Source organism: Novosphingobium naphthalenivorans NBRC 102051, from assembly GCF_001590985.1.
Taxonomy (GTDB): domain Bacteria; phylum Pseudomonadota; class Alphaproteobacteria; order Sphingomonadales; family Sphingomonadaceae; genus Novosphingobium; species Novosphingobium naphthalenivorans.
On sequence record NZ_BCTX01000033.1, the window covers coordinates 1 to 53,605 of the forward strand.

Annotated in this window: 64 protein-coding genes; 14 read left to right on the top strand and 50 right to left on the bottom strand. The window is 64.6% G+C overall.

Features of this window, described 5'->3' with window-relative positions; all coding sequences use genetic code 11:
- The first annotated feature begins 72 nt into the window (after positions 1–72).
- Entirely contained in the window at positions 73–597 is a 525-nt protein-coding gene (locus NN5_RS12140) for a hypothetical protein (RefSeq protein WP_157081117.1), read from the top strand.
- 14 nt (positions 598–611) lie between these two features.
- On the opposite strand, the gene NN5_RS12145 is transcribed toward NN5_RS12140, so the two are convergent.
- The 4 genes from NN5_RS12145 to NN5_RS12160 all read right to left on the bottom strand — a co-directional run bounded on the left by NN5_RS12145 (position 612) and on the right by NN5_RS12160 (position 7,643).
- Positions 612–3,800, bottom strand: a complete 3,189-nt coding sequence (locus NN5_RS12145; protein ID WP_067734369.1) for an error-prone DNA polymerase — start codon at positions 3,798–3,800, stop codon at positions 612–614.
- Positions 3,797–5,308 (bottom strand): Y-family DNA polymerase, encoded by a 1,512-nt coding sequence (locus NN5_RS12150; RefSeq protein ID WP_373280337.1) that lies wholly within the window; start codon positions 5,306–5,308, stop codon positions 3,797–3,799. Before NN5_RS12150 ends, NN5_RS12145 begins: the two co-directional genes overlap by 4 nt.
- Positions 5,199–6,101, bottom strand: a complete 903-nt coding sequence (locus NN5_RS27290) for an ImuA family protein (RefSeq protein WP_373280336.1) — start codon at positions 6,099–6,101, stop codon at positions 5,199–5,201. The genes NN5_RS12150 and NN5_RS27290 overlap by 110 nt, the downstream gene beginning before the upstream one ends.
- A gap of 228 nt (positions 6,102–6,329) precedes the next feature.
- Positions 6,330–7,643, bottom strand: a complete 1,314-nt coding sequence (locus NN5_RS12160) for an MFS transporter (protein WP_067734371.1) — start codon at positions 7,641–7,643, stop codon at positions 6,330–6,332.
- Positions 7,644–7,834: 191 nt separating this feature from the next.
- Here NN5_RS12160 and cyoA point away from each other — a divergent pair, with 191 nt between their 5' ends.
- The 7 genes from cyoA to NN5_RS12195 all read left to right on the top strand — a co-directional run bounded on the left by cyoA (position 7,835) and on the right by NN5_RS12195 (position 14,748).
- Complete coding sequence (gene cyoA / locus NN5_RS12165) at positions 7,835–9,091, top strand: ubiquinol oxidase subunit II (RefSeq protein ID WP_067734372.1); 1,257 nt, start codon at positions 7,835–7,837, stop codon at positions 9,089–9,091.
- Between the two features lie 5 nt (positions 9,092–9,096).
- A complete protein-coding gene (gene cyoB / locus NN5_RS12170) occupies positions 9,097–11,100 on the top strand; it encodes a cytochrome o ubiquinol oxidase subunit I (RefSeq protein ID WP_067734373.1) in 2,004 nt (667 codons plus the stop codon).
- A gap of 3 nt (positions 11,101–11,103) precedes the next feature.
- Positions 11,104–11,769 carry a cytochrome o ubiquinol oxidase subunit III gene (cyoC, locus tag NN5_RS12175; RefSeq protein ID WP_067734374.1) on the top strand — a complete coding sequence of 222 codons (666 nt, stop codon included), beginning with the start codon at positions 11,104–11,106 and terminating at the stop codon, positions 11,767–11,769.
- A complete protein-coding gene (gene cyoD, locus NN5_RS12180) occupies positions 11,766–12,152 on the top strand; it encodes a cytochrome o ubiquinol oxidase subunit IV (protein ID WP_067734375.1) in 387 nt (128 codons plus the stop codon). The genes cyoC and cyoD overlap by 4 nt, the downstream gene beginning before the upstream one ends.
- 62 nt (positions 12,153–12,214) lie before the next feature.
- Complete coding sequence (locus tag NN5_RS12185) at positions 12,215–12,895, top strand: SURF1 family protein (RefSeq protein ID WP_245656444.1); 681 nt, start codon at positions 12,215–12,217, stop codon at positions 12,893–12,895.
- 9 nt (positions 12,896–12,904) lie between these two features.
- Positions 12,905–14,203, top strand: coding sequence for an ATP-binding protein (locus NN5_RS12190; RefSeq protein ID WP_067734376.1), 1,299 nt, complete (start codon positions 12,905–12,907; stop codon positions 14,201–14,203).
- On the top strand, positions 14,200–14,748 hold the full coding sequence (locus NN5_RS12195) for a response regulator transcription factor (protein WP_067734377.1): 549 nt from the start codon (positions 14,200–14,202) through the stop codon (positions 14,746–14,748). Before NN5_RS12190 ends, NN5_RS12195 begins: the two co-directional genes overlap by 4 nt.
- On the opposite strand, the gene NN5_RS12200 is transcribed toward NN5_RS12195, so the two are convergent.
- From NN5_RS12200 to NN5_RS12215, 4 genes are read right to left on the bottom strand one after another with little or no spacing between them, the layout of a single operon-like run.
- Positions 14,749–15,384 (bottom strand): NrsF family protein, encoded by a 636-nt coding sequence (locus NN5_RS12200; RefSeq protein WP_067734378.1) that lies wholly within the window; start codon positions 15,382–15,384, stop codon positions 14,749–14,751.
- Between the two features lie 3 nt (positions 15,385–15,387).
- Positions 15,388–15,918 carry a sigma-70 family RNA polymerase sigma factor gene (locus NN5_RS12205; RefSeq protein WP_067734379.1) on the bottom strand — a complete coding sequence of 177 codons (531 nt, stop codon included), beginning with the start codon at positions 15,916–15,918 and terminating at the stop codon, positions 15,388–15,390.
- On the bottom strand, positions 15,915–16,373 hold the full coding sequence (locus NN5_RS12210; RefSeq protein WP_067734380.1) for a DoxX family protein: 459 nt from the start codon (positions 16,371–16,373) through the stop codon (positions 15,915–15,917). The genes NN5_RS12205 and NN5_RS12210 overlap by 4 nt, the downstream gene beginning before the upstream one ends.
- Before the next feature lie 31 nt (positions 16,374–16,404).
- Positions 16,405–16,692 carry a BufA1 family periplasmic bufferin-type metallophore gene (locus NN5_RS12215; protein ID WP_067734425.1) on the bottom strand — a complete coding sequence of 96 codons (288 nt, stop codon included), beginning with the start codon at positions 16,690–16,692 and terminating at the stop codon, positions 16,405–16,407.
- 166 nt (positions 16,693–16,858) lie between these two features.
- Here NN5_RS12215 and bufA2 point away from each other — a divergent pair, with 166 nt between their 5' ends.
- From bufA2 to NN5_RS12230, 3 genes are all read left to right on the top strand, one after another.
- Positions 16,859–17,143: a BufA2 family periplasmic bufferin-type metallophore gene (gene bufA2 / locus NN5_RS12220; protein ID WP_157081118.1), complete on the top strand. Its 285-nt coding sequence runs from the start codon at positions 16,859–16,861 to the stop codon at positions 17,141–17,143.
- 94 nt (positions 17,144–17,237) lie between these two features.
- Positions 17,238–18,113 (top strand): MNIO family bufferin maturase, encoded by an 876-nt coding sequence (gene bufB / locus NN5_RS12225; protein ID WP_067734381.1) that lies wholly within the window; start codon positions 17,238–17,240, stop codon positions 18,111–18,113.
- Positions 18,110–18,895: an HvfC/BufC N-terminal domain-containing protein gene (locus NN5_RS12230; protein ID WP_067734382.1), complete on the top strand. Its 786-nt coding sequence runs from the start codon at positions 18,110–18,112 to the stop codon at positions 18,893–18,895. Before bufB ends, NN5_RS12230 begins: the two co-directional genes overlap by 4 nt.
- A 47-nt stretch (positions 18,896–18,942) precedes the next feature.
- Here the strand turns inward: NN5_RS12230 and nifA are convergent, their stop codons facing one another.
- The 11 genes from nifA to NN5_RS12285 all read right to left on the bottom strand — a co-directional run bounded on the left by nifA (position 18,943) and on the right by NN5_RS12285 (position 29,315).
- Positions 18,943–20,634, bottom strand: a complete 1,692-nt coding sequence (gene nifA / locus NN5_RS12235; protein WP_245656445.1) for a nif-specific transcriptional activator NifA — start codon at positions 20,632–20,634, stop codon at positions 18,943–18,945.
- 235 nt (positions 20,635–20,869) lie between these two features.
- Positions 20,870–21,175: a ferredoxin family protein gene (locus NN5_RS12240; RefSeq protein ID WP_067734384.1), complete on the bottom strand. Its 306-nt coding sequence runs from the start codon at positions 21,173–21,175 to the stop codon at positions 20,870–20,872.
- Positions 21,176–21,225: 50 nt separating this feature from the next.
- Positions 21,226–22,539 (bottom strand): FAD-dependent oxidoreductase, encoded by a 1,314-nt coding sequence (locus NN5_RS12245; protein ID WP_067734385.1) that lies wholly within the window; start codon positions 22,537–22,539, stop codon positions 21,226–21,228.
- A gap of 10 nt (positions 22,540–22,549) precedes the next feature.
- Positions 22,550–23,650, bottom strand: a complete 1,101-nt coding sequence (locus tag NN5_RS12250) for an electron transfer flavoprotein subunit alpha/FixB family protein (RefSeq protein ID WP_067734386.1) — start codon at positions 23,648–23,650, stop codon at positions 22,550–22,552.
- Positions 23,651–23,664: 14 nt separating this feature from the next.
- On the bottom strand, positions 23,665–24,522 hold the full coding sequence (locus NN5_RS12255) for an electron transfer flavoprotein subunit beta/FixA family protein (protein ID WP_067734387.1): 858 nt from the start codon (positions 24,520–24,522) through the stop codon (positions 23,665–23,667).
- A gap of 2 nt (positions 24,523–24,524) precedes the next feature.
- Entirely contained in the window at positions 24,525–24,902 is a 378-nt protein-coding gene (gene nifW / locus NN5_RS12260; protein ID WP_067734388.1) for a nitrogenase stabilizing/protective protein NifW, read from the bottom strand.
- Positions 24,889–25,635, bottom strand: coding sequence for a serine O-acetyltransferase (gene cysE / locus NN5_RS12265; protein WP_067734389.1), 747 nt, complete (start codon positions 25,633–25,635; stop codon positions 24,889–24,891). The genes nifW and cysE overlap by 14 nt, the downstream gene beginning before the upstream one ends.
- Entirely contained in the window at positions 25,635–26,780 is a 1,146-nt protein-coding gene (gene nifV, locus NN5_RS12270; protein ID WP_067734390.1) for a homocitrate synthase, read from the bottom strand. Before nifV ends, cysE begins: the two co-directional genes overlap by 1 nt.
- Positions 26,781–26,807: 27 nt before the next feature.
- A complete protein-coding gene (gene nifS, locus NN5_RS12275) occupies positions 26,808–28,010 on the bottom strand; it encodes a cysteine desulfurase NifS (RefSeq protein WP_067734391.1) in 1,203 nt (400 codons plus the stop codon).
- Between the two features lie 51 nt (positions 28,011–28,061).
- A complete protein-coding gene (gene nifU / locus NN5_RS12280; RefSeq protein ID WP_067734392.1) occupies positions 28,062–28,982 on the bottom strand; it encodes a Fe-S cluster assembly protein NifU in 921 nt (306 codons plus the stop codon).
- 12 nt (positions 28,983–28,994) lie between these two features.
- Entirely contained in the window at positions 28,995–29,315 is a 321-nt protein-coding gene (locus tag NN5_RS12285) for a HesB/IscA family protein (protein WP_067734393.1), read from the bottom strand.
- A 241-nt stretch (positions 29,316–29,556) separates the two neighbouring features.
- On the opposite strand from NN5_RS12285, the gene NN5_RS12290 reads away from it, so the two are divergent.
- Positions 29,557–30,165 (top strand): hypothetical protein, encoded by a 609-nt coding sequence (locus NN5_RS12290; RefSeq protein ID WP_067734394.1) that lies wholly within the window; start codon positions 29,557–29,559, stop codon positions 30,163–30,165.
- Positions 30,166–31,040: 875 nt separating this feature from the next.
- On the opposite strand, the gene NN5_RS12295 is transcribed toward NN5_RS12290, so the two are convergent.
- The 12 genes from NN5_RS12295 to nifH all read right to left on the bottom strand — a co-directional run bounded on the left by NN5_RS12295 (position 31,041) and on the right by nifH (position 41,112).
- Positions 31,041–31,451: a Rieske (2Fe-2S) protein gene (locus NN5_RS12295; RefSeq protein ID WP_067734395.1), complete on the bottom strand. Its 411-nt coding sequence runs from the start codon at positions 31,449–31,451 to the stop codon at positions 31,041–31,043.
- On the bottom strand, positions 31,448–31,840 hold the full coding sequence (locus tag NN5_RS12300) for a group III truncated hemoglobin (protein ID WP_067734396.1): 393 nt from the start codon (positions 31,838–31,840) through the stop codon (positions 31,448–31,450). Before NN5_RS12300 ends, NN5_RS12295 begins: the two co-directional genes overlap by 4 nt.
- The gene (locus NN5_RS12305; RefSeq protein WP_245656447.1) at positions 31,837–32,460 is read right to left on the bottom strand and encodes a nitrogen fixation protein NifQ; all 624 of its coding nucleotides are present in this window, start codon (positions 32,458–32,460) and stop codon (positions 31,837–31,839) included. Before NN5_RS12305 ends, NN5_RS12300 begins: the two co-directional genes overlap by 4 nt.
- A gap of 92 nt (positions 32,461–32,552) precedes the next feature.
- Complete coding sequence (fdxB, locus tag NN5_RS12310) at positions 32,553–32,846, bottom strand: ferredoxin III, nif-specific (RefSeq protein ID WP_067734398.1); 294 nt, start codon at positions 32,844–32,846, stop codon at positions 32,553–32,555.
- Positions 32,843–33,046, bottom strand: a complete 204-nt coding sequence (locus tag NN5_RS12315; protein ID WP_067734399.1) for a CCE_0567 family metalloprotein — start codon at positions 33,044–33,046, stop codon at positions 32,843–32,845. The genes fdxB and NN5_RS12315 overlap by 4 nt, the downstream gene beginning before the upstream one ends.
- Positions 33,047–33,060: 14 nt before the next feature.
- Positions 33,061–33,519: a NifX-associated nitrogen fixation protein gene (locus NN5_RS12320; protein WP_067734400.1), complete on the bottom strand. Its 459-nt coding sequence runs from the start codon at positions 33,517–33,519 to the stop codon at positions 33,061–33,063.
- Between the two features lies 1 nt (position 33,520).
- Complete coding sequence (nifX, locus tag NN5_RS12325; protein ID WP_067734401.1) at positions 33,521–33,925, bottom strand: nitrogen fixation protein NifX; 405 nt, start codon at positions 33,923–33,925, stop codon at positions 33,521–33,523.
- A complete protein-coding gene (gene nifN / locus NN5_RS12330) occupies positions 33,922–35,301 on the bottom strand; it encodes a nitrogenase iron-molybdenum cofactor biosynthesis protein NifN (RefSeq protein WP_067734402.1) in 1,380 nt (459 codons plus the stop codon). Before nifN ends, nifX begins: the two co-directional genes overlap by 4 nt.
- Positions 35,301–36,965 (bottom strand): nitrogenase iron-molybdenum cofactor biosynthesis protein NifE, encoded by a 1,665-nt coding sequence (gene nifE, locus NN5_RS12335; protein WP_067734403.1) that lies wholly within the window; start codon positions 36,963–36,965, stop codon positions 35,301–35,303. Before nifE ends, nifN begins: the two co-directional genes overlap by 1 nt.
- A 79-nt stretch (positions 36,966–37,044) precedes the next feature.
- Positions 37,045–38,604 carry a nitrogenase molybdenum-iron protein subunit beta gene (gene nifK / locus NN5_RS12340; RefSeq protein WP_067734404.1) on the bottom strand — a complete coding sequence of 520 codons (1,560 nt, stop codon included), beginning with the start codon at positions 38,602–38,604 and terminating at the stop codon, positions 37,045–37,047.
- A 35-nt stretch (positions 38,605–38,639) separates the two neighbouring features.
- Positions 38,640–40,142, bottom strand: coding sequence for a nitrogenase molybdenum-iron protein alpha chain (nifD, locus tag NN5_RS12345; protein ID WP_067734405.1), 1,503 nt, complete (start codon positions 40,140–40,142; stop codon positions 38,640–38,642).
- Between the two features lie 97 nt (positions 40,143–40,239).
- The gene (gene nifH / locus NN5_RS12350; protein ID WP_067734406.1) at positions 40,240–41,112 is read right to left on the bottom strand and encodes a nitrogenase iron protein; all 873 of its coding nucleotides are present in this window, start codon (positions 41,110–41,112) and stop codon (positions 40,240–40,242) included.
- Between the two features lie 357 nt (positions 41,113–41,469).
- Here nifH and NN5_RS12355 point away from each other — a divergent pair, with 357 nt between their 5' ends.
- Together NN5_RS12355 and NN5_RS12360 are read left to right on the top strand one after the other, a co-directional pair.
- Positions 41,470–41,901 (top strand): response regulator, encoded by a 432-nt coding sequence (locus NN5_RS12355; RefSeq protein WP_067734407.1) that lies wholly within the window; start codon positions 41,470–41,472, stop codon positions 41,899–41,901.
- 58 nt (positions 41,902–41,959) lie between these two features.
- Complete coding sequence (locus tag NN5_RS12360) at positions 41,960–42,166, top strand: TOBE domain-containing protein (protein ID WP_067734408.1); 207 nt, start codon at positions 41,960–41,962, stop codon at positions 42,164–42,166.
- A 22-nt stretch (positions 42,167–42,188) separates the two neighbouring features.
- On the opposite strand, the gene NN5_RS12365 is transcribed toward NN5_RS12360, so the two are convergent.
- From NN5_RS12365 to NN5_RS12455, 19 genes are all read right to left on the bottom strand, one after another.
- Positions 42,189–42,662 carry a TOBE domain-containing protein gene (locus NN5_RS12365; RefSeq protein WP_067734427.1) on the bottom strand — a complete coding sequence of 158 codons (474 nt, stop codon included), beginning with the start codon at positions 42,660–42,662 and terminating at the stop codon, positions 42,189–42,191.
- A gap of 2 nt (positions 42,663–42,664) precedes the next feature.
- A complete protein-coding gene (grxD, locus tag NN5_RS12370) occupies positions 42,665–42,979 on the bottom strand; it encodes a Grx4 family monothiol glutaredoxin (protein WP_067734409.1) in 315 nt (104 codons plus the stop codon).
- Positions 42,980–42,994: 15 nt separating this feature from the next.
- Positions 42,995–43,336, bottom strand: coding sequence for a (2Fe-2S) ferredoxin domain-containing protein (locus tag NN5_RS12375; protein WP_067734410.1), 342 nt, complete (start codon positions 43,334–43,336; stop codon positions 42,995–42,997).
- Positions 43,337–43,339: 3 nt separating this feature from the next.
- Complete coding sequence (gene grxD, locus NN5_RS12380) at positions 43,340–43,657, bottom strand: Grx4 family monothiol glutaredoxin (RefSeq protein ID WP_067734411.1); 318 nt, start codon at positions 43,655–43,657, stop codon at positions 43,340–43,342.
- A gap of 16 nt (positions 43,658–43,673) precedes the next feature.
- On the bottom strand, positions 43,674–43,910 hold the full coding sequence (locus tag NN5_RS12385; protein WP_067734412.1) for a BolA/IbaG family iron-sulfur metabolism protein: 237 nt from the start codon (positions 43,908–43,910) through the stop codon (positions 43,674–43,676).
- Between the two features lie 12 nt (positions 43,911–43,922).
- Positions 43,923–44,204: a 2Fe-2S iron-sulfur cluster-binding protein gene (locus tag NN5_RS12390; RefSeq protein ID WP_067734413.1), complete on the bottom strand. Its 282-nt coding sequence runs from the start codon at positions 44,202–44,204 to the stop codon at positions 43,923–43,925.
- Between the two features lie 36 nt (positions 44,205–44,240).
- On the bottom strand, positions 44,241–45,419 hold the full coding sequence (locus NN5_RS12395) for a DegT/DnrJ/EryC1/StrS family aminotransferase (RefSeq protein ID WP_067734414.1): 1,179 nt from the start codon (positions 45,417–45,419) through the stop codon (positions 44,241–44,243).
- Complete coding sequence (locus tag NN5_RS12400) at positions 45,416–45,691, bottom strand: DUF6129 family protein (RefSeq protein ID WP_067734415.1); 276 nt, start codon at positions 45,689–45,691, stop codon at positions 45,416–45,418. Before NN5_RS12400 ends, NN5_RS12395 begins: the two co-directional genes overlap by 4 nt.
- A 15-nt stretch (positions 45,692–45,706) precedes the next feature.
- Positions 45,707–46,075 (bottom strand): DUF3024 domain-containing protein, encoded by a 369-nt coding sequence (locus NN5_RS12405; RefSeq protein WP_067734428.1) that lies wholly within the window; start codon positions 46,073–46,075, stop codon positions 45,707–45,709.
- 11 nt (positions 46,076–46,086) lie between these two features.
- Complete coding sequence (locus NN5_RS12410; protein WP_067734416.1) at positions 46,087–46,338, bottom strand: nitrogen fixation protein NifZ; 252 nt, start codon at positions 46,336–46,338, stop codon at positions 46,087–46,089.
- Positions 46,338–46,664, bottom strand: a complete 327-nt coding sequence (locus NN5_RS12415) for a nitrogen fixation protein NifZ (protein ID WP_067734417.1) — start codon at positions 46,662–46,664, stop codon at positions 46,338–46,340. The genes NN5_RS12410 and NN5_RS12415 overlap by 1 nt, the downstream gene beginning before the upstream one ends.
- A complete protein-coding gene (locus tag NN5_RS12420; RefSeq protein ID WP_067734418.1) occupies positions 46,657–47,205 on the bottom strand; it encodes a hypothetical protein in 549 nt (182 codons plus the stop codon). The genes NN5_RS12415 and NN5_RS12420 overlap by 8 nt, the downstream gene beginning before the upstream one ends.
- Positions 47,206–47,212: 7 nt before the next feature.
- Positions 47,213–47,431, bottom strand: coding sequence for a 4Fe-4S dicluster domain-containing protein (locus NN5_RS12425; protein WP_067734419.1), 219 nt, complete (start codon positions 47,429–47,431; stop codon positions 47,213–47,215).
- Positions 47,432–47,436: 5 nt separating this feature from the next.
- Positions 47,437–49,023 carry a nitrogenase cofactor biosynthesis protein NifB gene (gene nifB / locus NN5_RS12430; RefSeq protein ID WP_245656449.1) on the bottom strand — a complete coding sequence of 529 codons (1,587 nt, stop codon included), beginning with the start codon at positions 49,021–49,023 and terminating at the stop codon, positions 47,437–47,439.
- Positions 49,024–49,324: 301 nt separating this feature from the next.
- A complete protein-coding gene (locus tag NN5_RS12435) occupies positions 49,325–50,176 on the bottom strand; it encodes an SIR2 family protein (protein ID WP_067734420.1) in 852 nt (283 codons plus the stop codon).
- Positions 50,177–50,178: 2 nt separating this feature from the next.
- A complete protein-coding gene (gene nifT / locus NN5_RS12440; protein WP_067734421.1) occupies positions 50,179–50,397 on the bottom strand; it encodes a putative nitrogen fixation protein NifT in 219 nt (72 codons plus the stop codon).
- On the bottom strand, positions 50,394–51,242 hold the full coding sequence (locus tag NN5_RS12445; RefSeq protein WP_067734422.1) for a 4Fe4S-binding leucine-rich repeat protein: 849 nt from the start codon (positions 51,240–51,242) through the stop codon (positions 50,394–50,396). Before NN5_RS12445 ends, nifT begins: the two co-directional genes overlap by 4 nt.
- 25 nt (positions 51,243–51,267) lie before the next feature.
- On the bottom strand, positions 51,268–51,462 hold the full coding sequence (locus tag NN5_RS12450; RefSeq protein ID WP_067734423.1) for a 4Fe-4S dicluster domain-containing protein: 195 nt from the start codon (positions 51,460–51,462) through the stop codon (positions 51,268–51,270).
- A 145-nt stretch (positions 51,463–51,607) separates the two neighbouring features.
- The gene (locus NN5_RS12455; RefSeq protein WP_067734430.1) at positions 51,608–53,575 is read right to left on the bottom strand and encodes an OPT family oligopeptide transporter; all 1,968 of its coding nucleotides are present in this window, start codon (positions 53,573–53,575) and stop codon (positions 51,608–51,610) included.
- Between the last annotated feature and the right edge of the window lie 30 nt (positions 53,576–53,605).

Below are 53,605 nucleotides of genomic sequence, written 5' to 3' on the forward strand. Positions count from 1 at the left end.
AGATCACCTCGCTCACTTTGCACTGTCATTTTCGAGAGTTAACTTGCCACCGACCATTTTGAGGAAGTTGTCTTGATCATACTGTTTTTAGCACTTGCCACAACAAACGCGCCTGAAACCGACATGCTTGCTCAATTCAAATCTGGTAAGATGTTGTGCTCCAATCCTGATACGGAGAGCAAGACGTGCTCCACTATTGATCGTCTGACTGTAGACACCGATAGTGTGCTGCGGGACACAGGCGAAACCTTGATCGCTCCCGACAAACCCATCACGCTCGAGACAACCTCAGTTGTTCATATGGAAGCAGGAGCCATGTGCGGCGTCATGGAAATGGCAGACCTGCAGAAGGCCATTGTTCGCGCGAATGGCGTGCCATTGCCTCCAGATCGCAACGCTATGGTGATCGAAAAGCTGAGTAAGGTTTTTGAACCGTTGATGGGTCAGAAAGTCTGCGAAGGGCTTCGCGAGAGCGATGGTCAGCTCATCAAGATAGGGCAAGTTGAAAGGGTGGATTTGCCGCTGCCCGGAAAGCCGGCCCGCTGGATTACACCCGATGAGGGCTACCGCGTGGCGCCGAGGCCGCCTCAGTCCTGATTTCCGGCGATCTGCTAATGAAAATCCCGCGACCGCGGCAAAATCCGCACATTGCGCGGATGGCGCGAACGAGGAGCCGCCGGGGCCCTCTCTTCCTTCAGGTCGGCAGGCAAAGTCCCGTCCAGCCGCGCCAGCAAGGCCGAGCGGTCGGTAACCCGCTTGGCCATCAAGTGCACCACGCCTTCCTTGCTACGCTGGACCTCGCCTGCGATCTCGGCCAGGCGGGCGGCCATGACCGGGCGGCGCTGCTGTTCGAAGTCGCGCGCCCAGAGCAGCGCGTTGACCACGCCGGTCTCGTCCTCGATGGTGATGAACACGGCATTGCCCTTACCCGGCCGCTGGCGCACCAGCACTACGCCCGCGCAGCGCACCCGCGCCCCGTCCTTCGCGGCGTTGACGTCTGCGCAGCTCAGCACGCCTTCCCTCGCAAAGCCTGCGCGCAGGAACTGCATCGGGTGGCCTTTGAGCGAGAGGCGGTACGTCTGGTAATCGGCCGCGACTTCCTCTGACAAAGGCATGACCGGCAAGGCGGCATCGGGTTCGGCGCCGAGTTCAGGGGCTTCCATCGCGGCGAACAGCGAAAGCTGCTTGGGCGGCAGGCGGCGCACGTCCCACCCGGCCTGGCGACGCCCCTGCCCCAGCGAGCCGAGCGCGTCGGCATCGGCCAGCAGGGCCATGGCCCGCGCAGGCAGGCCGGTGCGGCTCGCCAGATCCTGAATGTCCGCGAAGGCCCTCAGGCCGCGCGCCTTATACAGGGCCTGCGCCCAGTCCTCGCGGAAGCCGCCGATCTGGCGCAGGCCGAGGCGCAGCACGCGCTCGCCTTCCAATGTGCTGTCCCACTGGCTGGCGGCGGCATCGATCGGACGCACGTCCACGCCATGCGCGCGCGCATCCTGCACCAGTTGCGACGGCGCGTAGAAGCCCATCGGCTGGCTGTTGAGCAGCGCGCAAGTGAACACGGCCGGGTAATGGCATTTCAGCCAACTCGAAACATAGGCCAGCCAGGCGAAGGCCTGCGCGTGGCTTTCGGGAAAGCCGTAGTCGCCGAACCCCTTGATCTGTTCGAAGCAGCGCTCGGCGAAATCGCGCTGATAGCCGCGCCGGGTCATGCCCTCCACCAGTTTTTCCTGATAGAAATGCATCGTCCCGTTGCGGCGGAACGTCGCCATGGCGCGTCGCAACCCATCGGCTTCGGCAGGGGTAAAACCCGCCGCGACAATGGCGAGCTTCATCGCCTGTTCCTGAAACAGCGGCACGCCCAGCGTCTTGCCCAGCACCGCGCGCAGTTCGTCCTTGTTGCCGGGCGGTCCGGGAAACTCCACCGCTTCCTCGCCATTGCGGCGGCGCAAGTAGGGGTGGACCATGCCGCCTTGAATGGGCCCGGGCCGCACGATCGCCACCTGGATCACCAGATCATAGAGTTCCTTCGGCCTCAGGCGCGGCAGCATCGACATCTGCGCCCGGCTTTCCACCTGAAACGTGCCCATGCTGTCAGCCTTCTGGAGCATCCTGTAGGTCGCCGCATCCTCGCGCGGGACCGTGGCCAGCACGAGATCGCCCAGCCTGTGTTCACGCATCAGATCGAAGCTCTTGCGGATGCAGGTGAGCATCCCCAGCGCCAGCACATCGACTTTCATCAGGTGGAGCGCGTCGATATCGTCCTTGTCCCACTCAATGAACGTGCGGTCGGGCATCCCCGCATTATGGATCGGCACCAGTTCATCGAGCCGCCCTTCGGTGAGCACGAAGCCTCCGACGTGCTGCGAGAGGTGGCGCGGGAATTCCAGCAGGCTGCCCACCAGATCGCGCAGCCGGGCGAGTTCCGGATTGGCGGCATCGAGCCCCGCCTCGGCCAGCCGCGCCTCGGGCAGTTCGCCGCCGCCATAGCTGCCCCAGATCGTGCCCGAGAGGCCCGCCGTTACATCGTCGGTCAGCCCCAGCGCCTTGCCCACTTCGCGGATCGCGCTGCGCTGGCGGTAATGGATCACCGTGGCGGCAATCCCGGCGCGCTCACGGCCATAGCGCCGGTAGATGTACTGGATCACTTCCTCGCGCCGCTCATGCTCGAAATCGACATCGATATCGGGCGGCTCGTCGCGCGCTTCGGAGAGGAAGCGGGAGAACAGCAATTGCTCCTTCACCGGATCGATCGGGGTCACGCCAAGGAAATAGCACACCAGCGAATTGGCCGCGCTGCCGCGCCCCTGGCACAGGATCGGCGGATCGAGCGAGCGGGCATGGGCCACGATGTCATGCACAGTAAGGAAGTAAGGCGCGTAGCGCCGCTCACGGATCAGGCGGAATTCCTCGGCCAGCGTCTGGCGGTACTGCTCTGGCACCCCCTCGGGGAACCGGGCCCGGGCGCCCTCGCCTGCCAGATGTTCGAGCCAGCCCTGCGGCGTATGGCCGGGCGGGACCGGCTCGTGCGGATATTCGTAGCGCAGATCCTCCAGCGTGAAGCGGATGGCGGACAGCAGATCCGCCCCTGCCGCGAGCGCTTCGGGGCAGCGGGCAAAGAGGCGGGCCATTTCGGCGGGGGGCTTCAGATAGCGCTCGGCATTGGCGGCGAGTTTCCGCCCGGCGGCCTGTACGCTCGTGCCCTCGCGAATGCAGGTCATGACATCGTGCAGGGGGCGGCATTCCGGCCCGGCATAGAGCGCATCATTGGTGGCGATGAGCGGCGCGCCCGTTTCGGCGGAGAGCGCGAGGCGCCGCGCCAGTTCGCGCGCGTCGCGCCCGCTGCGCGGCATCGTGGCGGCGAGCCACAGATGCGGCGCGGCCTCCTTGAGCGCAGCCAGCAAGTCCGGCGCACCGTCCATGGCGATCAGCGCCAGCCCTTCGGCATGGCCGAGCAGATCGGGCAGATGCAGCAGGCAATCGCCCTTTTCCGCGCGCCGGTTGCCCAGCGTGAGCAGCCGCGTCAGCCTCCCCCAGCCGGCGCGGTCGACCGGATAGGCCACAATGTCCGGCGTTCCGTCGGCAAAGACCAGCCGCGCGCCGGTGAGCAGGCGAAAGCCGCTCTCGCGCACGCCCGGTGCTTTCCATGCGACATGCGCGCGCACCACGCCCGCCACGGTGTTGCGGTCGGCGATGCCGATGCCCGCCATGCCCAGCGCATGGGCCCGCGCCACCATCTCGCCGGGATGCGAGGCGCCGCGCAGGAAGCTGTAGGCGCTGGCCGCGACAGGTTCGATGAAGGTCATGCGAAGAGGCCGTGGACATACCAGCGCGGCTCCCCGGTCTCATCGTAGAGGCCGTGGCGAAACACCCAATAGCGGCCGCCTTGCGCATCCTCGATCCGGTAGTAGTCGCGCGTGAGCCCTGCCCCGCCCGCCACATGGCCCTGCGGTCTGTGCCACCATTCGGCGGCGATCCGCTCGGGCCCCTCGGCCCGGACGACCTCGTGCACCTTTCCGCGCCAGCGCAGCCGCTGCGGCGGGCCATCTGGCACACCGGCCATGGCCGTGACCGGCTGGGGCGGATCGAGCAGGAACAAGGGCCGGGGCTGCCCGCCGCTGACATCAGGCCATGCGGCCGGGGCAGCGTGCATCGCGGGCACGGCCTGCTGCGCTGCCTCCGGAATATGCGTATCGCGGAAAGCGGCACGCAGCACGCCCTCTGCCCCGAAACGCGTTGTCAGCCGGTCGATCAGCGCGGCAATGCCCTCCGCTTCGGCGCCTGCCTTGCTGGCGGTGTCGATCTGGGTGGGAAGCAGGGCATCGGTGCGGGTGACGGCCAGAGCGATCGCATCGAAGCCGAAGCCGGGATCGAGCGGATCGGCCAGCGTCTCGATCCGCTCGCGGAACAGGCGGATGATCCGCGCGGGATCGCGGCTGGGCAGGCTGGTATCGACGGTGAGGCGCCGTCTCGCGCCATCGGTACGCTCCAGCCGGACCGTGAAACGCCGCCCGCCGAGGTGCCGTGCTTCCATCTGGCGGGAGAGATCGGCCAGCAGGTCCTCGATCACTTCCAGCACGAAGTCGGTGCGGGCGATAGGCTCGGCAAAGCGGGCCCCGGCGCGAAGCGGAACCGAAGGGCGCTGCGGCACCATCGGGCTGTCCTGCTCGCCCAGCACCGCGCGCAGTTTCCCCACCGTCTCCTCGCCGAAACGCGCGGCCAGTGCCGCCATCGGCCGCACCGCGAGATCGCCCAACGTGACGAGCCCTGCGCGGCGCAGGCCGGACTGCGCATCTTCCGGCAATTCCAGCGCGGCGATCGGCAAGGCGCGGATGCGTTGCTCCTCTCCATCCCCCTCGTCATGGCGAGTGGCGAAGCCGCGCGGCGATCCAGAGTCGGCGTAAACCGCCCTGGATTGCTTCGGCCTGCGGACTCGCAATGACGAGGGTGGGGGAGATGGGTTGTGTTCGCCCCCATACCGCACCAGCGCCCGCGCCGCAGCGGCATGATCGGCGAAGGCATGGCGCGCGGTATAGCCCGCCTCCGCCATGGCCTCGCGCGCCAGCGCCGCCTCGCCGCCGGACAGATGCGCGCAGGCGGTGATGTCGAGCATGATCCCGTCCGGCGGATCAGGCGCCGCCATCGGCGTGAAGCGCTGCATCCGCGCGGTCAGCCGCTCCAGTTCGCGGGCATCGGCTTCGCCATCATGCGGCAAGCTCGTCAGGCCGGGACAGCGCGCCCGCGCATCGGCCAGCGCCATCCCCGGCGCCAGCCCCTGCCGGCTGGCCTGCGCGTCCACCGCCGCCAGCCGCAGGGCATTGGCCGTCCGCGCCACCAGGACCAAAGGTCCGGACGACGACATCTCCCCCGCCCGGCGCATCCGCTCGCACGGGAACCACGGGAACCACAGCGCCAGATAGCGGCGCGGTATCGATACTCCCCTTATGGATTCGTCGGGCATGGAAGCCTCCGTTTGTCTCCGCCCCTTCCGCGTCCTCCCACTCCAGCCGCCAGCGCATCCCGGAAGGCCCGCCCCGCCGCCGCGACAGTTCCACTTCGCAGGCAGGCAGGCCCGGTGCATCAGCCAGCCAGGGCACGGAGGGCACGGGACGAACGGTCCAGCGCGTGTGCGCGGCGCTGGCGCGGGGAACCGCCCCGCCGCGCAGGACGATCACCGGCACCCCGGACTTCTCGGCGGCCAGCACCAGACGGCGGCTGGCCGTGAGATCATAGCGCGGCAGCGCGCCCCAGGTTTCCAGCAGGACCGCCGCCAGCCCCGCGCAGCGCGCCGCATCGAGCCCGGCCTGCAGCAGCGCGGCATCGTCCTTCGCCTCGACAATCAGCAGACGCGCCGGGTCCACGCCCAGCCCCGCGAGCCCCTCGCCATAGATCTGCACGGGCAGTGCCGCCCGGCGCGGGCAGCGCGCCAGCAGCAGCGGCTTCGCGCTGCCCCGGCCTGCTGCGGCGAGAGTGAACGCCATAGCTGCGGCCAGCGCTTCGGCATCGGCATGGACTTCATGCAGATGCCCCGGCGCAGGCCACGGAAAATCCTGCCCGGCCGCGCCGGGAGATGCAGAAAGAGAGTTAGAGGCCGGGCTCCGGAGCATAAGGGAACATCACGCGAATCACTTCAATGTTCCTATTATGTTCCATTTATGATTATCCTGTCCACATGCCTTCATGCGGACAGGATAGATAATAAAAAGCCCTCTCCCCTTCAGGGGAGAGGGTTGGGAGAGGGGAAACCGCGCGGAGGCCTGCCCCTCTCAACTCCGGCTAGCGCCCTGCGGACGCAAGCCTGCGTATCTCTCCCCTGGAGAGGAGAGAACTTACTCTTACTTGTTCCCGGCCAGCCCGGTGTTGAGCCAGAGCGCCACCAGCGTCGCCAGCGCGCCCGAGAGCAGATAGGCGCCCGAGGCGATCAGGCCGAAGTTCACCGACAGCAGCAGCGCGGACAGCGGCGCGAAGGCGGCGCCCACCAGCCAGGACAAGTCGCTGGTGAAGGCCGAGCCGGTGTAGCGGTGCTCGGTCGCAAAGCCCGAGGCAACGACGCCCGAGGACTGACCGAAGGCGAGGCCCAGCAGCACGAAGCCGACGACCATGAAAGTGATCTCGCCCACCGTCCCGGCATCGAGCAGCTGCGGGGCGAAGCCGGAGAACACGGCAATACCCACCGCGCAGCCGCCGAGCAGGCGGCGGCGGCCGAAATGGTCGGCCAGACGGCCCGAGGCAATCACCGCGACCACGCCGAAAGCGGCAGCCGTGGCCTCGATCAGCAAGAAGGCCACCGGCGTCTCACGGGTGAAGAGATAGACCCACGAAAGCGGGAACACCGTCACCATGTGGAACAGCGCAAAGCTGGCGAGCGGCGCGAAGGCGCCGATCACGATGGTCTTCCACTCGGTGCGGATCGTCGCGGAAACGCTGACGGCCTGCAGGTCGCGGCTGGCGAACAGGTGCTCGAACTCTTCGGTCACGACGATGCGCAGGCGGGCAAAGAGCGCCACCACGTTGATCGCGAAAGCCACGAAGAAGGGATAGCGCCAGCCCCAGTCGAGGAAGTCGGCGGCCGAAAGCGACGTGACCATGTAGGCGAACAGCAGGCTGGCCACGATCAGGCCGATCGGCGCGCCGAGCTGCGGGATCATCGCATACCAGCCGCGCTTTTCCTCCGGCGCGTTGAGCGCGAGAAGCGAGGCGAGACCGTCCCAGGTGCCGCCCAGCGCAAAGCCCTGCCCCAGGCGCAGCAGCGCCAGCAGCCAGATCGAGGTCATACCCGCATCGGCATAGGCCGGCAGGAACGCAATGGCGGCAGTCGAGCCGCCGAGCAGGAACAGCGCGATCGTCAGCTTGGTGCCGCGGCCATAGGCCCGGTCCAGCCCCATGAACACCAGCGATCCCACCGGGCGGGCGATGAAGGCCAGCGAGAAGATCGCGAAGGAGTAGAGCGTGCCGGTCAGCGCATCGACGAAGGGAAAGAACAGCTTCGGGAACACCAGCACCGAGGCGATGGCATAGACGAAGAAGTCGAAGAACTCCGACGTGCGGCCGATGATGACGCCGATTGCGATCTCCGCCGGGGACACCTTGTGGTGCTCCCTGAAAATCGGCAAACCAAGCGCTTCGCGGGTCTGGGGGACGGTGCTCATCTCGATTTCGCGGCCTTCGTAGTCAGGTCCGCGCCTCACGCCAGAAGGCGCACCGGCAACGGACGAATCATCTGGCCAGGCGCGTATGCACCCGGCGACACACTGCGGCCCTATCGTCATTGATCGCGGTCAAGGGGATTGGACAAAATGTCCTATGTTCGCATTCGCAGCACGGGCCTACCCGCAGCGCCATGCGCCACCCTGATTCCCGCCCAAATCCGCGCCAAACGCCCGTATTGGCCCGAGTCCTGGCTGCCCTGTCGCTGACGGGAGCCTTGTCCGCCTGCAACACCGTCGTGCTGAAGCCGGCCGGTGATGTCGCACAGCAGCAAGGCGACCTTGTCGTCATGTCGACTGTGCTGATGCTGCTGATCATCGTCCCGGTCATGGCCCTGACCGTGTTCTTCGCGTGGAAATACCGCGCCTCGAACAAGGACGCCGATTACCAGCCTGAGTGGGATCACTCGACCCAGCTCGAACTCGTCATCTGGGCCGCTCCGCTGCTGATCATCATCTGCCTCGGCGCGCTGACCTGGGTGGGCACCCACCTGCTCGATCCCTACCGCACGATCGGCCGCATCGACACCAAGACGGCCGTCGCACACGACGCCAAGCCGCTGGAAATCGAAGTCGTCGCGCTCGACTGGAAGTGGCTGTTCATCTACCCCGAACAAGGTATCGCCACGGTCAACGAACTGGTCGTGCCCGCAGGCCGCCCGCTCGATTTCAAGATCACCGCATCGAGCGTGATGAACTCGTTCTACGTGCCCGCGATGGCCGGCCAGATCTACGCGATGCCCGGCATGCAGACCCGCCTCAACGCGGTGATGAACAAGACCGGCGACGATTTCGTCGGCTTCTCCGCCAACTATTCGGGCGCGGGCTTCTCCGGCATGCGCTTCAAGACCCGCTCGGTCACGGAAGCCGATTTCACGAAATGGGCGGACGGCGTGAAGGCCGGTGGTCAGGACAACGCCGGAGCGCTGGACGCTGCCACCTATCTCGAACTCGAAAAGCCGAGCGAGAACGTGCCTGCGGCCCGTTACGCCTCGGTCTCGCCCGACCTTTACGGCAAGATCCTCAACATGTGCGTCGAGCCCGGCAAGATGTGCATGAGCGAGATGATGGCGATCGACGCGCGCGGCGGGCTTGGCAAGGCCGGCATCCGCAACGTCTCGATGCTGGCCTACGACAAGTACGGCCGCGCGGCTTCGGCCGCAGCCAATGCCAATCCTGACGCCGCCACCCGCCGTGAGCTCGCCTGGGTCCGTGCCCTGTGCCAGCAGGATCCCGGCGCGGCGCCCGACAATATCGTCAAGGCCCCCGCCAATCTGCAGTCGCTGAGCGGCGCCGGCCTTACCGCCCCGCAGTCCATCGCTCCCAAGTCCGTCGCTTTCGACAATGGCGAAGAGCACGCGGCGCATTCCCCCCTGATTTCCCGGAACTGACAGACATGGAATCGGTAGTTCACAATCATTGGAGCCCGTTGCTGGGCCGTCTGTGGTGGGATGCGATCCCGCAGGAGCCCATCGTCTGGGCCACATTCGCCGCCGTGGCGCTGGGCGGTATCGCCCTCGTTGCCGCGCTGACCTACTTCAAGGTCTGGGGCTATCTCTGGAAAGAGTGGTTCACCAGCGTCGACCACAAGAAGATCGGCATCATGTACATGGTGCTGGGCCTCATCATGTTCGTGCGCGGCTTTGCCGACGCGGTGATGATGCGCCTGCAGCAGGCCTGGGCCTTCAACGGCTCGGAAGGGTATCTCAACGCGCATCACTTCGACCAGGTCTTCACTGCCCACGGCGTGATCATGATCTTCTTCGCGGCGATGCCCTTCGTCACCGGGTTCATGAACTACGTCGTGCCGCTGCAGATCGGCGCGCGTGACGTCAGCTTCCCGTTCCTCAACAACTTCAGCTTCTGGATGACCGCCTCGGGCGCCGTGCTGGTCATGCTCTCGCTGTTCATCGGCGAGTTCGGCCAGACCGGCTGGCTGGCCTATCCGCCGCTGTCGGGCATTGCCTACAGCCCCTGGGTCGGCGTCGATTACTGGATCTGGGCCTTGCAGATCGCAGGTGTCGGCACGCTGCTGTCCGGCGTCAACCTGATCAGCACTATCGTGAAAATGCGCGCGCCCGGCATGGACCTGATGAAGATGCCGATCTTCACCTGGACCGCGCTGTGCACCAACATCCTGATCGTCGCCGCCTTCCCGGTGCTGACCGCGGTGCTGTGCATGCTTACGGCTGACCGCTACCTCGACTTCAACTTCTTCACGAACGACTTCGGCGGCAGCGCCATGATGTACGTGAACCTGATCTGGATCTGGGGCCACCCCGAGGTCTACATCCTGATCCTGCCCTGCTTCGGCATCTTCTCGGAAGTCACCTCGACCTTCTGCGGCAAGCGCCTGTTCGGCTACACCTCGATGGTCTACGCCACGATGGTCATCACCATCCTCTCGTACATCGTCTGGCTGCACCACTTCTTCACGATGGGCTCGGGCGCCAGCGTCAACTCGTTCTTCGGCATCACCACCATGGTGATCTCGATCCCGACCGGCGCGAAGCTGTTCAACTGGCTGTTCACGATGTACCGCGGCCGCATCCGCTTCGAGCTGCCGATGATGTGGACCATCGCGTTCATGCTGACCTTCACGGTCGGCGGCATGACCGGCGTGCTGCTCGCCGTTCCCCCGGCCGACTTCGTGCTGCACAACTCGCTGTTCCTGATCGCGCACTTCCACAACGTGATCATCGGCGGCGTCGTCTTCGGCACTTTCGCGGGCATCAACTTCTGGTGGCCCAAGGCCTTCGGCTTCAAGCTGCACGAAGGCTGGGGCAAGCTGAGCTTCTGGTGCTGGGCCATCGGCTTCTGGTTCGCCTTCATGCCGCTCTACGTGCTCGGCCTGATGGGCGTGACCCGCCGCATGCGCGTGTTCGACGATCCGAACCTGCAGATCTGGTTCCTGATCGCCGCTTTCGGCGCGGCCCTGATCGCAGTGGGTATCGGCGCCTTCATCGTCCAGGTCGGCTACTCGATCTGGAAGCGCAAGGAACTGGCCGTGGACGGCGATCCCTGGGGCGGCCGCACGCTCGAATGGTCGACCACTTCGCCGCCGCCGGCCTACAACTTCGCGTTCACCCCGGTGGTCCACGAAATCGACGCCTGGGACGACATGAAGCGCTGTGGCGCCCCGCGTCCGACCGGCAATTTCCAGGCGATCCACATGCCCAAGAACACCGAAGCCGGCATCATCCTCGGCGGCCTCGCCACGGCGTTCGGCTTCGCGATGATCTGGCACATCTGGTGGCTCGCCGGCCTGACCTTCGCCGGGATGATCGGCTATGCCATCTTCCACACCTTCAACTACAACCGCGACTATTTCATCCCTGCCGATGAAGTGACCGCGACCGAAGCGGCGGCCCTCGGCCAGCTCGCGCCTGCGGGAGCCTGAGCCATGAACGCCACGACCATGGATACCATGACCACCCCGCCCTCCACCCCGGCCGCCAGCCCGGAACAGCTCACCGCCGCGTTCTACGAGCTTGAACCGCATCACCATCCCGAAGGCGCCAGCACCATGCTGGGCTTCTGGATCTACCTGATGAGCGACTGCCTCATCTTCGCGATGCTGTTCGCGGCCTACGGCGTGCTCGGCGGCAACTATGCCGCAGGGCCCAGCCCCAAGGATCTGTTCGAACTGCCGCTGGTCGCGGTGAACACGGCGATGCTGCTGTTCTCCTCGATCACTTACGGCTTTGCCATGCTGGCCATGGCGAAGAACCAGAAGGGCGCGACGATCAGCTGGCTGCTGATCACCGCGGTGTTCGGTGCCGCCTTCCTTTCGATCGAGCTCTACGAGTTCGCGAACCTGATCCACGAAGGCGCCACGCCGATGCGTTCGGGCTTCCTCACCGGGTTCTTCTCGCTGGTGGGCACCCACGGTCTGCACGTGACCTTCGGCCTGATCTGGCTGTTCACGCTGGTCGCGCAGATCAGCACCAAGGGCCTGATCCCGGCCAACAAGCGCCGCCTCATGTGCCTCTCGCTGTTCTGGCACTTCCTCGACGTCATCTGGATCGGCGTCTTCACATTCGTCTATCTCATGGGGATGCTGCGATGAGCGCTGCCAACCACCACGCCGCCCACGATCATGATCACGACGGGCACGGCGAAAGCCACGGCTCGCTCCGCGACTATGTGATCGGTTTCATCCTCTCGGTCGTCCTCACCGCCATTCCGTTCTGGCTGGTGATGAGCGGCGCGATTGCCGACAAGCAGGCCACCGCGCTCGTCATCATGGCCTTCGCCGTGGTGCAGATCGTGGTCCACATGATCTACTTCCTGCACATGAACACCAAGTCGGAGAACGGCTGGACGGTCATGGCGCTGATCTTCACGATCATCCTGGTCGTGATCGCGCTGTCCGGCTCGCTGTGGGTGATGTATCACCTCAACCACAACATGATGCCGATGACGAGCCACGACATGGGACAACTGCCCTGACCGCCCCCACCGGGGCACAAGACACCACTGCAGCAGGGCGGCCCTGGGGGCTGACCCTGCTGTTGCTTTTTGCGCTGGCCGCATTCGTGGCGCTCGGCCTGTGGCAAGTGCAGCGCCTGCACTGGAAGCATGACCTGATCGCCCGCGTGGACGCACGGGTCCATGCCGCCCCCGCCCCCCTGCCCTCCGCCCCGCGCCTGACCTCGGCCGCGCCGGGCACGCTCGACTACCTGCGCGTGAAGGTCTCCGGCACCTACGCGGGCCCGCAGACCGCCCTCGTGCGCGCTGCAACCGATCTCGGCACGGGCTACTGGGCCATGACCCCGCTGCGCATGAGCGACGGACGCACCGTCTGGATCAATCGCGGCTTCCTTCCCGCCGGCACGACCGCGGCCCAGGCCGGCAGGACCGCGCCTGCGGGGCCGGTCTCCATCACCGGCCTCGTGCGTCCCAGCGAACCGGGCGGCAGCCTGCTCCAGTCCAACCGCCCGCAGGAAGACCGCTGGTACTCGCGCGATCTGGCGGCCCTGTCGCAAGCAAAGCACGCCGGCCCCGCTGCCCCGGTCTTCATCGACGCCCAGACCGAGACCGCCTCCTCTCCCGCCGCAGGACACCCCGCGCCGGTGCCCGGTCTCACCGTCATCCATTTCCCCGACAACCACTTGCAATATGCCCTGACATGGTTCGCCATGGCCGTGCTTTCGGCAGTGGGTATTGGCGTTGTGTGGCATCGCAGGGCATAGGGCACAGGCATGATGCGCCTGATTGCCCCTATCCCCCCCTCGCGCAGCGAAAGCTGGCGCAATGTGCTGCTGCTGATGCAGCTGCGCTGGATCGCGGTGTTCGGGCAACTGGCAACGATCGTGGCCGTGGCGCAGATCCTGGAAGTGCGCCTGCCGCTGATGCCGCTGCTGATGGCGCCCCTGCTGCTCATCCTCATCAACCTGGCCACCGCCAGCCTGCTGCAGCGGCGCGAGGAATTCTCTCAGAGCGAGCTGTTCAATTCCCTGGTGATCGACGTCGCCGCACTGTGCTGGCAACTTTACCACAGCGGCGGCACGACCAATCCCTTCACGTTCCTGTTCCTGCTGCAGATCGTGATCGGCACGGTCATTCTGGAGCCGCGCTGGAGCTGGCTGATCGCGCTGCTGGCCAGCCTCTCCATGCTGCTGCTGACGTTCGCCTATGTCCCGCTGGACCTGCCGGCCCGCCATGCCGCACACCAGTTCCACCTCTACCAGCTCGGCAGCCTGTTCTGCTTCGTGCTGGCCGCGGTGCTGCTGGTGTTCTTCGTGGTCCGGCTCGACCGCAACCGGCGTGAAAGCGCCCGGGCGCTGGAAGAACTGCGCCAGCAGGCGACCGAAGAAGACCACATCATCCGCATGGGCCTGCTCGCTTCGGGCGCGGCGCACGAGCTGGGCACGCCGCTCTCCTCGATCTCGGTGATCCTCGGCGACTGGTCGCATGTGCCCGAGATCGCCGCGAATGCTGATCTCAGCGAAGACCTCACCGACATGCGCACCCAGCTCGACCGCTGCAAGACGATCGTCAGCGGCATCCTGATGTCGGCCGGCGACTTGCGCGGAGAGAACCCCACGGTGTCCAGCGTGCGGGCACTGTTCGGCGATATCGCCGCCGACTGGCAATCGCGCATGGACGGCGAACTGCGCTTCATCGACCGCTTCGGCGATGACGTCGCGATCGTCGCCGATCCGGGGCTGCGGCAAGTGATCGGCAATGTGATCGACAATGCCCAGGAAGTCTCGCCCGGCCTCGTGATCCTTGAAATCGCGCGCGAAAACGACGACCTTCTGATTGCCGTCAGCGACCAGGGTCCCGGCTTTGCGCCCGACTTGCTGCCCCGCGTGGGCCAACCCTATGCCTCGACCAAGGGGCGCGACGGCGGCGGCCTCGGCCTGTTCCTCGTCTTCAACGTCGTGCGCAAGCTGGGCGGCCGGGTCGCGGTCGAAAACCGCGAGCCGCGCGGCGCGACTGTCAGGCTCACCCTGCCGCTGGCATCGCTGGCCTATGCAAAGGAGAAACCCACATGAGCGACAGGGACATGAGCGAACCTGGCCGTACCCTGCTCATCGTCGAGGACGACGAAGCCTTCGCGCGCACCTTGCGCCGCTCGTTCGAGCGCCGCGGCTACGTGGTCTCTTCGGCCGCCTCCGCCCCGCAGGCAGAGGAGCGGGCCAAGGCCTCGAACTTCGACTACGCGGTCGTGGACCTCAAGCTCGGCGCCGATTCCGGACTGGCGGTGGTACAGTCGCTCCACGCGCTGCGGCCGGATACACATATCGTCGTGCTCACCGGCTACGCCAGCATCGCCACCGCCGTCGAGGCGATCAAGCTGGGCGCCGCCCACTACCTCGCCAAACCCTCCAACACCGACGATATCGAAGCCGCCTTCGCCAGCACCCAGGGCGACCCGGACGTGCCCGTCGATGGCCGCAAGAGCTCGATCAAGACGCTGGAATGGGAATACATCCACAGCACGCTGGTGGAGTGCGACTTCAACATCTCCGAAGCCGCGCGGCGCCTGGGGCTGCATAGACGAACGCTGGCGCGCAAGCTGGAGAAGCGGCGGATCTGATTACCAGCGCAGCCACCTCGCAATGACATAACGCGCGACAAGCGCCCCGATCACCACCGGCGCCACGTGCCAGATGCCGAGGTGTGCGATGGAATCGTCCGCGCAGGCCATGCCGTTGGCGACCGAACCCAGCGCGCCCGATCCCACACCGAGGTAGAACCCGGCCAGCCGCTGCGACACCGGCGCGCCCCGGCGCAGCCAGGCGAACAGCGCCGCCGCGATCAGCACCGAGGCAGCAAGGCCCAGGACCATGCAGTGCACGCCTTCCACATGCATGAGGCCCACGCCGTCCGGCGCCGTCGCGGCCAGGATGCCGGCGGCCGGCAGCACACCCGCCATCGCGATCGCCCATTTCGGCCCGTCGTGCCCGGCACCGACTTGCGGCGAGGCCATCGCCACCACGCTCGTAACGCAGGACAGGCCGAGCATCAGCAGCAGCCCGTTCGCGACCAGAAAATCGACCGACACGTGCCCGGTCATGAGCCCGTGCCGCGCGCCCAGCAGGAACAGCATGGCGACGAGCGTCACGACGAAAGCCAGCCCGGCCAGCGCCAGCCCCCGACCCTTGCGCAGCGGGCGCACCGGAGCGGTATCGGCGGTGATCCGGTCGATCAGGGCCTGGGTTGCGTCGTCCATGGGTCAGCTTGCCTTCTCGATGATCGCGGCCAGCTTGCGCAGGCCGCGATGGATATTCACTTTAATGAGCGACGGGCTCTGCCCGGTCCGCTCGGAAGCTTCGGCGACCGAGCACCCTTCGATCTTCACCAGTTCGATCGCCTCGACCTGCGCCGGCGGCAACTGATCGAACAGGCGCTCAAGGCTGACGCGCGCCATCACCGGCTCTTCCCCGCTGTCCTCGCTGGCGGTGTCTTCCAGCAGTTCCTGCGTCTGCGTGCGGTATTCTGCGCGCAACTGGTCCACCCAGCGATAGCGGGCAATGGCTGCCAGCCAGGGGAAGAACGGCCGCGCGGGATCGTAAGTCGCGCGCTTGCCATGGAGCGAGAGCAGCACGTCCTGCACCAGATCATCCAGCTTTTCCGCCGCGATCCGCTTGCGGAAATAGCGCCGCAGCCACTTCGCCGCCTGCTCCAGCAGAACGGCATAGGCCTGCCTGTCGCCCTGCTGCGCCGCGCGCATCAGCCGCGCCATGGTCGCTTCGTCCCCGTTCATCGCGGCATCCCCCCCGAGCCCGAAGTATGCCCCACCCTGTCGAGCGCAAACAGCCCGCCCCCACGCACGATCAGCACGAGGGCCAGCGCCACCCACAGGATATGCACGCTCCACCAGGCTTCGGGAAAGACGAAAATCTGAATGACCATGGTCATCCCCAGCAAGGCCAGCGCGGAAAGGCGCGTGGCGGCCCCGGCCAGGAGCAGGATGGGGAACAGATGCTCGAAGGCCACGGCCATGGGAGCGGCGAGATGCGGAGGGAGCGGCACGGCGGAATAGTCGTTTTCGAACAGGTAATACGTCGCATCGCTCACCTGCAGCCAGGTGCCTTCCACGACCTTGCTCCGGCCCGAGCGCCAGAACACGCCCGCCAGCGCCACACGGACGAACAGCAGCGCGATTCCCTCTACGACCGGGCCTTGCAGGAATCCCGTGATCCTTTGCCATGACTGCATCGCCCGCTCCTCCCCGCAAAATCCGCTTCGATCAGCGCTCGACCGGCGTCAGCGAGCCGGCACCTTGGGGTGTCCTGATCGACGTGCAGGTGCCTTTCTTCACCAGCTTCCAGGCATTGCCCTGATAATCGCGCGCGGACGTGCCCGCGCAACTGGTGCCCGGCCCGGCCGCGCAATCGTTGTGCCCGGCCTTGGCCACGCCATAGCACTTTTCCATCGCCGGCTTGTCCTTCGCGCCGGCTGGCGGAACGGCCAGCACACCGGCCAGGGCCCCGGACACGACAGCGCCAGCCAGGGCGGCAATCGAACGGTTCTGCATGATGATCTCCTGATGGTCGCCCGGCACCCGCCGGGGATCACACCGTCATTCGCCCTCTCTTCCGCGCCGGTTACAGGGCCGCAAATTTTTCGGGCGCTGTAACCCTGCCGCGGCGCCCTGCGAATGACGCCATGCCATTCGGGCAAACAACGTCAGGAGAAGACCTATGCAGATTGCGCACAAGACCGGCTTCGCAGCTATCGCCGGAACCCTTGCCCTCTCGTCCGCAGCAGCCTTTGCCGCCACCGCTCCGGCCGGCAGCACCGGCGCCGCGCTGGGCACGGACGACATGGTGCATTGCTACGGCGTGAACGCCTGCAAAGGGCACGCCGACTGCAAGACCACGCAGCACGAATGCAAGGGCATGAATTCCTGCAAGGGCGAGGGTTTCAAGGCCATGGCGGCCGGCGCCTGCCTGACCAAGGGCGGCACGATCGGCGACATCGGCTGATCTGACACGCCCCGGCGGCCCGGTTCCCCGTTCCGCCCGCCCCCTACCGGGACCGGGCCGCCCAATTCCCACGCTGCCCCGCAGGAACCGCACCATGACGCACATCGAGCCCTTCGCAGGATTTGGCCCCTTCTCAGGATTTGGCCCCTTCTCAGGATTTGGCCTGGGCCTTCGCCGCTCGCACTATCCTGATTTTCTGGACGGCGAAGTGGACCTCGATTTCGTCGAAGTCATTTCGGAAAACTTCATGGTGGACGGCGGCAAGCCGCTCGCGGTGCTCGATGCGGTGCGGCACAAGCACGAGGTGGTACTGCACGGCGTCTCGCTTTCGCCCGGATCGGCGCATGGGGTGGACCGGGACTATCTGGCCCGCCTCAAAGCGCTGGCCGAGCGGATCGAGCCGCTCTGGATCTCCGATCACTTGTGCTGGACCCGCAGCAGCGCGCACAACAGCCATGACCTGCTGCCGCTGCCCTATACGGCCGAAGCGCTGGGTGTGGTCTGCGAGAACGTGACGATCGCGCAGGACGTCCTGCGCCGTCCGCTGCTGCTGGAAAACCCGTCGAGCTATCTGAGCTTTCCCGAAAGCGAGATGACCGAATGGGAATTCCTGTCCGCAGTGGCACGCCGCACCGGCTGCTATCTGCTGCTCGATGTGAACAACATCTATGTCAGCGCCCATAACCATGGCTTCAGCGCCGAGGCCTACATCGCCGGACTGCCGCTGGAGCGCGTGCGCCAGATCCATCTGGCGGGGCACACGCCGGGCCCGATCGCCATCGACACCCATGACCGCGCAGTGTGTGGCGGCGTCTGGGAACTCCTCGCCCATACCCTTGCTTGCACCGGTCCTGCCGCCATCATGATCGAGCGCGATGACGCCATCCCTCCGCTGGCGGACCTGCTCGACGAACTGGCCATCGCCCGCCGCATCGCGGACCATGTCCGCCGGGAAGTGGTGGCGGCATGACTCTGGCTGAACAGCAAAGCCGGTTCCTGCAGGGGCTGATGGCAGACGATGCGTCTCTGCCGGAGAACTGGCAGGCGCGCGAACGGGCCGGGTATGAGATCTATCGCAATGCCTACCGCGCGCGGCTGATCGATGCCCTGCGCGAGACTTATCCGCGCACCGCCCTGCTTACAGGAGAGGACGCTTTTCAGGCCGCCGCCGCGCATCACCTGATCATGCATCCACCCGCAAGCTGGACGCTCGACGATGCCGGAGCAGGCTTTGCGCAGACGCTCGAAGACCTGTTCCCGCATGATCCCGACGTCACCGAACTCGCGTGGATCGAATGGGCCATGCAAGCCGCCTTCACCGCTCGCGATACCGTTCCTCTGGACGCTTCGGGGCTGATCGCGGCGACGGCCTCGTTCGGCGATCAGGACTGGCAGGACCTGCGGATTGCATTCGTGCCCGGTCTTGCGGTGCGCCTGGTCCGCCACGATGGCGCGGCGCTCTGGCCATTGCTTGGCAACGACAATGGCATCGCCGCCGCCCGCGCCCTTCCCCTCATGCCTGAGGCGAGAGGCTGCGTGGTCTGGCGCGAAGGCCTGCGCCCGACGTTCACAATGATCGATGCCGCCGAAGCGCAGGCGCTCGCCCTTATGGAGAGCGGGGCCAGCTATGGCGCGGCGTGTGAACTGCTGGCCGGTCTGCTGGGAGACAAGCAGGCCGTGCCACTTGCTGGCGAGATGCTGGCACGCTGGCTTGCCCGCGGCTGGATCGCATCCGTAACCGGTATGGAATGAGCCACAGCTTCCCTAGCGATTAGCGGGCAGCCCGGGACTGATCGATCCTAGAACTTGCGCACTTCGATCCCGTATTTGCGGATCGCATAGCCGATCTGGCGCGGCGTAAGGCCCAGCACGCGCGCCGCCTTGGCCTGGACCCAGCCGGTCGATTCCAGTGCCTTGAGCAATTCGCGCTGCCCGACCTTAACGTTATCCGCAGGCGATTCTCCCGGACCATCGCGCTCGATCAGGTCAACCGGCTCTGCTTCCTCCCGCTCGGGAAGAGAAGCGACAGGGCGCGGCTGAACGATCGGGAATGGTGCCGAAACAGCGGACTTCCAGAGGGTTGCCGAAAGGCATTCGTCGTTGCGGCAGGCAAAATCGCCTTCGCCGATGCGGTCCTCGTGTGCCAGCGTGGCCGTGCGGCGGATGCAGTTTTCCAGTTCGCGCACATTGCCGGGGAAGTAACAGCTTTCCAGCACGCGGATCGCCGAAGGCGAAAGCTGGTGCTCGGTGTGATGTTCCTCGTCGAAACGGCGCAGGAACTCGCGCGCGAGCTGGGGAATGTCCTCGCGCCGGTCGCGCAGGGCCGGCAGGCGAACCGAAACCACGTTGATGCGGTAATAGAGGTCCGCGCGGAACTCGCCCTTGGCAACCATTTCCTCCAGATTGCGGTTGGTCGCGCAGACGAGACGGACATCGACCTTGATCGTCTGCGTTCCGCCGACCCGTTCGAATTCGCCTTCCTGCAGCACGCGCAGCAGCTTGACCTGGAACGCCGACGTGGTGTCACCGATCTCGTCGAGGAACAGGGTGCCGCCATCGGCCAGCTCGAAGCGGCCCTTGCGCTGGGCCACGGCGCCGGTGAAGGCGCCCTTTTCATGCCCGAACAGTTCCGATTCCAGCACGGATTCGGGCAAGGCCGCGCAGTTCAGCTTGATGAACGGCTTCTTCGCCCGCGGCGAGAAATCATGCGTGGCCCGCGCGAACAGTTCCTTGCCAGTGCCGGATTCCCCGCGCAGCAGCACGGCGGAGTGGCTGCGGGCGACGCGCTTGATCTGCTGCAGGGCATTCTGCAACGCCGGGCTGGAGCCCACGATCCCGATCGCGCTGGCCTTGCCCTTCTTGCCACTGCCGCCCGCGGGCGGATTGTCGCGGATCAGTTCCTTTTCCAGAATGCGCTGCTGTTCCATCAGCCGCTCGCGGTCCCGCTGGACCATTTCGAGCAGGCGTATGGTCTGGCCGATCAGGTTGGCGACCATAGTGAGGAAACGCACGTCCTCGTCAGCCGCGTGATAGGTCGTGCTTTCGTCCCAGATCTGCTCGATCGTGAGCGTTCCCACGACATCGTTGCGATCCTTGATCGGCACCCCGATGAAGGACACGCGGCTGTCCTCGGGCTTCGCCCCTTCGAAACTCCAGCCCGGGAAGAGCGAACTCTTCTGCATGTTCTGGACGACGACAGGCATCCCTGTCCTGAAAATGCGGTCCACGGCCTGTTCGGGAATGTGCCCGAACCAGACTCCGGCCCGTTCCTCGCGCCAGCCGATCCCCACGACGTTGACCGGCGTCCCCTCCTCGTCGAGCAGGGTGACGAGGCCATGACGCATGTCGAGGAAGCTGGACAGCAAGGTCAGCACATTCGCGAGCGTCATTTCCAGCCGCCCGGGCACTGCGAGCACCTTGGAAATTTCGTACACGCCGCGCAGCGCCATGTCGGCCCGCGTATGGCTCGGTTGCCGGCTATAGGTATTCACATAAGATCCCGGCGGTAGCGCGTTCGAAGGGCTGATCACCTGACTATCCATGACGGAAACCTTTCTGCCGTCAGGACATCTTCTCCACCGGTCCTTGTCGATAGTCCCGATCGTCTGCCGGGATTCGGACGCTAGAGAGGAAAAGTCTCAGATTTCCGCCGATTCTACAAGCAATGAGTGCGCTCCCTCGAAATTGACGAAGAGCTCGCAGAGGTAACTTTCGAAAGCCCGGCCATTAACCGAACTTGTAGAGAACGCCGAAACCACCGCGCGGATAGTTCCATTCGACTTCACCCGTCTTGCGAGTGACGATCCGGCAGGTTCCGCATTCAAGACAACCGTCCGCGGCGACCTCGACCTGGCCGTTTTCGGTTTTCGAGTAACAGCCGGCCGGACACAGCGTGATCATCGCCATCAGACTGGCCGAAGGCGTCGTGTGCGGCTTGACCTTGATGTGCGGACGGCCGGCATCGACCAGATAGCGGTTCTGGAACAGCTTCTCTTCCACTTTGGCGCGGGGCGCCGCCATTACGTCACTCATCTGCCTGCTCCTCGTCTTGTCCAGGTTTGGATTGTTCTAAAGTCGGCGGTTCAGCGCCATGCGCGGACTAGCCGGAAAGCATCGCCCATCATGCCCCACAGCGTGCGGGTCTCACGGAAATTGCGGATAATCGCCTTTTCCTTGGAGATCTTGTCGATCCCGTCGACGCGGAACCAGGTCTGCATCGCCGCGCTGATCAGCTTGGGGTACGTACCGAAGAAGTTGCCCTTGTTCCTGTGCAACAGGTCCGGAATGCCCTTGTACTTCTTGAGGTCCTTCATGACGAAGGTCTGCCCCAGCCGCTTCTCGTACTCAGCCAGGTTCGCAGCGGTCATTTCCTCACGCTTGCGGGTGAGCGAAACGACCGTTTCGGCAGCAACGCGGCCGGTGGTCATGGCCAGGTTCGAACCCTCGCGGTGCACGGCGTTGACGAACTGCCCGGCGTCACCGACCACGATCCAGCCCGCTCCGGTGAGCTGCGGAATGGCCTTGTAGCCGCCCTCGGGGATCAGGTGCGCGGCGTATTCCTTGCACTCCGAATCCGCCAGCAGCGGCTTGATCGAAGGATGGTTCTTGAACGCCTCCAGCAGTTCGTTCGGCGTCACGTCGGTTTCCGCGAAGTCCGAAACGATGCAGCCGATGCCGACCGAGATCGATTCCTCGTTGGTGTAGAGAAAGCCAGTGCCGGTCATGCCCTTGGTGATCGTGCCCATCGCCTCGATCACCACGCCTTCGTTGCCGGAAAGGTTGAAGCGCGCCTCGATCGTCTCGCGCGGCAGGAAGTGCATTTCCTTCACCGCCAGCGCGACCGTGTCGGGCGAGACTTCGTTGCGGAGGCCGGAACGCTGGCCAACCAATCCGTTCACGCCTTCGGCCAGAACCACGACATTGGCCATGATCGGCGCGCCCTGGCGGTCGGTGCGCACGCCGATGACCTTGCCCGAGAGATCCTTGACCAGTTCGGTCACGGTGGTCTCATAGAGCACCAGCGCGCCAGCTTCCTTCACCTTGGAAGAGAACCACTTGTCGAACTGTGCGCGCAGGATCGTGTAGCGGTTCGGCTTCTCCTCGTTGAAGTCGTCCGAACGGTAATGCATACCGGTGTGCGACTTGTCGTCCATCGTCCACATGCGCTGCTCGATCACGTGGCGTTCCAGCGGCGCTTCGTCGCGGAATTCCGGGATGATCTTCTCTAGGGCATCGGCATAGAGGATCGCGCCCTGCACGTTCTTCGAACCGGCATATTCGCCGCGTTCGATCTGCAGGACATTGAGGCCTTCCTTCGCCATCACATAAGCGGCGGCATTGCCGGAAGGGCCGGCTCCCACGACGATGGCGTCGAACGGCTTGCTGAATTCGCCCATGGGTTCCTCCTCAGCTTGCGAGACGATTGACGCGCAGCCGCGCCGCGAAAGCGTCGGTCAGCGCGGGCAGCAGGGTGACGGCATCGGCCACGATGCCCAGATGCGCGAATTCGAAGATCGGCGCATGGGGATCAGTGTTGATGGCGACGATCAGGTCGGCGCCTTCCACGCCGACGCGATGCTGGATCGCGCCCGAAATGCCGGCGGCGATGTAGAGCTTGGGCCGGATGGTCTTGCCGGTCTGGCCGATCTGGCGGTCCGACGTGATCCAGCCCTTCTGCACCAGCGGGCGCGAGCCGCCATATTCGGCGCCCAGCACCTCGGCCAGTTCCTTGACCAGCTGGAAGTTCTCGACCGAACCGAGGCCCAGCCCGCCGGCGACGACGATATCGGCATAAGGCAGGTTCGCCTTGTCGGTATCGCGGTCGGCGATGAAGTCGAGCACCTTGGTGATCACGTCATCTTCGACCAGCTTGGGATCGAACTCCACGATCTTGCCGGTGCGGCCTTCCTCGCGCTCCGGCATGGCGAGAACGCGCGGGCGCACGGTCGCCATCTGGGGGCGGAAGTTCAGCGTGAAGATCGTGCAGAGCAGCGAGCCGCCGAAAGTCGGGCGGGTGGCTGCCAGCGAACCTTCATCGTCGATCGCCAGTTCGGTGCAGTCGGCGGTGAGACCGGTCTGCAGCGTGGTCGCCACCGATCCCGCCAGATCGCGCCCGAGGTTGGTCGCGCCGAGCAGCAGGATCTCGGGCTTGTAGGTGTTGACGATGTCGGTGAGGACCTTGGTCGAGGTCTCATTGCGGTAGTGCTTCAGCGCCGGATCCTGCGCCAGATAGACGCAGTCCGCGCCGTATTCGAAGCAGGCAGCCGCCGCCGCATCGAGGCTGGCGCGGTCGTCACCCATGACGACGGCTGCCAGTTCGACGCCGCGCTTGTCGGCCAGCTTGCGCCCCTCGCCCAGCAGTTCGAACGAAACCGAATGGACCTGGCCATGCTCGATCTCGACCGCCACCCAGACGTGCTTGTACGCCTTGAAGTGCTCGGGCAGTTCCTTCTTCGTATTGGCGCGGCTGCCGCCGGCTGCGGGAGCGGGCTTGTTGTTTTCGGCCATGGTGAACGCTCCTTTCAGACGTAGTGTTGCGCGGCGTGTTCGAGCAGGTCGTGCTCGACGCCGGGGGCTTTGGCGAAAATCGCTTCGACGAGCGCGGCGGCCTTGGCCTCGGCCTTGCCGTCGACTTCGACCAGCGCGGCCTTGTCGGTGCGGGCCGAAGGCGCAAAGACCTTCTTCACGATCGTCGGCGAACCGCGCAGGCCGCACTTGGTCAGGTCCTCGATGCCGACCGCAGCGGCATTCCAGGTCACGACTTCGGCACGGGCGGCGATGAGCGCGTTTTCGATCGAGCCGCGGCGCATCTCGTTGCTCGCCTCCAGCATGGTGATGAGCACGGGCAGCTTGGATTCCAGCACCTGCAACCCACCCTCGGCGCGGCGTTCGACTTTGATCGTGCCTGCCTGGGTATCGGTCTCGATGATCCGGGCGATATAGGTGAGCTGGTTGTAGTCGAGCCGCTTGGCAATGCCGGGGCCGACTTGTGCAGTATCGCCGTCGATCGTCTGCTTGCCGGTGAAGATGATCTCGGGCTTGCCGAATTCCTCGGCTACTTTCAGGAGCGCCATCGACAGGGCATAGCTGGTCGCCAGCGTGTCCGACCCGGCGAAATAGCGGTCGGTCAGCAGCACCGCGCGGTCGGCACCGAAGGTCAGCGCCTTGCGCAGCGATTCCGCGGCGGTCGGCGGGCCCATCGTCAGCACCGTGACAGTGGCGCCGAAGCGGTCCTTCAGCCGCAGCGCCTCTTCCAGCGCGAAAAGGTCATAGGGATTGATGATCGTCGGCACGCCCTGGCGCATGATCGTATTCGTGACCGGGTGGACACGGATCTGCGCACTGTCGGGGACCTGCTTGATGCATACGACGATATGCATGGTCACTCTCCTGAGGGTGCAGTTTGGCCTGCAGATAAGTTCTGGCCCGAAAGGGCGGTTAGCGGCACGAAGGGGCGGTTCGGCTCCGGCTTGGGCTCAATCGCCTCCTTGTGAACCTTGAACAGCCGCTCCTCGATCGGCGAGGACTTAACGAAATCCTCGTAAGCTTGGGTGAGATGGTCCCGGCACAACGCCATGAGCGCGGCATCGTCGGCATTGGCCAGCGCGCCCTCGACTTCGCTGCCGCGCAAGTACTGGCCCATGCGCCGCAGGATGTGCAGCCGCGCGACGTGAACCACGGAGGGCTCGTAGGGCACACCGAGGAAAGTGAAGAAATCCTCCGCGCTCGACAGGCCCTGAAGATCGTCAAGCAGGCTCATGGGTATCCTCCTCACAAGTCGGTTCGCGCCCGTCTCGATGCGCAAGGCGCATTTCGAGAAAATCGATCCGGTCGAGCAGTTCGGCGATGGCCTCGCCCACCGGGTCGGGCATGAGATGATGGTCGAGATCGATCCGCCCGCCGACGCGGCGGCGATCCGATGCGGCGCGAACGAGACGGCCGGGAATGCCCACCACCGTCATTGCCGGCGGCACGGGGTCGACAACCACGCTGTTGGCCCCGACGCGGGCGCCCTTGCCCACCGTGATCGGCCCCAGGATCTTGGCGCCGCAGCCGACCAGCACGCCGTCTTCCAGCGTGGGATGGCGCTTGCCCGGAGACCAGCTGGTGCCGCCCAGCGTGACGCCGTGGTACAGCGTCACATCGTCCCCGATCTCGGCTGTCTCGCCGATCACGACACCGGCGCCGTGATCGATGAAGAAGCGCCGTCCGATCGTCGCGGCCGGATGAATGTCGACATTGGTCAGCAGCCGCGCGAACCAGGACAGGAAGCGCGCCGGGAAGCGTAGCTTCGCGTGCCACAGCCGGTTGGCGATACGGTGCCAGACAATGGCATGAATGCCCGGATAAGTCAGGACAACTTCAAGCCAGTTATTAGCCGCCGGGTCGCGTGCGGCAACGCAGCCGATGTCTTCCCGCAGCATGGCAAACAGCGAGAGACGGCGTGGCGGCGAGGCAGGCGCGACCTGATCCATCAGAGTCGAGAACGGCATCACGCCGTTCCTTCCGCCATGGCCGAGCGGCAATAGATCAGCGCCAGATCGGCCAGTTCCACCGGCTGTTTGGTGATGAGCGCGCGCGCCCGAACATCCGCGAGGATCCGCTCCAGCCGCTGCTGGTCGGCCTCAAGCCCGATCGAGCGCAGGCTGGACGTGACTGCCGCACGGCCCGAGTGCCGGCCGAGCAGGATGCGGCGCTCCCGCCCGAAACGAGCCGGGTCGAGCGCCTCGTAAGTTCCGGAGTCGCGTAACAGGCCGGAGACATGGATGCCGGATTCGTGCGTGAAGACCATCGAGCCCACGATCGGCTTGTTCTCCGGGATCGTCCGGCACGCGGCGCGCGCGACAATGTCGGCCAAGTGCGGAAGCTGCGTGAAATCGACGCCGGTCGCGCAGCCCAGCGTTTCGCCCAGCCCCGCCACGACTTCCTCCAGCGGCGCATTGCCCGCCCGCTCGCCAAGGCCCAGCACGCAGACGCTGACATGCGTGGCCCCACCGCGCACCGCCGCCAAGGTATTCGCGGTCGCCAGCCCGAGATCGTCGTGGCCGTGGAATTCCAGCTCGATATCCGTTTCACGCGCCAGTTCGCGGAACAGGTCGCAGGTGCCGAAAGGATCGAGCACGCCCAAGGTATCGGCGAAGCGGAAACGGTGCCCGCCCGCCTCCTCGATGGTGACGACGACGCGCTTCAGGAAATCGAGATCGGCGCGGCTGGCATCCTCGCCCCCGATCGAGACGCGAAGGCCCCGGTCCAGCGCATAGCCTACCACTTCCTCGATCCGGGCCAGGACATCGGCCCTGCCGGTGCCGAACTTGGCGCGGATCTGGCGGTCGGACACCGGAACCGAAAGGTGCACCCGCGCCACGCCGGTCCGCGCAGCCGCGTCGACGTCCTCGCGCGTCGCCCGGCACCAGGGGATGATCTGCGAGGTCCGCGCCTGCTGGGCCATCGCGGCAATCGCCTCGATATCCTCGACGCCCATGGCCGGCGTCCCCGCCTCGATCTCGTCGACGCCCGCCGCTTCGAGCGCGGCGGCGATCGCCAGCTTCTCGTCGAGACTGAAAGCGACGCCCGGAGACTGCTCGCCGTCGCGCAGCGTGCTGTCGTTGACAATGACACGGGGCTGGTAGGCGAGCATGGTCCGGTTCCTCCTCAGGCGATGGGGTCAGGCGTAAGTCGGGTTGAAGGCTTGGTTGTCGCGTTCGCGCCAGAACGGCGACATCTCGCGCAGCTTGCCGATGATCTCGGGCATGACTTCCAGCACGCGGTCGACATCGGCATCGCCGTTCTCGCGGCTGAACGAGAAGCGGATGGCGCCGTGCGCGGCGGTGTACGGCACGTTCATCGCGCGCAGCACATGGCTGGGTTCGAGCGAGCCGGAAGTACAGGCCGAGCCGGAACTGGCGGCAATGCCCTGGCGGTTCATCAGCAGCAGGATCGCCTCGCCCTCGATGTATTCGAACGCGACATTGGCGGTGTTGGGCAGGCGGTTGTCCGGATCGCCAGTGACGAAGCTGTTGCCGATCTGCTGGAGAAGCCCCTTCTCAAGCCGGTCGCGCAGCCCGGCGACACGGGTCTGCTCGTCCGCCATGTGCTCCATCGCCAGTTCGGCCGCCTTGCCGAGGCCAATGATGGCGGGAGCGTTCTCGGTGCCGGCGCGGCGGCCGCGTTCCTGATGGCCGCCCCGGATCAGCGGGCGCAGGCGAGTGCCCTTGCGGGCATAGAGCGCGCCGATGCCCTTGGGACCGTGCAGCTTGTGGCCGGAGAGCGAGAGCATATCGATTTCGTTTGTCGCCATGTCGATCGGGATCTTGCCGGCCGCCTGCACGGCATCGGTGTGGAACAGCGCACCGGCCTGATGTGCCAGTTCGGCAAGCTGTTCGACCGGGAAGATCGTGCCGGTCTCGTTGTTCGCCCACATGATCGAGACAATCGCGGTCTTGGGGCCGAGCGCCTTGCGATAGGCCTCCATGTCCAGCCGGCCCTTGGCATCGACGCCGATGATGTGAACCTTGGCGCGCCCGGTCTTTTCGAGATGGGCGACAAGGCTGAGTACCGCCGGATGCTCGACTGCGGACGTCACGATCTCGTCACGGTCGCCCTGGGTTTCCAGCGCGGACATGATCGCCATGTTGTCCGCCTCGGTGCCGCCCGAGGTATAGATGATCTCGTGGTCGAACTCGGCGCCAAGCAGCGCCTGGAGCTGCTTCCTCGCCTTGGCCAGCGCCCCGCCTACCTCGGCACCGAAGGCATGCATCGAAGAGGCATTGCCGAACTGTTCCGAGAAAAACGGGATCATTGCCTCCACGACCTTGGGGTCGCAACGGGTGGTGGCATTGTTGTCGAGATAGACGGGCGCGGGTTCCATGGTGGGGGCCTTTCCTTGGATCTTTCAGTTACCGGTCACCGGTGAACGCCATCAGTGAACTGGCGCGGCGGGGATCACGATCAGCGGCACGCCGACCGCCTCGACGAGACGGGCCTGCACGCCCTCGATCGTGGCGCTCGACAAGTGACAGCCGACGCAAGCGCCGGTGAGCTTGACGATCACCCGGTTGCCTTCGACGTCGACCAGCTCGCAGTCGCCGCCGTCGCGCTGCAGCGAAGGACGGATCTCTTCGAGCGTCTGCTCGATGATCTTGATCTTCTGCAGCGTGGTCAGCGGGGCCTTGGCAGCCGCGTCGGTGCGGACGACCTTCTTCTCCTTGACCTTCCGCGGGACGACGCCCGGCACGAAAGCCTTCTCGGCGGCCAGCAGCCCTTCGGCCACCATCTCGGCATTGACGCGTTCAAGCACGCCCTCGATGCCTTCGGCGCAAGTCGAGCAGCCACCGCCCGCCTTGGTGTAATTGGTGATCTCGTCGACCGAGGTGAGACCATTGGAACGCACGGTGCGCTCGATCATGCCTTCATCGATACCGAAGCACTTGCAGATCAGGGCGCCTTCCTCGTGGTCGTCCACCCATTCCTCGCCGCGGTAGTTGGCGACGGCCGCCTGCAGCGCCTCGTAGCCCATCACCGAGCAGTGCATCTTCTCGGGCGGCAACCCGCCGAGGAAGTCGGCGATGTCCTGGTTGGAAATCTTCATCGCTTCTTCGATGGTCTTGCCGATGATGAGTTCGGTCAGGGCCGAGGAACTGGCGATCGCCGATCCGCAGCCGAAGGTCTGGAAGCGGGCGTCGGTAATGATCTGGGTTTCCGGATCGACCTTGATCATCAGGCGTAGCGCGTCGCCGCAACTGATCGCGCCGACATCGCCGACGCCGTCGGCGCCTTCCAGAACGCCGCTGTTCTTCGGATTGAAGAAGTAGTCTTTGACCTTCTCGCTATATTCCCACATTGCCGGTCTCCGTCAGCCAAATGACTTGCCGCATGAGCAGCTGTTCGATGCGTTAGGGTTGTCGAAAGTGAAGCCCGAGCCTTCGAGCGCGACCACGAAATCAATCGTGGTGCCCGCCAGCAGCGGCTGGCTGTCAGGATCGATGAAGATCGAAACCCCGCCGCTGCTCACCACCGCGTCCGCGTCGTCGGGCGTGCCGACAAGGCCCATCATGTACTTGTAGCCGGCGCATCCGCCTGCCTCGACCTGGATGCGCAGACCGGCGGGCGATGCTTCCGCCTTGTCGATGGCGCTGCGGACTGCGTGAACGGCACTGTCAGTCAGGACGATCATGGCGCTGCTCCTGGCATATCTTGTTTTGGTGGAAGCTTGTGCAGCAAGCAGCGTGCCAAGTTCGGAAATGGCAGGATTCCCGAGTGTGCGCGCCGTTACGTGTCAGCTTTGTCACAAACGTCCGGCGGCATTTTGTTGCAATGCACACAATGACGGGCGCGCAATCGCGACAAAGCCTCCCCAGGACAAAACGGCCCGGTTCTTGCGTGGCACGCGAGCGCATCACCAGCAGGAGACAATCATGTCCACACTTGCCGCCACCGCACTCGAAGATACCGCCTTCGGGACACTTGCCAGCCAGCACCGTCTGCTCAACGCCGTGCTCAAGGAACCGCTGCCCAAGGCCGGAACTTTCGGCTTCCGGGGCGACATCGCCCTCGCCTTTCAGGATCAGGTCGCCGACGAAGCCCGTCCGCCGGCCTATTCGATCGAACAGATTCTCGCAGTCGCCGATGCTGCCACCGGCAAGATCCCGGTGCTGGCGGGCTATCTCCACAACTTCGCCTGGCTCAAGGACGCCGGCGAAGTGCTGGCCGACTTCCTCGTGCCCGAAGGCACTTATGTCTTCTTCGTCAACAACATCGACTTCCTGAAGAAGTACACGGTCGCCCTGCCCGGCGGCGTGACCGCGAAGATCCTGCCACTCGATGAATCGACGGTGTGGAAGGAAACGCTCGAACTCGCCGACATCGACAAGAACGACGTGAAGAAGATGAGCGGCGCCCAAAAGCTCGAATACGTGCTCAACACGCTGACCGAAACGGCGATGCCCTTCCCCGAGATCAGCTACGAGGATGGCGTCGCGACGATGGAACCGGTGCGCAACCGTAACGAGAACCGCCCGGTCTGATGGTCAAAGGGCGCGCCGCCCTATCCGAGTGGCGCGCCCGCAGCTTTCTGAAAGAACGCTCACATCGCCACCGCTGCGGGCCCGACAGATTTCGACCTGAATGAGCGGCGCTTATCGGCAAAGGGGGAAGGTTCGTCGAATGGCGGAATAGTCGGGGGAAGTGGACTTTGCACTTGTTCAATCTATGCAAATTCCGCTGCTTTTGTACCGCCCATTCTCAATGCTTGCAGCGCACCCAAATCCCGTACTAGTTTCCCGGGCGCAACGCCCCGGCACCTCTAATCCTTTGCGAACTCGCCGACCAAACTCCACAAAATTGTCGTCGGTTTGGTCGGGCAAGCAGTCGCCAAGGCATTCCGAAGAACTCCTGCAGACTTTTCCGCCGTCTGCGTAAGGAAGTACGCAAGTCTGATTTCGCAAAAAACCAGCAACAACTATTCGACCGCCCCGCGCGATGCATTGCTCTATTTCGTTTGGCGTGAGTTGCCTGCCCATATGATGTGCTTGGCTCGGTGTGTCCGCCATTGCCATAGTAGCGAAGCCTAAAGTCAGCAAAGATGAAACAACCAACCTCATTTGCGACAGCTATCACTTTTCAAGAATGACCGCTATGTCGGCGATTCTGGAACGGCATGTTTTAGGCCGGATTTGAGCCAAGCTGCCCTTCCCGAACTTCGTCATCCCCGCGCAGGCGGGGATCCAGCGAGCACAGCGCTTCGAAGCCGGAATCGATCGCCAGATTTCCGCCACTTCGGGTTACGAACGCCGACATTTCCCTGATGGACACAGCGTGACTGAATTCCCGCCTGCGCGGGAATGAGGAAGGGAGGGGTAGCGACTGGGAAGCAAGCCCGATACAGCCCCATCCATCAACCCTACTCCGCCCCTTGCCCGCTGTCGAAATCGTCGTCCTCGACAAGCGCGACGCCGGAAAGGCAGATGTCGCCCTCGCTGTCGATCTCAACGTCGATCGCCGTGAGCCGCTGGCCCAGGCACGGGCCCTGGACGCATTCCCCGCTGCCCAGATCGAACAGCGCACCGTGCTTGCCGCACTGGATCCGCGTGCCCTCGCTGTCGAGGAACTCGCCGCGTTCCCAGTCGAGATGGGTATCCTGATGCGGGCAGCGGTTTTCGAACGCGCGCACATTGCGGCCCCAGCGCAGGATGAAGATCGGCCAGGGCACGACATCGCCCTCGTCATTGCGGCGTGCCAGCACCATCGGAACGGCACGGCGATTGGGGATGTCCTCCAGCCCGCAAACGGCGAACAGTTCGTCCGCCATCATGCCGAAGCCCCCAGTGGACGCGTTTTCGGTGTAGGCAGCGGTAGCAGGCCCATCTTGAAGCTCTGCGTCATGTGCCGCGCCCGCTGCATGGCAGGGCCGGCAAGCTCCTCGGGCAGCTCTTCCTTCACGGCCTGCTCGAACGCCGCCATCCAGCGGTCGAAATGAGCTTCCTCGACCGTGAGCTTGGTGTGATGGACATAAGGCGTGCCGCGCTTGTAGCGATCGGTGCCCAGCAGCGCGTGCGACCAGAAATCGGCGACGATGCCGTAATGCTCCTCGAAATCGTCGATCTCGGCCCGGAACATGGGCCCTAGCAGATCGTCTTCCAGAGAGAGGTCGTAGAAGCGGCGGACCATGGCCATGATCGCCGTTTCCGGGTCCTTCGTCATAGATAAGCCTCCTGAGCTGCAACCGGCTTTCCATTGGCGATCCGGGCCAGCAGCGCTTCGCCGTCCTCGGCGCCGAAACAGGCTTCGAAATCGTCGCATTCGGAACATACCGGGGCGGAGCAGAGGCGGAACCCCTCCGACGTGCACATCATCCGGTAAAAGAACTTCTTCCATTTCATGTCCGCGCTGTTCTTCATCGCCAGGCGCGGGAAATGCTGCTGCATCAGCATCGAAAGCTCGGTGCGGTTGGCCAGCCCCAGATCCTGCCAGAGGTGATTGGGACGCTGGCTGCGTCGCGCGATCAGCCGCGTCAGCAGGAGTTCGAAGACGGAAGCTTCCGCACAGTTCATCCAGAGGATGTCGCGCAGCGCCTGCTCTTCCTTGCCGACCATCGCTTCGCCCGCTTCGGGCAGGCTCACATGCGGGAAAACCAGGCGGCACAGCTCACTGAGTTCCTCGCCATCAAGCCCGATGGCATCGGCCAGCGTGCTCCCCTCGCATTCGGCTTCGAACAGCGACAAGGCCAGGATGGAGGAAGTGATGTGAACGTCGAACGCCGGAACACTGGCGTTCCCGCCCTGCCAGAGAAGCTCTGCATAGATCGTTTCAGCCCGCCCCATCATCGTGCTCCTCGTCACAGCATGTTGTCACATCATAGTGCGCCTTTCAGGTTCCTCTCCGATAGCTTCGCTGCCCGCGTTTTCTTGTTTTTTCAGGCCGCCAGCGCGTGAGTCTGGCAATTGGTCGGGCAGACGCGTGCGCAGGCGCCGCAGCCGATGCAGGCATCGGCATCGTTCATCGCCATCACGCGCTTTTCGATGTCTTCATCATCGTCGTCATCATCGAGATCGACGATGTCACCATCCTCGTTCAGGCCTTTCAGCGTCATGACGTCGCGGCCGCAGACCTTGAAGCAGCGCCCGCAGCCGATGCAGGTCTCCGGGTCGATCGAGACGAGGTAGTCGGGCTTCCAGTCGCGCCCGCCGCGGGTGAGGAACGCACTCATGCCGCAGCCTCCAGCGCCTTGAGCTCGGCGCGCTTGGCTTCGAGCATGGCATAGCTGTCACGCACGCGTTCGGCGGTAGCCATCACGTTCTCCACGCCCACGGGCAGTTCCTCCGACAGGTCATGCAGGTCCATCTTCGCCTGCATCGCCTTGGCCGAAAGCTTCTTCACTTCGGCCTTCAGAGTCTCGACATCGGACATCTGGAAAATCTCCCTCAGTAGTCGGCGACCGCCGGGAATTTCTCGATCATCTCGACCGCCTGCCCGATCAGCTTCTCCGCCTCGGCATTGAGCTTTTCGAGGCTGTCGAAACCGAAGCGATGCGCGTCGCGCAGCTGCTTGTTGAGCACGATCAGGCGCCCGGCGATCAGCACCATGCGGCCGAAGCCTTCATGGCTCATCTTCATCATCGGCTGGACCATGCGCTTGGTCCGCCGCTCGATTTCCAGGCACATCGCGCCATAGAACAGTTCGAGGCGCCACAGCGTGTCGGGATCAGGATCGCCGATGATCGGGATCGCGCGGCGCCTTTCCTTGTCCATGATATAGGGTTCGAGCAGCTGGTAGTCGCTCTTGCGTTCCCAGTGGCCATGCGTGTCCTGCGCGCGGATCTGGCGCACCAGCGCGGCGGCGAAGCCTTCGACGACTGGAGTTTCAACGACAGCTTCAGTCATCTCAGGCTTCCTCTTCTTCGAAATCAAATGAGCGCTCGCCGCCCTTCGCCATAACCTTGCGCAGCCACGGCGGCGGCGTGCCGTTGAGCACCTGGCGCAACTTTTCGAGCATACCTTCGATCGGTTCCGGCTCGGGCACCTTCATCGGGTGGATGTTCTGCGCAACGACACGCGCCGCCCCCGAACCGCCGATCGCGGCCACGACAAGGATCGAGACACCCTTGAGCGCATCCAGCTTGGGCGCCAGCTTGTCCTCGTCCCCGTCTTCCTTGAGATCGCCGGTGAAGGCTTCGACGCGGTCGAGCGACCAGCCCTCGGGGGTCAGATCGTAGATCGCGATATTCTTCGCCCATCCAAAGTGGGCATCGATCCGTTCCAGGTCCTGCGTGGCAAAGGCGACTTTCATGGGACAAGCTCCTTTTCGGGCTCTTGGGAAACGGCGGGCGCCACCGGCCAGGCATCACGCCAGTCATCCGGCTGCGGCTCGTGATGGCGGTGCATCAGCATGTTGCCGATGGCGAAGATCAGATCCCGCGTGCCGCGATAGCCGACGGTCACGAGGTGCCCCGCGCCCAGCGTGTCGAACATCGGGATGCCGATGCGGAAATGCGGGATATGCAGCCGTTCGGCCGCCTGACGGCCATGGCTGTGCGTCAGCAGGATATCGGCCTCTGCCGCCCCTGCCTCCAGATCCTCAAGATCGCCGATCATCACGCTTTCGCACGGCAGCTTCGCCAGAATCGGAGAAGTCGTGGTGGTGATGGCGGACGAAATCAGCGCGCCCATCTCCGTCAGCGTCGAGACCAGCGCGTAGAGCAGATCCGGCTCGGCCCCGATCGCGAAGTGCCGGCCGCCGATGTGGAAATGCCCGTCGAGCATGGCATCGACCAGCTGGCCGCGCTGGCGGCGGTACTTGCGCGGCACCGGCTGGCCCGAAATCTCGCTGAGGAACAGCATCAGTTCATCGCAGGCGGCAAGGCCCGTGAGGCGCTCGAACAGACGATAGGGGACACTACTGCGTCGTTCGAGCGCCTCTGCTGGGGACCGCATTTGTTCGCCGACCGCAAGGGTCCAGCCTGCGTGGCCCAGCGCGCGGACCTCCTCACATCCGGCGCCGCCCAGCGTCGTCGGGGTGAAATCTTCGGGAATATGGCCATCGAGCGAGCCGGACAGATCCGGCACGAACGTGGGCTCCAGCCCGAATGCCTCGATAATGTCGCGCAATTCGTCGAGATCGCCCGGCGTCAGGTGGCAACCGGGCAGGACATTGACGCGCTTCATGTCGCGCTTGGCCACTGTCGCTTCCGGCACGACCTCCTCGATCATCGCGGTGACGGCCTTCGACCAGCCATCCTCGAACGCGCCGGTGAAGTCCGGTGTCGAACACTGGACAATCGCGACATTGTCGAGTTCGGGATGGCGCTGGCGGATCGTGGCCACGAAGCCCTTGAGGTCATCCCCCTTCACTTCGGTGACCCCGGTCGAGCAGATGCCGATGATCTCGGGCTTGGTGCGCTTGACGATGTTGAGCACCGCCTGCTCGACATTCTCGAAGCCGCCCAGCACCGTCGCCACTTCGGACATAGCCGTCGTCTGCAGCGGGATCGCTTCGCGGAAGTGGCGCACGAAGAGCACGAGACCGAAACTGGTGCAGCCCTGCGAGCCGTGCAGCAGCGGCATGGCTCCGCGCATGCCCATGAAGGCCAGCGCGCCGCCGATCGGCTGGCTCATCTTGAGCGGGTTGACGGTGCAGGCCTTGGGGTTCTTGACCAGTTGCGCCATCACGCAGCCTCCGCCACGCTGGAGGTGGCAGGCCCCTCTTCGATGATCTCGTCGATCAGCGGACCGCAGGCGCCGCAGCCGGTCGAAGCGCCCGTCGCCGTGGCCACAGCCTCGCGGGTGGCCGCCCCGGCGACGATGGCATCCTCGATCATGCCCACGTTGACTGCCTTGCACTTGCAAAGCCCCTCGGCGCGGCGTTCCGCCTCCACCTCTTCGGGCGTCATGGCAGCGGCGATTTCCTCGCCCTCGGCCATGGCCTTGTCCTGCCAGCTCACTTGCCCCGGCACTTCCCACGGCGCGGGCTTGCGCACCTGTTCCCACATCGGGTTGGAGAGCGTGCGGTCAATCTCCTTCACCATCTCGACCATGCCGTGATAGCCGGCAAAGGCGCAGTGGCGTTCCTGATTGATGTCCATCCACGGCATCGAGGCCTTGAGCGCGATGAACTGCGAACGCCCGCCCGAAAGCATGATGTCCGCTTCCGCCGTCTTGAGCTTGCGGTACATCTCGCGCGGAGTGAGATCGTCAAACATGTGGGCATCGTCGCCCATCAGCTTCTTGATCTTGTCCTTGTCTTCCTTGGTCGATTTCTTGACCGAGGTGCCGACGATCTCCATGCCCGCTTCCTGCAGCGCGGCCACCACCGACCACGACTTCACGCCGCCGGTGATGAGCAGGACCTTCTTGCCCTTCAGGCGCGCGGCATAAGGCGCAATGGCCTCCCAGGCGCGGGCTTCCTCACGGGCGATCACGGCCTCAGTGCGGTCCATCAGTTCCGGATCGGCACCGCGCTCGATGAGCAGGCGGGCAATCTCGCGCAAGCTGTCGGACATGTCCCCAATGCCGTAGAACGAGCCCTCGAAGAAGGGGATCTCGTACTTCTCCTCCATCTTGCGGGCGACGTTGATCATCGCCTTGGAGCAGACCATCATCGCCGCCTTGGCACGGTGCGACCAGGCCACTTCCTTGTAGCGCGCATCGCCCGAGATGCAGGAGAGGATGCGGATGCCGAGCTCGTCGAGCAGCGGCTTCACCTGCCACAGTTCGCCGGCTAGGTTGTATTCGCCGATGATGTTGATGTCGTAAGGCGTGGTGTACTCGGGCTCCTGCGTGCCGATCACATGCTTCAGGATCGCTTCGCCCGCGAGCTTATTGCCGAGGTTCTTGGGCCCCACGAAGCCGGGCGAGAGGATCGGGACACAGGGCGTCTCGAACTTGGCCGTAGCGGCCTTGCAGACGGCCTCGATGTCGTCGCCGATCATCGCGGGCACACAGGTCTGATAAACGAAGACCGCCGGCGGGGCGTACTTGTCGACGATCTCCTTGATCGCCTTGAACAGGTGCTTCTCACCGCCGAAGACGATGTCCGTCTCGGTCATGTCGGTGGTGAAGCCGGTGCGGTAGAGCGAGGAGGCGGACGTCTTCGCGCCGCGGTTGTCCCAGGAATTGCCTTCGCAGGCGATGGGACCGTGGACGAGGTGCGCCACGTCCGTGATGGGCTGGAGCGCGATCTTCGCTCCGTCGAAGGCACAGCCGCCAGCGGCGCCCCCGGGCTGGAGCTGCTTGGTGCAGCCCTTCTTGCGTTCTTTTTCCGACTTGGCCTGGTTCTTCGCGCAACCGGGTTCGTTGAACACTTCCTGGATGGTCTGGTTCACACTGCTCATCGAAAAGCTCCCCGGTTGCGCTTGAAACCTCCCCCCGCCATGCCCGCGAAAGCCGGAATGGCGGGGGAAATCCGTGACATCAGCGAATGATGTCGTAGCTGTAGTCGGTCTTGGCGGGCACGTTGGTGGTCGCGTCCATGTGCTCGAAGATCCGGTCGAGGATCGTCACGAGAACATTGAGACCACCCTGGTAGCCCCACACCGGGTAGCGGTGCTTGTGGTGCCGGTCGAAGATCGGGAAGCCGATCCGGATCAGCGGCACGCCGGTGTCACGCTCCAGGTACTTGCCGTAGGTGTTGCCGATGATGAAGTCCGGCTTCTCCGTGAACAGCAGCGAGCGCATGTGCCACAGGTCCTTGCCCGGATAGGCCTTGCAGTTCGCGCCGAACGGCGAGGACGCGAAAAGCTCTTCCATCTTGGCCGCCCAGGCCTTGCCGCCGTTGGTCGAGAGGACCACGATCGGCTCGCCGCCCAGTTCCATCACGAACTTGGCGAGACCATAGGCAAGGTCCGGATCGCCGTAGATGGCGAACTTCTTGCCGTGGATGTGGGCATTGGAGTCGGCGATCGCGTCAACCAGACGGCCACGTTCCTTGGCCAGCTCGTCAGGGATCTCGACACCGGCGAGACGGGCGGCTTCCATCACGAAGCTGTCGGTCGCCTCGACGCCGATCGGGTGGTTGAACGCCACCGTTTCCTGGCCGTGCGCGGCGATGAACGGCAGGGTCTTCTCAGTGCAGTATTCCTGCATCGAGATGGTCGCCTTGGCGTGAAGCGCGTTGGCCGCGTCCTCCAGCGTGGTACCGCCGTCGTACATGCGGAACTCGCCGTCGGTCGGGGTGTCCCAGACGTCCGACTGGTCGCCCACGATCGTGTAGTCGATCTTCATCATGTCGAAGATGCGCTTCACTTCGCGCAGGTTGCCCACGGCATAGCCGTCGAACCCGTTGAGGAAGTTGATCTTCCCGTTGGGAACGCGGACCATCGGCTCGACGGTCTTGGCCTTGCCGTCCCAGAAGTGCTCCAGGATGCCCTTCATGGCATTGTCGTAGCCGGTGATGTGGCTGCCGACGAACGCCGGGGTGTGGGCGAAGGGAACGTCGTATTCGGCCGGAACCGATTCCTTTTCCTTCGCCGTCTTGATGAAGGCGTTGAGGTCGTCACCGATGACTTCCGCCATGCAGGTGGTGGAGACCGCGATCATCTTGGGCTTGTACATGTTGTAGGCGTTGGCAAGGCCGTCGATCATGTTGTTCAAGCCGCCGAACACCGCCGCGTCCTCGGTCATCGACGAGGAGACGCACGAGGTCGGCTCCTTGAAGTGGCGCGAGAAGTGCGAGCGGTAGTAGGCCACGCAGCCCTGCGAACCATGCACGAAGGGCAGCGTGCTCTCGAAGCCGACCGCGGCGAAGACGGCGCCGAGCGGCTGGCACGCCTTGGCCGGGTTGACGGTGAGCGCCTCACGGCTGAAGTTGAGTTCCTTGTACTCTTCGGTCTTGGCCCATTCGCGAACCCGGGCCACCTCTTCGGCGGGGTGCGGGTTCTCGAATTCCGCTTTCTTGCGGGCGAGCATGTCGGTGTATTCCTCACCGCGGAACAGCTCGAAGTGGTCCTTAACCTTATCTGCGTCCTGGGGCATCGAAGCCTCCTGTCAAATGAGTGGGTGAGAAGCCGTTACTCGGCGGCAATGGCCATGTAGTCGCCGTCGTCCTTCTTCCAGGGCGTCGGGGCCATCTTCCAGACGGGCGAGTTGATCGCCATGTCCATGTCGCGGGCGAAGATCGCGAAGCCGTCGTAGCCGTGGTAAGGGCCCGAGTAGTCCCAGCTGTGCATCTGGCGGAACGGCACGCCCATCTTCTGGAAGACGTACTTTTCCTTGATGCCCGAACCGACGAGGTCCGGCTGGATCTTCTCGACGAACTTCTCGAACTCGTAGCCGGTCACGTCGTCGTAGATCAGCGTGCCGTCCTTGACGTAGTGCTGGGCCGTGCGCTGATAGTCGTCGTTGTGGCCGAATTCGTAGCCGGTGCCGACCACGTCCATGCCGAGGTCCTCATAGGCACCGATCACGTGACGCGGGCGCAGACCGCCGACGTAGAGCATGACCTTCTTGCCTTCGAGGCGCGGCTTGTACTTGGCGATCACCGCTTCCATCAGCGGCTTGTACTTGGCGATGACGCGCTCGGCGCCTTCCTGGATGCTCTCGTCGAAGTAGGCGGCGATCTTGCGCAGCGATTCCTCGATCTTGCTCGGGCCGAAGAAGTTGTATTCGCACCAGGGAATACCGTACTTCTCTTCCATGTGGCGCGAGATGTAGTTCATCGAGCGGTAGCAGTGCAGGACGTTGAGCTTCGCCTTGGGCGTCGCTTCCAGTTCGGCGATCGAGCCGTCGCCCGACCACTGCGCCACGACGCGAAGACCCATTTCCTCCAGCAGGATGCGGCTGGACCAGGCGTCGCCGCCGATGTTGTAGTCGCCGATGATGGCCACGTCATAGGGGCCGGGCTCGAACAGCGGTTCCTTGTCTTCGCACTTGTCGAAGACCCAGTCGCGCACGGCGTCGTTGGCGATGTGGTGGCCCAGCGACTGCGAAACGCCGCGGAAGCCTTCGCAGCGCACCGGAACGATGGTCTTGCCGTCGTATTCCTTGCTCTTGGCCTTCGAAACGGCCTCGATGTCGTCGCCGATCAGGCCGATCGGGCATTCGGACTGGACGGTGATGCCCTTGTTCAGCGGGAACAGCATCTCGATCTCGTCCATGATCTTGGCGAGCTTCTTGTCGCCGCCGAAGACGATGTCCTTTTCCTGGAAGTCGGAGGTGAACTGCATCGTCACGAACGTGTCGATGCCGGTCGTGCCGATGTAGTAGTTGCGGCGGGCAGCCCAGCTGTACTGGCCGCAGCCGACCGGGCCGTGGCTGATGTGGATCATGTCCTTGATCGGGCCCCAGACCACGCCCTTCGAGCCGGCATAAGCACAGCCGCGGATGGTCATCACGCCCGGGATGGACTTGATGTTGGACTTCACGCCGCAGTCGCTCTTGCCCTCTTCGTGGACGTTGAGGTGCTTGGCGCGGCGCTTGGCCGTCTTGGCCGGATAGACTTCAAGGACTTCCTGGATCAACGCCCGGTTGCGTTCCTTGACTTCTGCAATGTCTGTGGGGTTCGAGACGCTCATTTCGATGCACTCCTGCTTTTATCGGGCCGGTTTGATCCGGGAACCGTCCCCCGCTGGGTTGCGGGCAGCGGGGGACGGGCCTTGCGGCAACCTGGGATCAGGCTTCGGCGGCGCTCAGGCCGACCTGGCTCTCGTCGACGGCCTTCATGATGCCGTGCTCCATGAGCAGGTCTTCGAGCTCGTCCATCGTGATCGGGGTCGGGATGATGCCGTTGCCCGAGTTGTTGTGGACCTTTTCGGCCAGCTGGCGGTATTCGTTCGCCTGGTTGCTGTCCGGAGCGTACTCGATGACCGTCATGCGGCGCAGTTCGGCATGCTGCACGATGTTGTCGCGCGGAACGAAGTGGATGAGCTTGGTGCCCAGCTTGGCAGCCAGCGATTCAGCCAGTTCCAGTTCCTTGTCGGTCTGGCGCTCGTTGCAGACCAGGCCACCAAGGCGCACGCCGCCGGAGTTGGCGTACTTGAGAATGCCCTTCGAGATGTTGTTGGCCGCGTACATGGCCATCATCTCGCCCGACATGACGATGTAGATTTCCTGCGCCTTGTTCTCGCGGATCGGCATGGCGAAACCGCCGCAGACCACGTCGCCGAGCACGTCGTAGGAGACGTAGTCGATGTCTTCGTAGGCACCGTTTTCTTCGAGGAAGTTGATCGAGGTGATAACACCACGGCCAGCGCAGCCAACGCCCGGCTCCGGACCACCCGATTCAACGCAGCGGATGTCCTTGTAGCCGATCTTCATGACGTCTTCGAGTTCGAGGTCCTCGACCGAACCAGCCTCGGCAGCGAGCGAGAGGATGGTGTCCTGGGCCTTGGCGTGAAGCATCAGGCGGGTGGAGTCAGCCTTGGGGTCGCAGCCGACGATCAGAATGCGCTGGCCGAGATCGGCGAGCGCGGCGAGGGTATTTTGCGAGGTGGTGGACTTGCCGATGCCGCCCTTGCCGTAGAAGGCGATTTGACGAAGTGACATTGCATGCTCCTAAGCTGTTCTTCGCGGTACTCCGGGGCGGTTGCCTGCTCCGGACTCTCCCCGTCGCCCATGTTCTCCTGCGGCGGGTCAGCGGGCCGAAACGCGCTGTGCCGGCTATTGTGCAATGCCCGTGCCAAATGCTCGCAGGCGCAGCAAAGTGACGCTTTTCCGGGTATTTCCGAGTTATGTCGGGCGATGTCGCACCATGTGACAAAGCGGACAAACACACCGGACTTGTCGCAAAGGACACATGCGACACAGGGCACTGGCGGCACAGATCCGGCGGTTTTTGCGGCGCAGCAGGATTGGCGCGCGACTTGCTTGTCAAAAAACGCAAACAACTGATGGAGATGCCCCATGCAGATCGGTGTCGAAACCTCCAAGGCCGTCGACCAGCGGCGTATATTCGTCGTCGATGAAGACGAGATCACGCGCGCCGCGCTGCAGTTCATGCTGCACGACGAGATCGAGACCCATGAACTGACCAGCCTCGCCGAAGCCTATGAAAAGGGTCAGGACTGGCTGCTGCCCGACGTGCTGATCCTCGGCATGTCGATCCTGAAGGCGCATGGCGTCGAAGTCCTGGACGAGATCGCGGCGCGCTATCCGGCGGCCCGCGTGCTGATCGTGGCGGGCAAGGAAGACGAGGAACTGGGGCTGGCCGCGCTCAAGGCCGGTGCTGCAGGCGCCCTGCTCAAGCCGCTGCGGATCGAAGCGGTGCGCCAGAAGGTGGACACCATCCTGGGCCGCGCGGGCGGCGCGGAACTGATACAACTGGGCGGTCTGTAAAAGACCGTCTCATTCGGGGGATGTCTGCGGGGCACACCTACATAAGGAGTGTCACCCGATGAAAATCAGCGCGCGTAATCAGATTTCCGGAACCGTCACCACCATCACCCCCGGCGCCGTCAACGGCTCGGTCAAGGTCGATATCGGCGGCGGAACCGTGGTCACGTCCAACATCACCGAGGAATCCATTGCCGAGCTCGGCCTGGCGGTCGGCGATGCGGTGACGGTGATCATCAAGGCCAGCGACGTCCTGATCGGGAAATAGCCGGCCTCTTGCCTCCGATCGGTCAGTATTCGGCGGCAAGGATGATATGCGAGGCCTTGAAGCACGCGAGCGTGTGCGCGCCGGGGACGAGATTCAGTTCCCGGCGCGAATGGCTGGTCACGATCGCGGCCAGTTCGCGCCCGCCGCCGATGTCGAGCACGACTTCGCTTTCGACGGGGCTGTCCGTCACATCGACGACAGTCCCGCCGATCAGATTGCGGGCCGAGAGGCGCAAGCCCGGCGTGTCGGCCAGCAGCGTGATGAAGCTTGCATTGATCAGCGCCACCGCACGGCCGCCGGGATGCAGGTCGAGCGAGGTCACGCACGAATTGGTGACAAGCGCGTCGATCACGATGCAGTCGTTGACCAGCAGCCCCACTTCGGCATTCACCGGGCCGTGGACGATGGCGGTCACGATGCCGTCGAGCATGTTGCGCGCGCTGGTGCGCAGACGGCGTGACGGAAACTGGGCGCCAAGGCGGACGACACTGGCCATCATCAGACGCCCTCGCCCGCGAACAGCGCCTGCAGTTCGCCGCTGGCGAACATGTCGCGCACGATGTCGCTGCCGCCGATGAATTCGCCCTTCACATAGACCTGCGGCAATGTCGGCCAGTCCGAATATTCCTTGATGCCTTCGCGCAGGAACGGGTCATCGAGTACGTTCACGCCCACGTAGGGCCGGCCGATCGCGTCGAGCACTTTCACCACGCCAGCGGAAAAGCCGCATTGCGGCGCGGCGGGATTGCCTTTCATGAAAACGACGATCTCGTTTTCAGTAACAAGCGTGCGGATGCGATCGGACGTGGTCATGGGAACGGGCTCCGGCTAACGGGAAAGGACGACCACCAGCTCCTCGGCGAGCTGGTCATTTTTCAGATGACTTTCAAAGATCGCGTCGATGTCTTCTTCCTTCTGCGGCCGATACCAGACGCCTTCGGGATAGATGACCATCAGCGGCCCGGCCGAGCAGAAGCCCATGCAGCCCGCCAGAGTGAAACCGACTTCGGCGGAAAGCCCGCTTTCCTCGATCTTCTTGCCCAGCTTCTCCCAGAGCGGCTGGGCGCCGCTGGCCCCGCAACTGCCGCGCGGATGCATCGGCGGGCGCTGCGTGGCGCAGGCGAAGATGTGCCGCTTGTAGAGCTGGGGAAGTTCCTCGGGCAGCTCCATGGCTCAGGCGGCTCCCTGCGGCGCCACCAGCGCCTGCAATTCGCCGCTGTCGTACATTTCGCGCACGATGTCGCTGCCGCCGACGAATTCACCCTTGACGTAGAGCTGCGGGATCGTCGGCCAGTCGGAGTATTCCTTGATGCCTTCGCGGATGAAGGGATCCTCCAGCACGTTGACGCTGGCATAGGGCTGGCCCAGTGCCGCCAGGACTTTCACGACGGCGGCCGAAAAACCGCACTGCGGCGCCTGCGGCACGCCCTTCATGAACAGGACGATATCATTTTCCGTAACGAGTTTCGTGATCCGGTCGCTGGTGCTCATGATCCGTGTTCCTTAATCAGGTTTCGGGAACGAAAGTCTGCAGCGCGAGCGCGTGCAGTTCGCCGCCCACGTCCGTGCCGATCGCGGCATAGACCATCTTGTGCTGCTGGATGCGGCTCTTGCCCACGAAGGCAGCGGACGTGACGCGCGCCGCCCAGTGATCGCCGTCACCGGCCATGTCGACCATCAGCACTTTGGCATCGGGGAAGGCCGCGGTGATGCGGCTTTCGATTTCGGCTGCGTCCATCGGCATGGCAGATGCTCCTCAGACGAACGTGAGGACTTCGACAGTCACGTCCTCGGTGCCAAGGATCGTGGCCATGCAAGCATAACGCGACTTGGAGCTGGCACCGACGATCATGTCGAGCTTGCCGTTTTCCTCCGCCGTGATCTTCGAGAGTCCCTTGCGGCCTTCGAGCACGAAGAGGTGGCAGGCGTCCGAGCAGGTGTGCTCGGCCGGGTCGACACCATTGATGAGCTTGAGCAGCGAAACGCCCTCGGGTGCATCCACGGTCTTTCCGGCGGGCATGATGGTAAGCGTAGTCATGGCAGTGGTCTTCCTGTCTTCAGTAAATGCCTGTCTTCAATAAATGGCAGCGCCCGCGCCCGAATTGATCGACGCGTCTTTCATGCGCGCGACCATGAAGGCGACTTGTTCGGGCGTGAGATGAGCGTGAAACGGCAAGGCAACGGCGCGGTCGGCGACCTTTTCGGTCACGAACAGGTCGCCCTTCTTCCAGCCGCGCTCGCGGTAGGCGCGCTGGAGGTGCAGCGGGCTCGAATAGGCATGGGCCTCGATCGCCTCGGTGTGCATGTCCTCCAGGATCGCATCGCGCGAGGACTTGCTGAACCGGGTGCCGAGGTGAACGACGTAGAGGAACCAGTGGACCTCCTCCACCTCGGGCGCGATATAGGGCGGCTTGATCCCCTCGAAGCTCTGCATGAAGCCGTCGTACATGGCCTGCACCCCGCGCCGCCGCTCCAGCAGCACGTCGAGCCGGGCCAGTTGCGAGAAGGCCAGCGCCGCGATCACTTCACCCATAGCCGCACCGAACGGCGCATCGACACCGGCGGAGACCGACGCGCGGTCCGCCAGCGAGCGCGAGCGCAAGCGGCGCATGGCCGCTGCCAGCGTGGCGTCGTCGGTGACGATCACCCCGCCCTCACCGCAGCAGATGACGCCCGGCTGCGCGAAATCGAAGATCGCGACATCGCCGAAGCTGCCGACGATCCCCGCCTTGTGGCGCGAGCCGATCGCTTCGCTCGAATCCTCGACGAGGAACAGGCCGTGCGCATCGGCCAGTTCGCGCAAGGCGGGCCAGTCGGCGGGATGCCCTGCGGTGTTGCCGGCAATGATCGCGCGGGTCTTGTCCGTGACCTTGGCCGCAGCCTTGTCCGCCGCGAGGCAACCAGACCAGTAATCGATGTCGGCGAAGACCGGCGTCGCACCGCAGCGCAGCACGGCATGACCCAGTTCGCGGAAGCCATGGGCGGAGAGGATCACTTCGTCGCCGGGGCCGATTCCCTTGGCGGTCAGCGCGATCAGCAGGCCGATGGCCGCATTCGATACGGCAATGCCCTTGGCCCGGCCGCAATGCGCGGCAAAGGCGCGTTCGAGCCTTTCGGCAATCGGGCCGTCGCCCAGCTTGTCGCCGCACAGCACGGCGTTGATCGCCGCCAGGTCTTCCTGCGTCAGGTCCGGATCGCAGAGCGGAATCTGCAACGGCTCGCCCGTGGCGATCGAGACAACTTCGCCGCTCATGCCGTTACCCTTTCCGCCAGAAGAATGCCCGTGGCTTCCGCCGGATCGTCCGTCACCCGGATGCAATGGCTGGAGGTATCGAGCATGTGAATGTCGCAAGGCCCCACTGTGCGGAACGGGTCCTCCAGCACATCGGAAGCATCGCACTGCCGCAGCGTGAAGCCGGGCAAGAGCCGCTGCAGCGCATAGGCCACGCTGCCAGCGTCAGCCTCGGCGCCGATCGCGGCGACAAGAGCGTCGATCCGGGCGATGGCTTCCGCTTCGAGTGCCATGGCGTCAGGTCTCCTTCACTGCCAGAACTGCCGGGCCGGATCGGCGTTGAGGCGCATCAGCAGCTCGCCCAGCCGGGCAAAGCGGCCGTCCTCGACCCAGCAATCCGCCTCGTGATCGCGCCGCGCCAGCGACCATTCGCGCCGCGCCTCGTCCCAGGTGAGCAGCGCGACATCGATCTCGCCGCCTTCCGGGTCGATATTGCGCGAGCAGCACGGGCTGCGCACCAGATAGCCATCAGCCACGCTCAGCACTTTGGGCGTGACGTACTTGTAGCGCTCGCGCTGTTCGAGCGAGCGGCTGACGCGCATCAGGTCGAACTCGTTCGGCTGGCGGGTCATGACCGGTTCGGCAGTGCGGCTGCGCAGGGCGGAAGCGATGGACATGCGCATCTCCCTCAGGGCCGGACCAGTTCTTCCTCAAGACAGCCGACGACCACGAGGTCTCCGGCCTGCGTGAGGAATTCCACCAGATAGACGGGCGTATTGCTGTCGGAGTGATGCCCGACATTGACGATCTCACCGGGCGTGCCCGTCGCGGCCAGCACGGCTTCTTCGGGGACACCCGGATAACTGCCGTCATTGACCAGATCGACCGCGGCGATGACCCGCTCGCCCCATTGATAGATCGGTTCGCGAATATCGAACATCAGCCAGCCCTCCCCGCGGGAAGCGCGCAAGGCAGCTCGTCCTCTTCTTCGTTGGTCCAGATCGGCAGCAGTTCGCGCCGCTTCATGCCCACGCGGTTGCCGCTTTCGGTGAACTCGACGCCGTAGATGTAGAACTGCTGGAGGAACGTGCCGATCGAGACGACGACCCCCTCCTCGCCTTTCTTGACCAGCAGATCGCCGATCTCCTTGCCCGCATAGGTGCCGTCATTGCGCACCATGCGCTTGGCCTTGACCTTCTCGCCATAGCGGAAAGCCGGCGGGCCATTGAGTTCCACCACCTCGCTGTCGCGGACGATATTACTCATCGGTTTCTTCCTCCTCCATCCGGTCGAGGACATCGATCAGCACCTGGGCGCCGATCCGGTCGCGGGGATCGAGTTCGAGCAGCTTCTCCGCCGCTTCCCGCCCCTGATCGAGCTTGCCGAGACGCATCGAAAGGTAGGCGTAGCCCTTCAGGCTGAAGAGGAAGAAGCGCGGCAGCAGCGCTTCCCACTCGCCGAAAGTGGCGTCTTCCGCCCGGACCCGGCGCCAGTCATCGCCGAGCACATTGAGCCGCAGCGCCTTTTCGACGCAGACCCGCGCGATATCGAGCGCTTCCGACAAACGGCCCTTGTAGAAGTAGAAGCGATAGAGCGCGATCAGCACGGCGGCATGATCGGGTGCGATCGCTTCGGCCTGGAACAAGTGCGTTTCGGCCACGTCGGTCAGGTGATAGCGCTCGGCCGCCCGTTCGAGATGGGCCCGCGCTTCGGCGGGCAGCCCGCCGCCGAGCAGCGGGCTGGCGAGGATCGAACGCTCTACCGCGTCCGATGCCCCGCCGAAGCCTTCGAAGAGCGGCCCGTTCATTACCGCCTCACGCCTCGTACCGGGGATAGGCCGTGTCGATCACGCAGGTGTCGTCAACCGGACAGATGGCGACACACTGCGGGGTATCGAAATGACCTATGCACTCGGTGCACTTGGCGGGATCGATGACGAAAGTGCCTTTCGCCTCCGAAATCGCCAGGTTGGGGCACAGCGCCTCGCAGGCGGTGCAATTGGTGCACTGGCTGCCGACGATCTTGTAGGCCATGGCCGTCAGCTCGCCTGGCTGAGCAGCGCACTGCCGAGGAGTGCACCTTGGCGGATGGCCGCGTCACCACGATCGCTGTGGACGATCTCGCCCGCCTCGATCTTGGCCAGATAGTCCTTGAACCAGACCAGCGCCGACTTCTCGATGAATTCGTGCGCGTATTGGTCGACCGGTTCGATCCCGGCGGCCTGAAGATCGCTCTTGGGGCAACCGCCGATCTTGGCGACGAAGACCGCGTGGCAGTCGTTGATCGCCTTGATCACGGTGTCGAGCGCGTCTTCCTCGCCGTAGCCGCCCTGACAATAGAGGTCGACACGGCGGTGGCCGACGAACTTGGCGCCCGTCTGCGAGAGTTCGTAGATCTGGAACTCCTTGGCGTGGCCGAAGTGCTCGTTGATGATGCCGTGACCCTTGGTGGCGACGGCAACCAGCATCTTCATGTCGCCGGCCTTTTCGAGACCGTCGAGCTCGTCCTTCTTGGCCGCGACCTTGGCCTGACGCTCGGCCTCCACGGCTTCCTGATAGGCCTTGCGGCCCGCGGAGTCGTAGTTGACTTCCATCGCCATAATCTTGTCGGTGGTGAACTCGGCCGAACGGTCCTCGCCCAACAGGCCAACCGCGTCGGCACGGCACTGGCGGCAGTGGCGCATCATGTTCATGTCGCCTTCGCAGTCGTCCTGCAAGGCCTTCAGCTCCTGCGCAGTCGGGCCGCGCTGGCCGTTGAGGCCGAACACGGTGCCGTGTTCGGGCGCAGAGATCAGCGGCATGATGTTGTGCAGGAAGGCGCCGCGCGACTTCACCGCCTTGTTGACCTCGATCAGGTGCCGGTCATTGATGCCGGGGATCATCACCGAGTTGATCTTGGCGAGAATGCCCCGCTCGGTGAGCATTTCGAGCCCCAGGAGCTGACGTTCGGTCAGGATCTTGGCGGCCTCATAGCCCTGCAGGCGCTTGTTCTCCCAGAAGATCCAGGGATAGATGTGCTGGCCGACTTCGGGATCGATCATGTTGATCGTGATGGTGACGTGATCGACCTTGTACTTGGCGATCTCGTCCACCCAGTCGGGCAGCGCGAGGCCATTGGTCGAAAGGCACAGCTTGATGTCGGGCGCGACTTCGCTGATGAGGCGGAAGGTCTCGAAGGTCTTGCCCGGATTGGCGAGCGGATCGCCGGGGCCTGCGATGCCCAGAACGGTCATCTGCGGAATGGTCGAAGCGACGGCCAGAACCTTCTTCGAGGCCTGTTCGGGCGTCAGACGCTCGGAAACGACGCCCGGACGGCTCTCGTTGGCGCAGTCGTACTTGCGGTTGCAGTAGTTGCACTGGATGTTGCAGGCAGGCGCCACGGCCACGTGCATACGGGCATAGTGGTGGTGCGCTTCTTCCGAATAGCAGGGATGGTTCTTCACCTTCTCCCAGATTTCGGCGGGCATATCCTCGGGACCGCCACTGCTGCCGCAGCTGGCCTTGCCACTGCCGCCTTCAGTGCCGCACCCTTTGTGCTCGGCCATCTTCTGCATAACATCTGCGATATCGACGGCGGAATCGTCGGACCCATTCGAATGGCTGTCCTCGAACATAGCTTCGGTCATGGAAACTCCCCGGTCTGTCGCGCGGCGGTGGGGGCTACCGCCGGCATTTGCTGATGAATGCTGCGTCGCAAACACCATGCCAAACCGCGAAAATGAGGGATTCCGGGACATTCCATACCGCGCTGCAGCAGGCAATGTCACAAATGTCTCATGCTGGGCGCGCCAATGTCGCGGTCACGACAGACACGACATTGGCGCATCACCGGGAAACCGCACAAAAAAGGGCGCCGCTCCCATCGAAATGGGGGCGGCGCAGGGTTCCACTCCGGTCGCACGGTGAACCGGGTTCGTGAGGAAACGATCAGGCCATCAGGCGGTCCAGCGCTTCGGCGAGCGGCAGGTCTATCGCCTGGATGCCTTGCTCTTCGAGGAAGCGCCGTTCGTTGCGGGTCAGAGCGTCCAGTTCGACGACCGCGTAATGCCGGTCGGAGGAGCGCTTCATCACCTGACGGGCATAGGTGCGCAGCAGCTGATCGTGGAAACGGCAACCCAGGAAGACGAAGCCCATGCCGGTGCGGCGGTGGCGCACTTCCTCGGGGATCGGCGTCTGGATGTCGATCTCGGTCAGCACTTCGACATAGTCGGCATCGGAGATCAGGAAATTGGCATCCGGCGCGACACCGCCATGCGGGGTGTAGAGCAGGGTCTTCGCCTTGGCCGCCGTCTCGGCATCGATGGCATTGCCGGCCGCGTCGTAGAAGCGGAACCAGCGGTCCTCGCCAATCCCGGCGCGGGTGATGCCCTGCACTTCGGCCCAATCACCAGCCGCCTCGGGGCGCCCGGCGAGCGCGGCGCGCATCTCGCCCGCATACCAGGTGTCGATGATGAGCGGCAGCGGCAGACCCGCGATCCAGGCATGGAACGGGGACGGCGGCACTGCGGCAGCGAAGGCTTCCTGCATCCACAGCGTCACGGTGTCGCGGAAGCGGTAGCTCTCGATGTACTGCGCGGCGGCCCAGGGATTGCCCTGCGCGCGCTTGGGCAGCGTGGTCTTGGTGGCGAAGAAATCCGCCAGCGCCTCGGGCCCCATCGGTACCGCCTGCTCCTGCAGCGCCGAAACGCCCGGGCCGATGTAGGGCACCATGGTTCCCGCCTTCAGTCCGGCGGCGACTTCGTCCAGCAGGACCTGCGGGTTTTCAAGGACGTCGGACATGGTCAATCCTCCTCGGCCGTGGCGCGCTTGCGGGCTTCCACAGTGATCGGCAGCCTGGTGTCCTCGGCCATCTCAGGCAGTTCGAGTATCCAGCCATTGGCCAGCTTCACCCAGCCGCCCCAGAGCGTGTCGAGTTCGGTTTCGACGACCGGCTCTTCGAGATCCTTCTTGGGGACATAGGCGGACAATACGCCCTCGGCTCTGCGGATCATGACTTTCATCGGCTTGGCTCCTTGGGCGAGTGTTCTGAAGTCGTGTCTTCGGGTTCGAGCAGGCGCAGCGCCGCCGGCTTGGGTTCCAGCAAGTGTGCGAGATGCGGAACCTGCGCGATGCGCTCGCGCGCCAGTTCGCGGATCGCCGCTTCCGGATCGTCGAGCAGCGGCTCCAGCTCTTCTTCAGCGATCCGTTCGGCCACGGTGAAGCGCACGCGCAGATCGCTGTCCGTCACCAGCAGGCGAAGCTGATCGAGCGGCAGCCGTTCGGCCACCTCGCGGCGCACCAGCGGATCGGTGTCGAAGCACATGTCCGGCAAGGCGCGCAGGTCGATCCGCCGCGCCACCCAGGACCGCACTTCCGGATCGGGATCGTGACGCACCAGCGGCAGCAGTTCCGCCGGCATACGCCGCACCGCCGTGATCCGCACCATATAGGCATCGTCCTTGAGTGCGGGCATCAGATCCGCCCCCTGCAGGCGCGAAGCCGCGGCAATGCGCACGTCAATATCCTCGTCGCGGATCATATGGCGTATCCGGTCCTCTGGCAGCCTCAGCGTCGCCACGGCGCGCACTTCGGGCTCTGGATCGCTGAGCAGCGCGGGCAGGCGGAACACGTTGGCATAGCGCGCCGCCCCTGCCCGCACTTCGAAGTAAGGGTGATCGAGGTACTGGTCGGCCAGATCGGGGTTCCCTTTCAGGAACCGCTCCACGCGCCGCGCCCGGCGATCCCGGATGCAGGCCTTGCCCTTGACGCAAAGCCCCATCGCGTTGATCCCCTGATGCTGGCATTCCCGGCACCGGATCGGTTTCCCCTTCCAGTCGAGCGGAAGGCCCAGGTCATCGTCCACCATCGGCCGGCCGCCCGGACGGCGCGGATCAGGCCGGGACGCAGGTCTTGGGAACCGGGCAGACGGTATCGCACTGCGGGTGGTCGTATTCCCCGGCGCATTCGGTGCACTTGTTGGGATCGATGATGAAAGTGTCGCCCTTCATCGAGATCGCCGCATTGGGGCACTCGAACTCGCACGCGCTGCAACCGGTGCACTGCGAAGCGATGATCTTGTAGGCCATGGATGGTCTCCTGAGTTGTTTGCCCTCAGCAAAGCAGGAACCATGCCAGCCCTTGGAATGGCGGAAATCTCCGGTTTTCGGAATGCCCTCAATGTAGCGTCTGCGACAAAGCGTGTCTGCAATCGCCCATCGCCGGACAGAAGGATCAGTCCGTCGTGACCAGCCTCTGCGTCCGGCGATAGAGTGCCCAGATCAGCGCGAAGAACAGCACCGTGCCGCCAATCAGCGCCGATCCCTCGAAGCCGTTCCCGACCAGCGCCAGCGGGCTGTCGCTGCCCGAGGCCGCGACGATCCCCGCGAACGTGACGCCCCACAGGCTCTCGCCGACAATCAGGCCGGTCGCGGTGAGCACGCCCATGCGCTGCGCGAACTCCGGATCGGTGCGGCCTGCCGCCCAGCGGTCGTAGAGCCAGCCCAGCACCGAGCCGATCACCACCGGCAGGATCGCCGCCATCGGCAGGTAGATGCCGATGCCGACACCCAGCGGCGGCAGGCGCAGGCGGCCGAACAGCCCCTGCACTTCATCGACGATCACGAAGACCACGCCCGCCGCCGCGCCCCAGCCGATCATCGTCCAGTTGAGATCGCCGCCCAGCACGCCTTTGGCCAGCGCCGAGATCAGCGCCGCCTGCGGTGCGGGCAATGCATTGGGCCCGGCCCCCGGCGCCCCGGCAAAACCGAAGGCGGTGTTGAGCAGGTCCAGCACCGGCGGGATCACCAGCGAGCCGAACACCACGCCGATCACCAGCGCGACCTGCTGCTTCCACGGCGTCGCGCCGACAAGCTGGCCGGTCTTGAGGTCCTGCAGATTGTCGTTGGAAATGGTGGCAACGCCGAACACGATGCCGGTGACGATCAGGGCATAGGCGACCAGCGCCGCCGTGGTGTCCGCATCCTGCCCGCGTCCAAACAGGCCCACCAGCATCAGCGATGCCGCCACCACCGACAGGATGCCGATGCCCGACACCGGCGAGTTCGAGGCGCCGATCAGTCCGGCCATATACCCGCACACCGCGGCGATCAGCAGGCCGATGACAATGATGAAGACGAGCGCCCCGGCGATCAGGACCACTTCCGACCCGGCGAGCGGACCGCCCGAAACGAGGCTCCACAGCAGCACCGCGATCGGCACCAGCATCGCCAGCGTACCGGCGAAGACCAGCGCGATCGGCAGGTCCTGCTCCTCCAGCGCCAGGTCCTCGCCCGACTGGCGCGCGCGGCTGGCGGCGAGGGCCGAGCGGATGCCCCCGATCACCGGCCCGGCGATCTTCAGCAGCGTCCACACCGCCGCCACGCCGATCACGCCGGCGCCGAAGAAGCGCACATTGGCGCTGAACACGCTGTAGGCCCAGACTTCCGCCCCGCCCGCCATCGGCATCTGCGCGGTCAGCACCGGCAGCAGCACCCACCAGCCCACCACGAGGCCGAGGAACATCGCCATGCCGACCGACAGGCCCACGAGGTGGCCCACGCCGAGCAGCGCAAAGGAGAGGCCGCCGGAAATCCCGGTCGCGCCCGAGCCGACCCGGAACCACACCGCCGCCTCGCCCGCGACCAGCCGGGTCTGGGTCAGCACGGCAAAGCCTGCCGACGCGAGTGCATTCCAGATCAGCACCGACAGGCCCTTGGCGCTTTCCGCCGCGCCTTCGCGCGACTGCGAACCGACCCGCAGCACTTCGGCCGCTGCCTTGCCCTCGGGATAAGGCAGCGGCGTATCGACCACCAGCGCGCGGCGCAGCGGCACCGAGAACAGCACGCCGAGGATACCGCCCGTCCCAGTGATCGCGGCGGTCGTCCAGTAAGGGAAGCCCTGCCACCAGCCAATCATCACGAGGCCCGGCAGCACGAAGATGATCGCCGCCAGCGTCCCCGCCGCGCTCGCCACGGTCTGGACGATGTTGTTTTCCCAGATCGTCGAATCCTTGAAACCGCGCAGAATGGCCATCGAGATGACCGCCGCCGGGATCGAGGTGGCGAACGTCAGCCCGACCTTGAGCCCCAGATAGACATTGGCCGCCGTGAACAGCAGGGTGATGACCCCGCCCAGCAGCACCCCGCGCAGCGTGAGTTCCGCCACCGACCCGCTGCGTGCGCCGCCCGCTTCGCCTGCCATGAATACCGCCTTGTTCTTTGGATCCGAGCG

What these genes read in the sequence shown, in the direction of transcription:
- NN5_RS27290 (WP_373280336.1), bottom strand. Translation starts at nt 6,101, where the DNA reads ATGCTCCGGAGCCCGGCCTCTAACTCTCTTTCTGCATCTCCCGGCGCG.
- NN5_RS12435 (WP_067734420.1), bottom strand. Translation starts at nt 50,176, where the DNA reads ATGTCCGACGTCCTTGAAAACCCGCAGGTCCTGCTGGACGAAGTCGCC.
- NN5_RS12305 (WP_245656447.1), bottom strand. Translation starts at nt 32,460, where the DNA reads ATGGGGCGGGCTGAAACGATCTATGCAGAGCTTCTCTGGCAGGGCGGG.
- nifB (WP_245656449.1), bottom strand. Translation starts at nt 49,023, where the DNA reads ATGACCGAAGCTATGTTCGAGGACAGCCATTCGAATGGGTCCGACGAT.
- NN5_RS12385 (WP_067734412.1), bottom strand. Translation starts at nt 43,910, where the DNA reads ATGCCGATGGACGCAGCCGAAATCGAAAGCCGCATCACCGCGGCCTTC.
- cysE (WP_067734389.1), bottom strand. Translation starts at nt 25,635, where the DNA reads ATGCCGTTCTCGACTCTGATGGATCAGGTCGCGCCTGCCTCGCCGCCA.
- NN5_RS12205 (WP_067734379.1), bottom strand. Translation starts at nt 15,918, where the DNA reads ATGAACGGGGACGAAGCGACCATGGCGCGGCTGATGCGCGCGGCGCAG.
- cyoC (WP_067734374.1), top strand. Translation starts at nt 11,104, where the DNA reads ATGAACGCCACGACCATGGATACCATGACCACCCCGCCCTCCACCCCG.
- cyoD (WP_067734375.1), top strand. Translation starts at nt 11,766, where the DNA reads ATGAGCGCTGCCAACCACCACGCCGCCCACGATCATGATCACGACGGG.
- nifK (WP_067734404.1), bottom strand. Translation starts at nt 38,604, where the DNA reads ATGCCCCAGGACGCAGATAAGGTTAAGGACCACTTCGAGCTGTTCCGC.
- NN5_RS12200 (WP_067734378.1), bottom strand. Translation starts at nt 15,384, where the DNA reads ATGGACGACGCAACCCAGGCCCTGATCGACCGGATCACCGCCGATACC.
- NN5_RS12420 (WP_067734418.1), bottom strand. Translation starts at nt 47,205, where the DNA reads ATGAACGGGCCGCTCTTCGAAGGCTTCGGCGGGGCATCGGACGCGGTA.
- NN5_RS12300 (WP_067734396.1), bottom strand. Translation starts at nt 31,840, where the DNA reads ATGACGAAGGACCCGGAAACGGCGATCATGGCCATGGTCCGCCGCTTC.
- NN5_RS12355 (WP_067734407.1), top strand. Translation starts at nt 41,470, where the DNA reads ATGCAGATCGGTGTCGAAACCTCCAAGGCCGTCGACCAGCGGCGTATA.
- NN5_RS12210 (WP_067734380.1), bottom strand. Translation starts at nt 16,373, where the DNA reads ATGCAGTCATGGCAAAGGATCACGGGATTCCTGCAAGGCCCGGTCGTA.
- nifN (WP_067734402.1), bottom strand. Translation starts at nt 35,301, where the DNA reads ATGGCGCAACTGGTCAAGAACCCCAAGGCCTGCACCGTCAACCCGCTC.
- NN5_RS12255 (WP_067734387.1), bottom strand. Translation starts at nt 24,522, where the DNA reads ATGCATATCGTCGTATGCATCAAGCAGGTCCCCGACAGTGCGCAGATC.
- NN5_RS12285 (WP_067734393.1), bottom strand. Translation starts at nt 29,315, where the DNA reads ATGATCGTCCTGACTGACAGTGCCGTTCACGCAGTCCGCAGCGCCATC.
- NN5_RS12450 (WP_067734423.1), bottom strand. Translation starts at nt 51,462, where the DNA reads ATGGCCTACAAGATCATCGCTTCGCAGTGCACCGGTTGCAGCGCGTGC.
- NN5_RS12360 (WP_067734408.1), top strand. Translation starts at nt 41,960, where the DNA reads ATGAAAATCAGCGCGCGTAATCAGATTTCCGGAACCGTCACCACCATC.
- nifE (WP_067734403.1), bottom strand. Translation starts at nt 36,965, where the DNA reads ATGAGCAGTGTGAACCAGACCATCCAGGAAGTGTTCAACGAACCCGGT.
- grxD (WP_067734409.1), bottom strand. Translation starts at nt 42,979, where the DNA reads ATGACCACGTCCGATCGCATCCGCACGCTTGTTACTGAAAACGAGATC.
- cyoB (WP_067734373.1), top strand. Translation starts at nt 9,097, where the DNA reads ATGGAATCGGTAGTTCACAATCATTGGAGCCCGTTGCTGGGCCGTCTG.
- nifX (WP_067734401.1), bottom strand. Translation starts at nt 33,925, where the DNA reads ATGAAAGTCGCCTTTGCCACGCAGGACCTGGAACGGATCGATGCCCAC.
- NN5_RS12230 (WP_067734382.1), top strand. Translation starts at nt 18,110, where the DNA reads ATGACTCTGGCTGAACAGCAAAGCCGGTTCCTGCAGGGGCTGATGGCA.
- NN5_RS12290 (WP_067734394.1), top strand. Translation starts at nt 29,557, where the DNA reads ATGTCCACACTTGCCGCCACCGCACTCGAAGATACCGCCTTCGGGACA.
- NN5_RS12195 (WP_067734377.1), top strand. Translation starts at nt 14,200, where the DNA reads ATGAGCGACAGGGACATGAGCGAACCTGGCCGTACCCTGCTCATCGTC.
- nifH (WP_067734406.1), bottom strand. Translation starts at nt 41,112, where the DNA reads ATGTCACTTCGTCAAATCGCCTTCTACGGCAAGGGCGGCATCGGCAAG.
- NN5_RS12320 (WP_067734400.1), bottom strand. Translation starts at nt 33,519, where the DNA reads ATGACTGAAGCTGTCGTTGAAACTCCAGTCGTCGAAGGCTTCGCCGCC.
- nifU (WP_067734392.1), bottom strand. Translation starts at nt 28,982, where the DNA reads ATGTGGGAATATAGCGAGAAGGTCAAAGACTACTTCTTCAATCCGAAG.
- cyoA (WP_067734372.1), top strand. Translation starts at nt 7,835, where the DNA reads ATGCGCCACCCTGATTCCCGCCCAAATCCGCGCCAAACGCCCGTATTG.
- NN5_RS12410 (WP_067734416.1), bottom strand. Translation starts at nt 46,338, where the DNA reads ATGTTCGATATTCGCGAACCGATCTATCAATGGGGCGAGCGGGTCATC.
- NN5_RS12375 (WP_067734410.1), bottom strand. Translation starts at nt 43,336, where the DNA reads ATGGAGCTGCCCGAGGAACTTCCCCAGCTCTACAAGCGGCACATCTTC.
- NN5_RS12400 (WP_067734415.1), bottom strand. Translation starts at nt 45,691, where the DNA reads ATGGCACTCGAAGCGGAAGCCATCGCCCGGATCGACGCTCTTGTCGCC.
- NN5_RS12250 (WP_067734386.1), bottom strand. Translation starts at nt 23,650, where the DNA reads ATGGCCGAAAACAACAAGCCCGCTCCCGCAGCCGGCGGCAGCCGCGCC.
- NN5_RS12295 (WP_067734395.1), bottom strand. Translation starts at nt 31,451, where the DNA reads ATGATGGCGGACGAACTGTTCGCCGTTTGCGGGCTGGAGGACATCCCC.
- NN5_RS12190 (WP_067734376.1), top strand. Translation starts at nt 12,905, where the DNA reads ATGATGCGCCTGATTGCCCCTATCCCCCCCTCGCGCAGCGAAAGCTGG.
- NN5_RS12395 (WP_067734414.1), bottom strand. Translation starts at nt 45,419, where the DNA reads ATGAGCGGCGAAGTTGTCTCGATCGCCACGGGCGAGCCGTTGCAGATT.
- grxD (WP_067734411.1), bottom strand. Translation starts at nt 43,657, where the DNA reads ATGAGCACCAGCGACCGGATCACGAAACTCGTTACGGAAAATGATATC.
- NN5_RS12415 (WP_067734417.1), bottom strand. Translation starts at nt 46,664, where the DNA reads ATGAGTAATATCGTCCGCGACAGCGAGGTGGTGGAACTCAATGGCCCG.
- nifT (WP_067734421.1), bottom strand. Translation starts at nt 50,397, where the DNA reads ATGAAAGTCATGATCCGCAGAGCCGAGGGCGTATTGTCCGCCTATGTC.
- nifW (WP_067734388.1), bottom strand. Translation starts at nt 24,902, where the DNA reads ATGAGCCTGCTTGACGATCTTCAGGGCCTGTCGAGCGCGGAGGATTTC.
- NN5_RS12405 (WP_067734428.1), bottom strand. Translation starts at nt 46,075, where the DNA reads ATGTCCATCGCTTCCGCCCTGCGCAGCCGCACTGCCGAACCGGTCATG.
- fdxB (WP_067734398.1), bottom strand. Translation starts at nt 32,846, where the DNA reads ATGAGTGCGTTCCTCACCCGCGGCGGGCGCGACTGGAAGCCCGACTAC.
- NN5_RS12240 (WP_067734384.1), bottom strand. Translation starts at nt 21,175, where the DNA reads ATGAGTGACGTAATGGCGGCGCCCCGCGCCAAAGTGGAAGAGAAGCTG.
- NN5_RS12445 (WP_067734422.1), bottom strand. Translation starts at nt 51,242, where the DNA reads ATGGTGGACGATGACCTGGGCCTTCCGCTCGACTGGAAGGGGAAACCG.
- NN5_RS12215 (WP_067734425.1), bottom strand. Translation starts at nt 16,692, where the DNA reads ATGCAGAACCGTTCGATTGCCGCCCTGGCTGGCGCTGTCGTGTCCGGG.
- bufA2 (WP_157081118.1), top strand. Translation starts at nt 16,859, where the DNA reads ATGCAGATTGCGCACAAGACCGGCTTCGCAGCTATCGCCGGAACCCTT.
- bufB (WP_067734381.1), top strand. Translation starts at nt 17,238, where the DNA reads ATGACGCACATCGAGCCCTTCGCAGGATTTGGCCCCTTCTCAGGATTT.
- nifD (WP_067734405.1), bottom strand. Translation starts at nt 40,142, where the DNA reads ATGAGCGTCTCGAACCCCACAGACATTGCAGAAGTCAAGGAACGCAAC.
- NN5_RS12145 (WP_067734369.1), bottom strand. Translation starts at nt 3,800, where the DNA reads ATGACCTTCATCGAACCTGTCGCGGCCAGCGCCTACAGCTTCCTGCGC.
- NN5_RS12455 (WP_067734430.1), bottom strand. Translation starts at nt 53,575, where the DNA reads ATGGCAGGCGAAGCGGGCGGCGCACGCAGCGGGTCGGTGGCGGAACTC.
- NN5_RS12365 (WP_067734427.1), bottom strand. Translation starts at nt 42,662, where the DNA reads ATGGCCAGTGTCGTCCGCCTTGGCGCCCAGTTTCCGTCACGCCGTCTG.
- NN5_RS12245 (WP_067734385.1), bottom strand. Translation starts at nt 22,539, where the DNA reads ATGGGCGAATTCAGCAAGCCGTTCGACGCCATCGTCGTGGGAGCCGGC.
- nifV (WP_067734390.1), bottom strand. Translation starts at nt 26,780, where the DNA reads ATGCTCGCCTACCAGCCCCGTGTCATTGTCAACGACAGCACGCTGCGC.
- nifS (WP_067734391.1), bottom strand. Translation starts at nt 28,010, where the DNA reads ATGGAACCCGCGCCCGTCTATCTCGACAACAATGCCACCACCCGTTGC.
- NN5_RS12160 (WP_067734371.1), bottom strand. Translation starts at nt 7,643, where the DNA reads ATGAGCACCGTCCCCCAGACCCGCGAAGCGCTTGGTTTGCCGATTTTC.
- NN5_RS12425 (WP_067734419.1), bottom strand. Translation starts at nt 47,431, where the DNA reads ATGGCCTACAAGATCGTCGGCAGCCAGTGCACCAATTGCACCGCCTGC.
- NN5_RS12315 (WP_067734399.1), bottom strand. Translation starts at nt 33,046, where the DNA reads ATGTCCGATGTCGAGACTCTGAAGGCCGAAGTGAAGAAGCTTTCGGCC.
- NN5_RS12390 (WP_067734413.1), bottom strand. Translation starts at nt 44,204, where the DNA reads ATGACTACGCTTACCATCATGCCCGCCGGAAAGACCGTGGATGCACCC.